The following is a 57,671-nucleotide window of genomic DNA, read 5'->3' as shown; positions in this document are numbered from 1 at the left end:
AAGCTGTTCATTAACGACTACAACACGAATATGCCGGACAAACGGCAATTTCTGCACGATCTGATTAAGCGACTGAAGGATAAAGGCGTCCCGATAGACGGAGTCGGCCATCAGACGCACATCGGGATCATGTACCCGTCGGTGCTCGAGCTGGATCAAATGATTCAAGCTTTCACGGATCTCGGCATCGATCAACAGATTACCGAAATGGACATGAGCATTTATACCAATGACACCGATGCCTACGATACGCTCCCGGAAGACTTGCAAATTAGGCAGGCGTATCGGTATAAGGAAATCTTCGATGTGTTCAAGAAGCATAAGGATCAGCTCAGCGCCGTTATTTTCTGGGGCAAAGACGATTTGAACACATGGCTCAGAACTTTCCCGGTCAAACGCAACAACTGGCCGCTGCTGTTCGATGAACGGCTTCAGGCGAAGTACGCGTACTGGGCGCTCGTCGATCCGAGCAAGTTGCCGAAGGAGAATTTGCCGGTCGTGGCCGTAACGAAGCTAGAAACGGCGGCCAAGCAAGGAACGCCCGTCATCGACGGCGAGATGGAAGCGGCGTGGAACGGCACGCATGAATTAACGACAGACCGCTGGGTTACCGGCTTAAGCGGATCGACCGCCAGAGTCCGGACGCTGTGGGACGACGGCCATCTGTACGTGCTGGCTGCCGTGACCGACTCGAAGCTGTCGAACAAGAGCGCGAACGCGTGGGAGCAGGATTCCATCGAAATCTTCATCGACCCGAACAATGCCAAGACAACTGCTTTTGAGCCGGACGACGGTCAATATCGCATCAGCTTCGATAACGAACCCTCCGTCAATCCGGAGTCGTTGAAAGGGAATCTCGTATCCGCCGTGAAACGCACGGACACCGGATACATCGTGGAAGCCTCCATCGCTTGGCCGGGCACGGCGCCGATAGCCGGTGATTCGATCGGCTTCGACGTGCAGGTCAACAACGACGAGGATGGCGACGGCGCGCGCGACAGCGTCGCGATCTGGAGCGATACGTCCGGACAATCGTATCAGAATACATCCGGCTTTGGAGAGCTGAAGCTGAAATAATGCAGATGGAAAGCTTTTATTTCTATCGGTTGAGGGAGGCCGACGCTTATGTTTTTAACCAAGAAGAAGCTCATGATCGTTCTCTCGCTCGTGCTGGCTTGCGTAGCAGCCCTTCTCTGGATGGTCATCTCGTCTCATCATTCGAATTCCGATTCTGCTTTGACCGACGGCGTACCGGCAGGAAGCCATACGCCGAAAGTGTCGATGGCTTCTTTTCAAGAAGAAGGCATTCAGCTTGGAATGGAAAAGAATACGACCTATGACTTGCATTTACTGATGGATGAACTTCCGGACACCGAGCCGGTCTATCGGATTCATGCAACCGTAGTTATGCCTGCGGAGCTTGAGGTCGTCGGCTTCACTCCGAATCGCAACAATCTGCAGTCAACCCAGGCTACGTTCAATCAGACGGGCGGCGTTGCGGAGCTTACGATCCGTAACGCCGACGATTCGGCGATAGCCTATGCGAACCGGGACGCGAGCAAGGAACTGGCGACCATCACGATAAGATTGAATAATGAATTATCGAAGACCTATCAGGAGGAGATTAAATTGAGTAATTTCGAGATCGAATACAACGGCAATAATACCGCTGCCTACGATGTAAGCGGCGCGGCTGCCAAGGTAAATTACACGCAGCCTGCCAGCGCGGTCGGCAAGCTGCCGCCGAACGGAAACCCGCTTGTATCCCATAAGTTCGGCGCGGATCCCTACGCTCTCGTATTCGGGGATCGCGTATATGTGTACATGACGAACGACGTGCTGGAATACGATGCCGATGGCAATGTGAAAGACAATACTTACAGCAATATCAACAAAATTTCGGTCATTTCCTCGGACGACTTGGTCAACTGGACCGATCATGGGGAAATTCCGGTTGCCGGCCCGCAAGGCGCGGCCAAATGGGCAACGCAATCGTGGGCGCCGGCGGCCGCGCACAAAGTGATAGACGGCAAAGATAAATTCTTCCTCTATTTCGCCAACAACGCAAGCGGGATCGGCGTATTGACGAGCGACAGTCCGACCGGACCTTGGGTAGATCCGATCGGCAAAGCGTTAGTAACCAGATCGACTCCAGGCGTTGAGGGAGTAACCTGGTTGTTCGACCCGGCGGTGCTCGTAGACGACGACGGCAAGGCATATCTCTATTTCGGAGGCGGCATTCCGGAAGGCAAAGACGAAATGCCGGATACGGCACGAGTAATGGAACTGGGTCCGGATATGACGAGCGTGCTGGGCGAAGCGAAGATGATCCCGGCGCCGTTCATGTTCGAGGATGCCGGTATCAACAAATACAACGGCACTTACTATTATACGTACTGTTCCAATTTCTATGGCGGAACCCGCCCGGAAGGAAGCCCCCCCGCAGGTGAAATCGCGTATATGACGAGCGACAATCCGATGGGACCGTGGAAGTATCAGGGAACGATCCTGAAAAACCCCGGCCACTTCTTCGGCGTCGGCGGCAACAATCACCATTCGATGTTCCAGTTCAACGGAGAATGGTATATCGCGTATCACGCGCAGACGTTGTCCAAGGCGATGGGCGTTCCGAAGGGCTACCGCTCCACGCAATTGAACAAGGTTACCTTCGGCGAAGACGGTTCCATACAAGAGATTCAAGCGGATTACGAAGGCGTTCCGCAGATCAAGTCGTTTAATCCTTATCGCCGCGTCGAGGCAGCTACGATCGGCTGGAACGCCGGAGTCGCGACGGAAAAGCTCGCCGGCGAAGGAGGACAGCAGCAGATGGTCGTATCCGATATCGACGATGCGGATTGGATCGCCTTGTCCAAGGTTGATTTCGGAGACAAAGGGGCATCGACGTTCGTCGCCTCGGTATCCGGCGCGAAAGATCCCGCATCTATCGAACTGCGTCTTGACTCTCCGGACGGGAAGCTGATCGGAACGCTCTCCGTGTTGCCGACAGCCGAAGACTCCTGGACCGAATTTACGACGAAGGTTTCGGGCGCGGAAGGCACTCATCATTTATACTTCGTATTCAGAGGTGCAACCGGCGAAAAGCTGTTCAAGCTTTTGAGCTGGCAGTTCGGCGAATAGGAGAGAGAGAGTTCAGATCGCAGGCGCCGCATTACGCTATCGTTTGTGCAAGGCAGACTTTAGCCGCACGTTAAGTGCGGTTTTTTTCGTTGTTCCCGAACTCAAATAGGTAAAGATCAGGTAATAGAATCATGAAATGCATCTTGTTTTATCTTTGGCTGGCTTGGATAATAGGTTTATTTATAATAGGAAAGTTATATCCTAAAGCTACATTCGTGCAGGAGGCGACTATGAAAAAGGTTAAATCCAACGCCAGGCTGGTTCTTACCGCCTTATCCTCGATTGTTCTTCTAACGTCATGCTTTCAAGATAACGGCGTGAATATGAAGCCGATTTCTGAACAACAGCGAACGGATGAAATCGCATCCGGCGACCCGTCGCTAAGTAAATATAATCCGCCGATCGAGCTCACGTTCGTGAGAGAGACAGGCGGCTTGGACGATTTATTAAAGCAATTTCCGGGAGAAACGCTTGAAGATAACCGATGGAGCCGGCTCTATGAACAGGAGCTAGGCGTTCAAATCAAGTACGATTGGGTGGCCCAAGGCGATCAATATCGTCAAAAGCTTGGCTTTGCGCTTGCCACCGGAAAAATCCCGGACATCGTGCGAGTGAATGCGCAGCAGCTGAGACAGCTTAGCAACGCCGGACTGATTCAAGATTTGTCCGATGTTTACGTCAAATACGCTTCCCCGTTCACGAAAAGTATCCTCAGCCAGGAAGGGAACGGCCCGTTCGAAGCGGCTACGGTCGACGGAAAGCTGATGGGAATTCCGGAATCGTCTTCTTCCATCGAGGGAGCGGAATACTTATGGATCCGAACGGATTGGTTGGATAACCTCGGACTGCAACCGCCGCGTACCATGGAAGATTTGCTCGCGATTTCGAAAGCGTTTACAGAGGGTGACCCGGATCGGAACGGAAAGAACGATACGTTCGGGCTTGCGGTGACGAATTATATTTGGGATCCCGTGGCGGGGTTAATGGACTTCATGGCGGGATATGGTGCCTATCCGAACCTATGGTTGAAGAATGCATCCGGAAGTCTCGTCTACGGGGGCATTCAGCCAGAAGTCAAAAAAGCGTTAAAAGCGCTTCAAGAATTGTATGGCGACGGTCAAATCGACAGCGAATTCGCGATGATGGACGGAAGAAAAGTCAAGAGTGAAGTGGCAAAAGGAAAGATCGGGATCGCATATGGAGAGCAATGGAGTTCATTTTGGTTGCAACCGAGCCGCGAAAATCCGAAGGCGCAGTGGCAGGCGTTTCCGATCGTCTCTATCTCAGGCCAACAGACAAAGGTGCCGCTGCCGTTTAACACGAGCCAGTACTTAGCCGTACGAAAAGGATACGAGCATCCCGAAGCGATCGTGAAGCTGATCAATTTGCATTTGGAGAAGAACTGGGGAGCTACGGCCGAATATCAGACCTATTACAGTACCCCGTATCCTGCGTGGCAGCTTTCTCCCGTGACGCCGTTTCCGCCCAAGAAAAACTTGGAGGCGTACCTTCAGCTTGACGATGCCCGTCGTACCGGCAATCAATCGGTCCTAAAGGATGAGGCCAAGGCCATTCAGAAGAATATAGATATCTATATGGCGGGAAACGCGAATAAAGACATAGGGTGGGGCTGGGAAAGAACGTACGGTCCTTCGGGAGCATTCGCGATTCTCGACCAATACGAGAAAAATAACCAGCTGTTATACGAGAGCTTCACAGGCGGTCCGACGGAGACGATGATCGAGAAGCAATCGATTCTGAATAATTTGCTTTTCGATACTTATATCAACATCATTCTTGGACGTCCGATCGAGGAATTCGACCGATTCGTAGAAGAATGGCTCCGGCTTGGCGGGGACAGCATTACAATCGAAGTTAACCAATGGTTATCGAATAGAGGCCGCAATATGAAGTAACAGGCACTCGCATCGGAGGAGTCTACTTGCTCAATTTTCCCGCTAGTTCATTTCGCAAGACTCTTCTCGTAAGACTGGTCGTTACTTATTTGATTTTTATTCTCCCGGTTATTTTATTGGGGATGTACTTGTACAACTGGAGCTACAGGAACGCAAGCCAAGACCTTTCCAAGGCGACGTTATCCCAGTTATCCGATTATCTTGGGGACTTGAACCGCGAGATCGATTGGATGGAAATTCAGCAGTTCGATCTGCTAGAGGACAGCGATCTGAACAAATTGGCCTTGACGTGGGACATGATGGACAGCGTCGAAAGACGAACGAGCACGAATTATTTGGTGCATCGGCTCACGACTTTAAAGAGCAGCAGCGCCTATATTAAAGATGTCGACGTGCATATTCGTTCCATTAATAAGACCGTTTCGGCAAGCAACGCCGTGCATGATTTCGATGAGGACAGCTTTAACTATTTTCGTTCTATCGCGTACAAGAAAGAAAACCGCCTGATCAATTATAACAACGCTCTTCACCTTGGCGTTTCCAGGCAAAGCGGAATAAAGGGGGAGGAGCCGCTTTTCATCGTACAAATCGAATTGGATACGCAGAAGCTGAAAGATTCGTTGCGGCAAGTCAAAATGTATCCGGAAAGCCGGTCTTTCCTGCTATCGGAATCGTCGGGATTTTCTATAGGAAGCGACGGAGAATCGGATAAGATGCTGCAAAGCTACATGGAAGCCGTGAAGGGGAAGAACGGGAATACGTCCATGTTCACGGTGGAAGGCCAGAGATATCATATCGACGAAGTGCATTCCGATAATCTGGCTCTGTCCGTCGCGACCTACCTGCCGGAGGAAGCAGTCAAAAGACCATTGAAAAAGTTCAAAACCTGGGCTTGGTTATTCGTCTTCACGTCTTTATCCGCCATTATCATTTATTCTTTCTCCACGTACCGCTTTGTTCATAAACCTCTATTGCTTCTTGTACAGAGCTTTAGAAGAATGGAGGGCGGCGCATTAGACATCCAGATCGAACATGAACGAAAGGACGAATTCGGCTATTTGTACAATCGATTCAATCATATGCTGAGGAAGCTGCAAGCGCTGATCGATCAGGATTTCAAACAGAAGCTGATGATGCAGAGGTCGGAATTAAAACAGCTGCAATCGCAGATCAACCCTCATTTTCTATACAACAGCTTCTTTATTCTGAATTCGCTCGCTAAAACCGGCGATTTGGAGAGAATCGAACAGTTCACGATCATGCTCGGCGAATATTTTCGGTTCATCACGCGCAACGGTGAAGACAACGTGAAGCTGGCGGAAGAAATCAAACACTCGCGCATGTATACCGAAATCCAAAAACTCCGTTTCTCAAGACGGATTCGCGTACAATTCGACGAATTACCGAAGGATATGGAAGCGATCCGCGTTCCGAGGCTGATCATTCAGCCTCTGATCGAGAACGCTTATGAGCATTGCCTCGAGAAGATGACGGAGGAAGGCCAGCTTCGCGTTACGTTTGAAAGCACACCTGCCGAAGCTAGCATTATCGTCGAGGACAATGGCGGCGTTAGCGATATCGAAATCGAGGCGTTGAATGAACGATTAGCCCATTCGAACGAATCCCACGAAATGACGGGAATGATCAACATTCATCGGAGAATTCTTCTTATTTACGGCGAGGGAAGCGGGTTGTTACTTTCCAGAAGCGAGCTGAACGGTCTGAAGGTCACGGTACGAATTAAGCTGGGGGAGGTTGAAGGCCATGTATAGACTGCTGATCGTCGATGATGAAGAGATTATTACGGATAGTCTATATGAGGTATTCGCTAAGCTCATGCCGGACGAATTGGACGTATGCAAAGCCTATTCCGCAGCAGAAGCGCTGAATTGGATGTCGCGTACCCGAATCGATATCGTCTTGACCGATATAAGCATGCCCGGAATGAACGGATTGGAATTAACGGAAGAAATCCATGCCTATTGGCCAAGATGCAAAGTGATCTTCCTAACCGGTCACAGCGAGTTCGAATATGCCTATAAAGCGATTCAAATGTCCGATGTCCGATATTTGCTGAAAACGGAAGGTTACGATAAAGTCACGCAAACCGTGCAGGAAGTCATAGACGAGATCAATCGCGGCAATCAAATGAGCGAGCTTGTCGAACAGTCCCGTGAACAAAAGTTCGCCCTTGAACTGATGGCGCAAAGGGACTATTTCATGCACCTGCTTCAAGATAGTCCTGTTCTTTGCAGGGATCAAGAGGCGCTCGCCAAGGAGTTCCGCTCGTTGAATATCGGATTGGATCCGACCTTTCCCGTCGTGCTGGTCATCGGCCGCTTGTCTTATCCCGCGGACACCTCCTATAGCGAAAGAAGCCGGATCGTTCATGCCTCCGAAAGAATATGGAATTCGTGTTTGTCTGAACAAGCCCGTTATGTCGGTATCGTAGATAAACATGGGGATAACGTATGGTTTCTGCAGCCATCCCAGCATGCAGCGGAGAAGTTCGACAGTCACTTCATTCGTTATTTGGAGGGTACGCTGGAACTCGTCCAGGAGACAGGCTTGGTAGCGTTGGGACTGACGACGGTATTCGCCGTAAGCGGCGCATCCAGCGAATGGGAAGCGATCACTTGGCAATATGAAAGGCTGCGTCAGTTGCAGCAGTTAAAGCATAGCGAGGGAATATCCGTCATTATCACGGACCGCGCCGATCAGCCGGAAGCATCGGAAACCAAGGGTACGCAACCGATCAGCCAAAAGGCGGAGTTCATGGCGGCGCACATTGAAGCCGATAGGAAAGCAAAGTTCGATGAATGCTTGGATGAAGTGATGGGCAGATTATCGCAAGCCGACGCAAACGTGCAGCAAACGATCGAGGCGTATTATTCGATCGCGCTCGTGCTCTTTTCTTATATCAATCGATGGGGACTTCATCGGCAAATCTGCGACAGCGGAAAGCTGATGCGTCTCGACAACCATCTCTCCATGAAAGAGGCCTTCCAATACTTGTCCCAAATCGCGGATAGCATCTTCAGCATCAAGCGGCTTGACGAGAAGGATAGGGCATCCGGCATCATCGATCAGATCTGTCAATTCATCCATGATCATCTTAGCGAGGATTTGTCCTTGGTAAGATTGGCGGAGATCAACTATTTCAACCCGACCTATTTATCCCGTTTTTTCAAACAGGAGCGAGGCATCAATTTGTCCGAGTACATTGATCGATGCCGCATCAAGAAAGCGATGGAGCTTCTTAGAGACGGGGAACTCAAGGTGAGAGAGGTAGCGGCTTCCGTCGGTTATGAGGCAGCGCATTCCTTCACTCGCTTCTTTAAGAAGGAGACGGGCATGACTCCTCAGGAGTATCGGGATACGATTCCCATCGGTTGATATCGATAAGCGGCAGTCTAGGACGCTATGCGTCCTAGACTGCCGCTCTTTGTTGTTGGCTTTAAGCGGTAATTAATGCTTGCTTCCTGTACTCGTTAGCGCTTGCCCCCGTATATTCCTTGAACTTTTTATAGAACCAATCGATTTCCGTATATCCGACATGGTTAGCGACTTCGTAGATGCGCATGTCTGTTTGTTCAAGCAGCTGTTTGGCTTTTTCCATCCGTTGCTGAAGCAAATATTCGTTGAATGACATTTTTTCTTCGTTCTTAAACTTTTGGCCCAAATACGCACAGTTAAAGTGCAAGGTATCCGATATTTTTTTGAGCGATACGTTCTGGTGCAGCTCTTCTTGCACGTATTTTTTGACCACATCGATGATCGAGGATTGCGGTTGGCGCTTCCACTGTATAGAGGTGATGAGGGGATTGTTCGTTACCGTCTTCCCATTAAGCTCCTCCAGAACGGCTTGCAGGCTTGCGACTAAATCGGACGGCTGAACGGGGTCTGCCAAGTAATCGCTTACTTGATAGGTTAAAGCTTTCCTTGCGAGATTGAAGTCATGATCGCCGCCAATAACGATGATAGGTACGCGACTGAATTGCCGTATTTGGCCGCAAAGCTGTATTCCGTCCGATTGTAAGCGCTTAATATTTATGAGTACAAGTGAGAAACGTTGCGTGTCCATGATAGATAGGGCGTCGCCGGTATTATCGGCATAGGCTTGGATATCAAAGCCTAATTGACCCCAGTCTAGCATTTGTTGAGTGTCTTCCCTCGACCGCATGTTCGGATCCACTAGTAGCACATTATGCAAATTAAGTACCTCGCTTTCAGAAGACGATGACTACACTTTCTATTATTATCAACTCCCGGATAGCGAGACAATGTGCAACTCTTTACACCTAGTGCATTTGTTTACCTCTTCAACAAAGTGTTTGAAAGCGGTATCAAAACCTATAAATCAACGGGTGAAATAACTGAATACCGGCAGGTTGTGGCTCAAAAATGTAAGCGTTACACTTCTCGGTGTAATCCAATTTCAGGGGGGACTAAGATGCGTAACAAGAAGTTTGCAACAACGTTAGTAAGCTTATTGATGGTCAGTGCATTGGCTGCTTGCGGCGGCGGTAACAACGGCAATAACGGCAGTGCAAGTCCAAGCACCGCGCCTAGCAGCTCTGCTGCGGTAGAACCATCCGCATCCGCGAGCGCTTCCGCGCCGGAAGCGGTCGAGGAAGGAACGCCGGACATGGATTTCGACTTGGGCGGCCGGACGATCAAGGTCGTATCATGGTGGGATATGACTCCGGGGGAGAACAATCCGGACGACATTCAGATGAAGAAAAACCTGGAAGAATTAGAGAAGAAGCATAACTTCAAAATGGAGTTCGTCGCAGTCGACTATGGCGAATATCAAGAGAAGGTAACGGCATCCCTACTCTCTGGGGCGCCGATCGGCGATATCGTCAGAGTGGGCAGAAACTATGCGTTCCCAGCGTTGGTGAAGCAAGATTTGTTCTGGCCGGTCGACGAGTATACGAAGAACAAGAATGCGTTCGACCAAGACGCGACGAATAAATGGGGACAGTACAACGGAAGAGGCTACTTGTTCGAAGCGCAACGGGAAAACCTGGTTCAGGGCATCTTTTACAACAGAACGCTCATGAATAAACTCGGCATTAAGCCGCTGCAGGACTATGTGAACGAAGACACTTGGAATTGGGATACGTTCGTTCAAGTTGCCAAAGACGCGAACAAAGATACGAATAACGACGGCAAGCTGGATACTTGGGGTTTAGCGAATCCGACCCTGACTGATCCAGCCTTGTACTCCAACGAGGCGACGCTCACTAGCGGCGACAAGCAAACGCTGGACGATCCAAAGACAGTGGAAGCGCTTAACTTCGTGTCCCGTATTGCAACCGAGAAGGTGGCAAGACCAACGGAAGGCGGAGATTGGACGGAGCCAGGCCAATTCTTCCGTCAAGGAAACACGCTTATGTATACCGGAGCCATGTACGAAATCGGCGGATTGAAGACCGACATGAAAGATTACGACATCGGCTTCGTCCCATTCCCGAAAGGACCTAGCGCAAGTGTCTATCATTCCTTGGAAGGCGCGTATCAGGCCCTGACGATTCCTAAGGCAGTTAAGGATCCGGATAAGCTCCTGTATATCTGGGAGAAATGGCACGATATTGACTCCATCTATGATTACCCAGGTCAGGCAGGTTACGAACAAAATCTGTCTACCGAAGATGATATCAACAATGCGAAGACGGTTGCCCAAGGGTTGACCGTGCTGGAGCACGGCACGTTCATGCCGGACTTCCCGTATTACGCGATCGGCGGCGATCTTACTAACGGTGAATCGGTATCGACGGTTATCGAGAAGTATAAGGCGCCGGCGCAAGCGGCAATCGACAAAGTATACCAAAAGTAATTTAAAAACAGCCAATAGTCCCCATTTAGATCCTTTCTATAATGGGGACTATTGTTGAATTTCGATCTTTTGCGGCAGGAGGGGAGAAGCGTTGAAGATCCTCAAGAAGAAATACGGAACGATCATTCTCGTATTGCTCTTATTTTTTTTGTCAATTTGGGTTTTCTACCCGTCGGGTCATACGGGTATTGGGAACGCACAGGCTATGCCTGATTTCGTAGCGGTAACGGATTCGGACGAAACGAACGAGTATGACGAGTATTTGAACAACGCTCAGGGCGTAGACCGGCCAAGCCAAGTGATTCGAATCGAGGGTGAAGGCTACTCTAAGACTGACGGGGAAGGATTCGAAATCGCGGATCACTACCAGGGCCTGGATGGAACAGCCGTAATTACGCCGGATGCGGGATCGATCAGTTGGAACGTGAATGTCGATCAACCGGGCTTGTACAACGTTAGAATCCACTATTATCCAATAGAAGGCAAAAGCTCGTCAATCGAGAGGGAGTTTGCCATTAATCAGGAAGTGCCCTTCAAGGGCGCCGAGATCATCTTGTTGAACCGGCTTTGGGGCAATCGGGACGCAGAGATCAAGCGGGATGACAGAGGCAACGATCTGCGGCCGAGACAGGTAGAGAAACCAGCATGGCAACTGGCGCCATTCACGGATAACGAGGGCAATTACGACGAACCTTACTTGTTCAAATTCGGTAAGGGAACTCAAACCCTTTCGTTGACCGCCTTAAGAGAGCCGATGGCCATTGACTATATTGAGTTGTATCAGGAAAAAACTTTGAAATCCTACGCAGAGACCAAAAGCGGATACGAAGCCGAAGGAATCGGCGCCTCCAATGATCAATATCTGCTCGTACAAGCAGAGGATGCCGTTCTCAAATCCGCTCCGACGCTATTCCCGATTTCAGACCGTTCGGATGCGGCAGTTGTGCCGCAGGATGACGCGAAGATCCGAATCAACACGATCGGCGGAGTGAACTGGAAGCTGCCGGGACAGTGGATCGAGTGGGAAGTTGATGTGAAACAGGACGGACTCTATCAAATCGCTTTGAAAAGGAAGCAGGATCAGCTTCGAGGCGTTTACGCCACGCGAAGTCTCACGATCGACGGCGAATACCCGTTCAACGAAATGAAGCGGCTTCGGTTCGATTTCGATCGACAATGGCAGATGGACTTACTTGGCGGAGATGAGCCGTACTTGTTCCATCTGACCAAGGGCAAGCATCTCATCCGGATGACCGTCACGATGGGCGATTTCGCGCCGCTGGTTCGAACCATTCAATCCAGCGTGCTGCAGTTGAACGAAATGTACAGGAAGATTTTGATCATTACTTCGAATACGCCGGATCCGTATCGCGATTACCAATTGGAGAAACGAATTCCGGAAATGGTAGACGTATTCAAGAAGCAAGCCGAAACGATTCAAAGCGTAGCCGATTATTTGGAGGAAGCGACAGGCGAAGTGAGCGATAAAGTCGCCGTGCTTCATACGATGGTTCGCCAATTGGAGGCCATGGCGAAGGAGCCTGAAACGGTAGCCAAACGTCTAGGCTCGTTCAAGATCAATATAGGCGCGCTTGGCACGTGGCTCCTAACGGTAAGGGAACAACCTCTTACGCTCGATTACCTTGTCGTATCATCGCCTAACATGAAGCTTCCGAAGGCGAATGCGGCATTCATCGATACGTCGAAGCACGAGCTTGGCTCCTTCGTCGCTTCGTATACCCAAGACTACGACAGCATCGGAAATACCGGCAAGAGCGAGCAATCGGTCGATGTCTGGATTACGACGGGTCGCGACCAGGCGCAAGTGCTGAAAGGCTTGATCGACGACTCCTTCACGCCGGAGACGAACATATCGGTACATCTTAAGCTCGTCCCCGGCAATGTTCTGCTTCCCGCGACGCTGGCCGGCGAAGGTCCGGACGTGGCGATGCAGATCGGCGAAGACGTGCCCGTCAACTATGCGATGAGGAAAGCAGCGGCCGATCTGTCGGGCTTTGCCGACTTTAAGGATGTCGCGTCCCAATTCAGGGATAGCGCGATGGAGCCTTACAAGTACAAAGGCGGCGTATATGCGCTTCCGGAGCAGCAAACGTTCCCTATGCTGTTCTATCGCAAAGATATCTTAAAGGAACTGAATCTTGAGGTCCCTAAGACGTGGCAGGATGTATATAACATGATTGCCGTGCTTCAGAAGCACAACATGTCCTTTTGGCTACCGGTCGAAGATCCGACGAAAAGTCAGGTTGGGGTTCCGAATGCGATATTCTCGATGCTGCTTTACCAGCATGGCGGAGCGTTCTATCGGGATGACGGCAAACAAAGCGGACTGGATTCCGATACGTCCATGGAAATGTTCAAGAAATGGACGCAGTTCTACACCAACTACAAGTTCCCGTTAATAGCGGACTTCCCTAACCGGTTCCGGGTCGGCGAGATGCCGATCGGCATTGCCGATTATACGACCTATAATATGCTGACGGTCACGGCGCCGGAAATCAAAGGCTTGTGGGACTTTACGATGGTTCCGGGCACGGAGATGGAAGACGGCACCGTTAATCACGCGGTAGCCAGCCATACGACCTCCGTGATGATGCTGGAGAACGCGAACGACAAGCAAGCGGCTTGGGAGTTCATGAAATGGTGGACGTCCAAAGAAACCCAACTCGCGTACGGACGCGAAATGGAAGGGCTTCTGGGCGAGTCCGCGCGTTATCCGACGGCTAATATCGAAGCGCTCGAGGAATTGCCTTGGCCGATCAAGGATTATAAAAACTTAGCGAGTCAGTGGCAGTGGGTACAGGGTATCCCGCAAGTTCCGGGCGGTTATTTCACGGGCAGACATTTGGACAATGCCTTCCGAAAGGTCGTTAACGCTGGCGAAAACCCGCGCGAAGCGTTGTCGGATTATATCCTGTACATTAACGACGAAATCTCTCTTAAGAGAAAAGAATTCAAACTATCGAACTAGCTTAGGGGGTGAAAGCCGATGCAATCGGAAACAACGAGTCAACCCGTCCCTTCGTTCATACCCGCGAATGCCGGTAGACAATCGAAATTGGCGATGAAGTGGAAGGAAATCAAAAGAAACAAGCATTATTACCTTCTGATGAGTCCTTACATGCTCATTTTCTTCACCTTTACCGTTATCCCGGTTTTATTCTCGTTAATCTTAAGCTTTTTCTACTTCAATATGCTTGAGTTTCCTCGATTCGTAGGGCTGCAAAACTACTCCAGGCTGTTGCTTAACGACGATATATTCATGATCGCCCTGAAGAACACGCTCTTGTTCGCGATCATTACCGGTCCGATCAGCTATATCGCCTGTTTTCTGTTCGCATGGATTATCAACGAGCTGTCGCCAAAAGTCCGCGCGTTCATGACGTTGGTATTCTATGCGCCGTCGATCGCCGGAAACGTGTTTTTCATTTGGTTGATCATCTTCTCGGGCGATAGCTATGGCTATTTGAACGGCTTTTTGATCAAATACGGATTTAAATTGGAACCGACTCAGTGGCTGACGAACGAGAAGTATATTTTGGCGATCGTTATTATCGTCCAGCTTTGGCTGAGCCTCGGAACGAGCTTCCTGGCATTCATCGCAGGTTTGCAAACGATCGATAAATCGTTGGTCGAAGCCGGAGCGATGGACGGAATCAAGAACAGATGGCAGGAGCTTTGGTACATTACGCTGCCGTCCATGAGGCCTCAGCTGATGTTCGGGGCCGTCATGCAGATTACCGCATCGTTCGCGGTTGCCGACGTATCGATCGCGCTAGCGGGCTTCCCGAGCGTCAACTACGCCGCGCATACCGTTGTCACGCACTTGATGGATTATGGCACGATTCGTTTCGAGATGGGCTATGCATCCGCGATTGCGACGTTTCTCTTCTTTATGATGATCGGGGCCAACATCCTGACGCAAAAATTGCTGAGAAAGGTAGGGGAGTGACGTTGATTTTGAAATCGATCCAGGGCTTCCGGATGTCCAGAAAGCTCAATCGCTCTTTTACCGTCAGCCTTTTGTTGTTCTTGCTGTTGGCCGTATTTGGATCTTTTATGGCCTTGCCGTTAATTTATGCGGTGAACAATGCGTTCAAGCCGCTGGATGAGCTGTTCATTTTCCCGCCGCGCTTTCTCGTCAGAAATCCGACCATGGATAACTTCTACGATTTGTTCGCGCTAATGGGGAATTCATGGGTGCCGCTCTCGCGTTATATCGCAAATACGTTGTTTATTACGATTGTCGGTACCGTGGGACATATTTTGCTCGCATCGGCCGCGGCATACCCGCTTGCGAAATTTCGGTTCCCGGGATCTAGAGTGCTCTTTACGATCGTCGTATTATCCTTGATGTTCTCCGGCACGGTTACGGCTATTCCGAACTATATGGTGATGTCTTGGCTGGGATGGATCAACACGCATGCATCGATTATTGTTCCGTCGCTCGCCTTCCCACTCGGACTGTTTCTAATGAAGCAATTCATGGAACAAATCCCCGATGCGCTTCTGGAGGCGGCCAAGATCGACGGCGCTAACGAGTATCGGATCTTTTGGACCATCGTAATGCCTAACGTGAAGCCTGCGTGGTTAACGCTTATGATTTTGCAGTTTCCGGCGTTGTGGGGATCTGATGGCGGCAACTTCATCTACAGCGAGAATTTAAAAACGCTGCACTATGCGCTCGGTCAAATCACCCAGGGGGGAATCGCCAGGGCAGGCGTCGGAGCGGCCGTCGCGCTGATGCTGATGGTGGTTCCGATCACACTCTTCATCATCTCCCAGAGTAGCGTTATTCAGACCATGACGACTTCCGGCATGAAAGAGTAGAAAGGATGCGTGCACGATGTTGAAAAGCTTACGGAGAGTGAGCGCATACATCCTTATTGCGCTTTGCTGTCTGCTGGTTATTAGTCTCGGCGGCAATGCTGTCCAGGCTGAAGAAAGCGGCGGTTCATACAATTATTCCGCTTGGGGAGATCCTGTTGCCGCGCCATCGGCTTATCAGGCGACCGTGGCGTGGAACGGCGAAAGCTTAGGAGTAGGTGCGCTTAAGGATCCAAACGATATTCACGTCACGGCGGATAAACACATTTACGTGCTGGATTCCGGCAACCAGCGAATCGTCGTCTTGGATGAGCAGTTCAAGCCCGTGCGAACGATCGATTCATTCGACCGCGACGGGCAAACCGATCATTTTAATAACCCGCAGGGCTTGTTCGTAACGGAAGGCAATCATGTATATGTCGCCGACACGGGGAACAAACGGATTGTTCATCTCGATCAGGACGGCAAGCTTGTGAATATCGTCGAATCGCCTCAATCCGAGTCTTTGGCAGCCGGCTTCCAATTCCAGCCCGTTCGGATCGTCGTAGACAAGGCGCAGCGAATGTACGTCATGTCAACGGGCGTCTATGACGGCTTTATGGAATTTAACGCGGACGGTACCTTCTCTTCCTTTATAGGCGCCAACCGGGTGCAGTACAATGCGCTCGATCACTTGTGGAAGATGCTGTCGACTAAGGCGCAGCGGAGCCAAATGATTATGTATACGCCGACGGAGTTTACGAACATGGATATCGACGAAGAAGGCTTCCTCTACGCGACGAACGGACAGCAGAGCGACAACGTCAAGAAGCTTAACGCTCAGGGCAACGATATCTTGAGAAGAAATGGTTACTTCCCTCCTGGAGGTGACTTCTGGTGGACTTCTTTGGATGGTGCGCCTAGGCTCACCGATATCGATGTCACGGATAGCGATATCTACTCGGTTCTTGATGGCAAAAGAGGACGCATCCTCACTTACAACGGAGACGGATATCTCATGTACGTCTTCGGCGAGCTAGGCAATCAGCTCGGCGAATTCAATACGGCGGTAGCGTTCGAGCGGATCGGGGACGACTTTCTTGTCCTGGATAAGACGCTCGGGGAAATAACAGTATTCCAATCGACGGAGTACGGCCGGACGCTTAATGAAGCGGTCAGAAGCTATTTCAAAGGCGACGAGGAGCAAGCAAACCTGTTGTACGAGAAGACGATCAACATGAATGCGAACTTGGATTTCGCCTACTCCGGGATCGGTAAAGCAAAGCTTCGTCAGGGCGACTATGCCGAGGCGATGAAGTACTTCAAACGAAGCCTGGATCAAAAAAATTATTCAAAGGCGTTCCTTCTCTACCGTAAGCAAGTTCTTCGGGAACACTTCACGGAGATCGTCGCCACCTTGTTCGCGCTGCTTCTATGTGTGTTCCTATTGAAAAGATACCGGAAAAAGAGGGGGAAGAAGAATGTCATCGTTACCGGGCAAAGCGGAGGCTAAATTCCCTCTTCACCTGATCGTGCATCCTTTCAAAGGCTTTTGGGATCTGAAATACGAGCTTGGCCGAAAGGCAAGCCTCGTCGTTTCCTTTGCCATTCTGTTCCTGATGGTCGCCACGAACATACTTTCAAGCGAGTACAGCGGTTTCGTGGTCCATATCACGAACCCAGACAACATGAACAGCTTTATGGAAATTATGTACGTGGTCATTCCCGTATTGTTCTGGTGCGTGGCCAATTGGTTGCTCACCACGCTAATGGACGGCGAAGGGAAATTCGTCGAAATCTTTATCTCGACCTGCTTTGCGCTGACGCCGCTCGTCATTATTAATTTTCCTTGGATATGGCTAAGCAACTTTATCTCGCTTCAGGAAGCGTCGTTTTATCACTTTTCATCCAGTTTCGCTACCCTATGGTTCGTATTTCTATTGTTCGTCGGGAACATGACGGTGCATCAATTCACGCCGTCCAAGACGGTATGGACCATTGCGCTGACGCTTGTGACGATGGCCTTCATGGCATTCTTGTGCCTATTGTTCTTTAGCTTAATCCAACAGATTCTTAGCTTCATCTATACCATATCCCAAGAGCTTTCCTTGAGGAGCTAAGGAAGGAGGCATTCCTATGAGGTTGGCCAGAAAGTCACTGCTAATCGCATTCTGCTCGGTCGGAGTGATGATCGCAGGCTGCAGCGATTCCAAGCCGGACAATCAAGCCAAGACAACCGATCAGTCCGTGGTGGCGTTCTCGCCGGGCAAGCCGCTCAGCGCATCCTTCTCGGATCCCCGCGTAGAGGGGATGAAGGGGGTAGCCGAGAATGATCAGTTGCGCTTGTTCGCCGACGATCAATCAGGCACGATAGCCGTTCTGAATAAGAAGACCGGCGCGATATGGTATAGCAATCCGCCCGGCAGGGAGTCGGATTCGCTCGCGTCGGGGATTAACAAAGATTTATTGTCCTCACAGATGAGAATAGACTTCTACAATAATTTAGGACAGCTTAGTTCGATTAATTCGTATACGGAAAGCGTTGCCTATAAGCAGATTCAAATGGAACCTATTCCGAACGGCGTCCGAGCGGTTTACCAATTCGGCAAGGCTCAAAAGTCATTCGAAGACATGCCTCAAATGCTTACCAAGGCTAGGTTCGATGAATTGACAAGCAAATTGGACAAAACCGCGCAGCGCGCCATGAAAATCGCATACAAAGAGGATTCCGAGAAGAAGGACATCCTCGTCAGAAACGACAGCGCCTTGCAGGGAATCCAGCTGGACAAGGCGCTCAAAGCTTTCGAAGCTATCGGCTATACGGAAGAAGATTTGAAGAAGGATGCGGCCGCGCTGAATTTGGATCAGACGAAGTCCGAGCCGCGAATATTCCAGGCTTCGATCGAGTATACGTTGGACGCTGATAGTCTCATTGCGAAAATTCCCGTCTCCAGCATCCATTATCCCAAGGAATATCCGGTCAACATGGTTACCATGTTGAGCTTCTTCGGCGCGGAAGGTCCGGATGCGGAGGGCGCATTATTCGTCCCGGACGGTTCGGGATCGCTCATTCGCTTCAACAATGGCAAAACAAGATATCCGTCCTACCAGCAGCTCGTATACGGTGCGGATCAGACGATCGATCGTACCGAGGATGCGGCGAGAGAACAAGATGTCAGGCTGCCGGTATTCGGAATCCTGCGGAAAGACGAAGCGTTTCTCGGCATCATCGAAGAAGGCGCGGCGGAGGCCACGATCAATGCGGACGTCGCCGGCAGACTGAACGGCTACAACTACGTATATCCGAGCTTCAACGTGATCAATAAAGACGAGGTCACCTTGTTCGCGAACGAACAGCAGCGTTCGCTGCCGAAGTTCCAAGAAAATCCGATGAAGACGGATTACGCGGTACGCTATGCTTTTCTAAGCGGAGAAGACGCCTCCTATCAGGGAATGGCGAAATACTACCAGCAATATTTGCAGCAGAAGAACGGACTTCCAAAGCAAAGCGTGGATGCGAAGGAGGATGTCCCGTTCTACTTGCAGCTAGTCGGAAGCATAGACAAGAAGAAGCATCTACTAGGCATTCCTTACAACACGCTGGAATCGCTAACGACTTTCGAACAGGCGGAAAGCATCGTCGCACAGGCGCAGCAACGAGATATCCGCAATTTAAAAGTCAAATTCGCCGGTTGGTTCAACGGAGGACTTGACCACGAAGTGCCGGATCACGTATCGGTAGACAAAGCGGTCGGAGGCAGCAAGGGATTAGAGAAATTCACGGCATTCGCCCAGGAAAAAGGCATTTCCTTCTTCCCGGACGTTGCCCTTCTGGTCGCCAATTCGGGCGCTAGCTTCGATGAGAATGACGACGCTGCAAGAACGCTCCGAGACGATCCTGCGATGTTGTTCCCGATTAACCTTGCGACGAACCGGCGGGACAGGATGAAGCCGCCTTCCTATGTCGTATCGCCACGGCTTGTCGGAGATTACGTGGATACCGTGCTGAAGAGCTTGAAGAACTATAATTCCGGCGGTATTTCGCTGCGGGATATGACCGAATCGCTCAATAGCGACTACCGGAAAAATCAACAAATCGATCGGGTACAGTCCCAGGGAATATCGACCCAATCGTTGTCCAAGATGCGCGATGACCATTTGAGCATCATGGGCAACGGAGGCAACGCCTATGCGCTTCCTTACTTGACGGATATCACTAACGCGCCGATGTCGAACAGCAAATTCAAAATCGAGGACGAATCTATTCCGTTCTATCAAATGGTCCTTCACGGTTATATCGACTATACGGGCACGCCGTACAATTTGAGTACCTATAACGATGTCCAGCAATATGTGCTCAAATGTCTCGAATACGGAGCAGGCGTGTACTTCGAGTGGATCTACGAACCGAACTACAAGGTGAAGGACACGGATTTCGACAGCCTGTATGCCGTTAATTACGAGCTATGGATCGATCAGGCCGCCGAGATTTACAAGGAAGTAAACGGGGTTCTGGGCGATGTTCAGAACCAACGGATCGTCTCCCATGAGAAGCTGGGCGAAGGCGTCTTCAAAACCGTATACGAGAACGGAAAGTACGTCATCGTCAACTATAACCGTTCCGAGGTACAGCTTGACGGAAAGAAGATCGAAGCCGAAAGCTACGTAACGGGCGGTGAGCAATCTTGAGATTAACGACGAAGCTCCGATTTAACCAGAAGACCTACGCGCAGAAGAAAGCCATTTGGGGCTTTATTTACGTCTTGCCATGGCTGTTAGGCTTTCTACTCTTTTTCCTGGTGCCTTTGATCTCTTCTCTGCGATTCAGCTTCAGCAAAATCCAGGCGAATTCCAACGGTATCATTGTCGACTTCATCGGTCTCGACAATTTCAAGGAAGCTTTAACGGTCAACACGAGCTTTAACCGTACCTTGACCGAATCGATCGTCGAAATGGTCGTTAACGTGCCTATTATCGTCATTTTCAGCTTGTTCTTGGCCGTATTGTTAAACCAGAAATTCGTCGGGAGAACGTTGTCGCGCGCGATTTTCTTCCTCCCGGTTATTCTGGCGTCCGGCGTCATTATGGCGCTCGACAGCACAAGCTTGGTTCAGGCGGTCAACGATGCGAATCAAGGCGGCACCGTGTTCAGCGGAGGACTAGGTACGTTCCAGCTCGAGAATATGATGCTGGACGCGGGAGTGAGCGAAAGCATCGTCAACTATTTGACGAGCGCCGTGAGTCGCATCTATCAGATTGTAAGCCAGTCCGGCGTGCAGATTCTTATTTTCCTGGCAGGCATTCAGACGATATCTCCGCAGCTGTACGAGGCATCCAAGATGGAAGGCGCGACCGGGTATGAGGCGTTCTGGAAAATCACGTTCCCGATGGTTAGCCCGCTTATTCTGGTCAACGTGATCTACACCATCATCGATTCGTTCTCGACGAACGCAATGACGGACTTGATCAGGGACACCGGATTCAATTCGTTTAACTTCGGACTAAGCTCCGCGATGGCCTGGATCTACTTCCTGGCGGTGGCCCTGATCCTGCTGATCAGCTCCTATCTGATTTCTAGGAAGGTGTTCTACTATGATTAAAGCGAATTTGAGGAAGCTGGTTGCCTGGCAAATTGCCCGATTGTTATCGTTCGAATCTTGGAAAAGAGGGCTGTGGACGTGTATTCGGCTCGTTCTGATTGCGGGGCTGTCGTTCGTAATCATCTATCCGATTCTTCAAAAAATCGCAACGGCGATCAAGGATAAAACCGATCTATATTCGCCGATCGTCATCTGGATTCCCGAGCATTTCACGTCGGATAATTTCAAGCAGGCGATAAAAATCATGGATTATTGGACGACGCTGGGCAATACGTTCACCCTCTCGGCGATGGTGACGGTCCTGACCGCGATGTCTTGCGCATTCGCAGGCTATGGGTTCGCTCGGCTGAAATTCAAGGGGAGCAACCTGCTATTCGGAGGCGTTATTTTGACGATTCTCGTACCGCCTACGACGATTCTCATTCCGATGTATTTGAACTTGAAAGACTTTTCCTTGATGGGGTTAATTCCTCTGTTCACAGGGAAATCCGTCAATCTGCTCGATACGCAGTGGCCGTTCATTCTGACGTCCTTGACGGCGAATTCGATGAAGGCGGGCTTGTATATCTTCATCTTCCGTCAATTTTTCAGGGGAATTCCGAAAGAGGTCGAAGAAGCCGCCTATATCGATGGCGCCAGCGTCAGCAAGACGTTCACTAAAATCATGCTACCTAACGCGACGCCTTCGATCATCACGGTGCTGCTCTTCTCGTTCGTATGGCAGTGGAATGACAGCTTCTTTACGACGACCTACTTGACGACAAGCAAAGTGATGTCGATCATGCTGTCTTCGCTGCCTTACAATCTGAGGATTATGCTGAACGACGGCGTCTCTTCCGGAGCGGATCCGTTCTATCAGAGCATGGTGCTCGATACGGGCATGCTGCTCGCCATCGCGCCGCTTGTCCTGATTTATATTTTCGTTCAGCGATACTTCGTCGAAAGCGTCGAGCGTACGGGGATCGTCGGTTAATAACAAGCGTTGCGGCAAACAGCCGATTGCGAATGCAGTCGGTTGTTTGCTTATTATCTATAAACTGGCAGGTTGTAGCGGTTTGGTGCGAGCGATAAACTTTCTATGATCCAGAAATTTCCTAAAGGAGGCGCGCCATGACAGAGGTTACTTTGCTAGACGGCGTATTCAAACAATCGCAAAATACGGGGAAAGGCTTCCTGCTTCAATTGGACGTCGATCGGTTGGTCGCGCCTTGCTATGAAGCGGCATCCATCCAACCGAAGGCGCCGCGTTATGGCGGCTGGGAGTCGATGCAAATCGCCGGTCATTCGATCGGTCACTGGCTATCGGCCGTCGCGGCCATGTATGCGGAGACCAAGGACGAGGCGCTGCTGCAAAAACTGACTTATGCGGTAGACGAAATTTCGTTCGTGCAGTCGCACGATGCGGACGGTTACGTGAGCGGGGTTCCGAGGGGATGTTTCGACAACGTCTTCAGCGGCGATTTCGAGGTCAATCACTTCGGTTTGGGCGGGATATGGGTACCGTGGTACAGCATTCATAAAATTTACGCGGGTCTCATAGATGCATACCAGCTAGCCGACATCGAAAAAGCGCTTCAAGCGGTGGTCAAGCTGGCGGACTGGGCGAAGAGAGGCACAGACCGGCTGACAGACGAGCAATTCCAGCGCATGCTGATCTGCGAGCACGGCGGGATGAACGAAGCGATGGCGAGTCTGTATCAGGTGACGGGGAACCGAGATTATTTGGATTTGGCGATCCGGTTTTGCCATCAAGCCATATTGGAGCCGCTGTCCCGCGGGATTGACGAGCTGGATGGCAAGCATGCCAATACGCAAATTCCGAAGGTCATTGGAGCCGCCAAGCTCTATGAAATCACCGGGGAAGAGAAGTATCGGAACATCGCCGAGTTTTTCTGGAACGAGGTGACGAAGAATCGTTCCTATATTTTCGGGGGCAACAGCAACAGCGAGCATTTTAAGGCGAGAAACACGGAGCAGTTGGGCGTCGAGACGGCCGAGACGTGCAACACCTACAACATGCTGAAGCTGACGGAGTATTTGTACCGCTGTTCGCCGAGCGCCGCATACATGGATTTCTATGAACGCGCGTTATACAACCATATTTTGGCTTCGCAAGATCCGGATACGGGCATGAAAACCTACTTCATCTCGACTGAACCCGGTCACCTCAAAGCATATTGCTCCGCGCACGATTCGTTCTGGTGCTGTACCGGCACGGGGATGGAGAATCCGGCACGCTATACGCGCCAGATCTACCATGCGACGGAGGATGCGATATACGTTAACCTGTTCATCGCCTCTAGGGCCGAGTTCGGCCAGCATGGCGCGATCATCCGTCAAGAGACGGCTTTTCCGAGAACAGATACGACAAGACTCGTTGTGGAGAGTGGGCAAAACGCGCTCTTCAAACTGCGAATTCGGGTTCCATATTGGATTAGCGGCGCGGTTACGGCGGTCGTGAACGGTTCCGAAGCTTATACGTGCTCGGATCATGGGTATCTGGAAATCGAGAGAAGCTGGAGCGTCGACGATGAGGTAGAGATTAGGCTTCCAATGAATCTGCACCTCTATCGGGCGAAGGACAACGTGCAGAAGGTCGGGTTCACGTACGGTCCGGTTGTGCTAGCAGGCGCGCTTGGAAGAGAGAAGTTTCCGGAGAGCGATATCGTCGGCGATCAGTTGAAGCTGCATGGGCATCCGACGATCGACGTTCCCATTCTGGTAACGGATAATCCGAATCTTACGCAATGGATTAAGCCCGTTGAAGAATCGCCTTTGACTTTCGTGATCGATGCTGTTGGCCAACCCGGCAATGCGTCGGTGACGCTAATTCCTTTCTACGAATTGCACCATCAGCGTTATACGCTTTATTGGAAAATGATGAACGAGCACGACTATCGGAACTATGCGGATCATGAGAAAGCGAAGCGGGATCGCCTTCGGGCAATCACGGTCGATGTCGTCAAGCCGCACGAGCAGCAGTCCGAGGTCGAACACGGGCTCCGGACGCAAGCATCCAGCTCCGGCTATAACGTATTCGCGCAAGGAAGCTACCGGCAATCGATCGGGGACGGCTATTTCAGTTATCGCATGTCGGTCATCCCGGATCGTGAAGTGTTGCTTCAAGTCGCCTACTTCGGTAACGATGGCGTTCATTACTCGGATGGCCATCGCTATGAACGAGACTTCGACATCGTAATCGATGGACACGCGATTGCGCGTCAAAAGCTAGAGACAGGCAAGCCGGACCAGCTTTTCGACGTGAGCTATGAGATTCCGACCGAGCTTACGAACGGGAAACAGCACGTGGAAGTGAAGTTCGCATCGTCTGCGGTTACGATGGCCGGAGGCGTGTATGGCGTTCGGATGGTCGATCGGCTCGTTATGGAACAATGGAAAGTTTAGAGAGAACGTTGGGGGAGTCCTATGACAATCAAAGATCAGCTTCCGGAGCGATTCCGGAAGCAATTAAAGGAAGAGCTAATATTCTGCGTCAAAACGGATTTACTGCCGGACGGCCGGTTCGGCGAGCAGTGGATCTCGGTAACCGGCCAAGGCGTGACGGTCTGGGAACGAGAAGGTGCTCCGGCGCTTGAGCTGCCGGTCGATGAGCTTAAAGACGCGAGAGCTCTCGGGGCGATCGGCGGAGGTACGTTGCTCGCCGACACGCCCGCGGGACCGGTTGTCGTTGCCCGATATACCGCGGCGCTGTCGCCTGTTTTTAATTTTGTCGCCAAGCTGCTTAGCGCGCTCGCCAAGCACGAGGAGCTGCCGGTCGTCTCCGAGCGTGAGCTCCTGCGTCATTGCCCGACCTGCGGCAACCCGCTTGCGGATGGAACGCAAGTTTGCCAGCTCTGCTTGAACAATGGCAAGCTGGCGGCGCGGATGCTGCGTTATGCCAAGCCTTATAAGCCTCAGATGGCCTGTGCGGCCATTCTGCTCATCTTAACGACGCTAATCGAGCTAATACCTCCTTATCTCACGAAGGTCATCATTGACGATGTGCTTCAGACGCACGATATGGGTTCGACCCTATTGTTCGTTGTTCTCGGGCTCGGCCTGACGATGCTGGTACTGTCCGCCATGCAGACGGTTCGGGGGTTGATCGGCGTATGGGTCGGTTCCAAGCTGATGGGCGATCTTCGCAAAGATATATACGGCTCGCTGATGAGGTTGTCGCTCGCCTTCTTCGACCGCCGGCAAACATCGCAATTCATCGGCCGCGTCAACAACGATGCGGAGTCGATGCGGCAGTTCATGACCGATGGTATTATTTACGTCTGCGGAGAAACGTTGCGCATCATTGCCATCTTCATTGTCCTTCTCAGCATGGACTGGAAGCTGTCGTTGTTCGCGCTGCTGCCCGTGCCGGTCATGATCGCGGTGTCGATGACGATCTGGCCGAAGATCGGCCGGCGATGGTACCAGCAGTGGAGATCTGTCTTCCGGCTGAACACGCTAGTCGGCGATTCGCTGCAAGGCATTCGCGTGGTGAAAGCGTTCGGCAGGGAGCAGGAAGAGATGTCCCGTTACGCCGATGCCAACGTCGCAGTCGTTCGGAACAACATCCGGATCGAGGGACTGTGGCAGTTCATGTTCCCGGCCTTTAATCTTATTGCGGGAATCGGAACGTTGCTGATCTGGTATAACGGTGGCAGCAAGGTGCTTCACGGCGAGATGGAGTTAGGCGCGCTGATGGCGCTCGTGGCCTACCTCGGCATGCTGTTCGGTCCGCTGCAGTGGGTCAGTCAGATGGTTACTTGGGCGGGCAACGCGATGGCGGCGGCTCATCGGGTGTTCGAGATCATGGATACGCCGTCGGAGGTGCCGGACGTCCGCGATCCGGCTCCTATCGGCGTCATTAAAGGCGATGTTCGATTCGAGAACGTCACGTACGGATACGAGAAGCACCATCCGGTGCTCAGGGGGATCGACCTGCAGGTAAAGGCGGGCGAGATGATCGGTCTCGTCGGCCATTCGGGTGCGGGCAAGTCGACGTTCATTAATCTGCTCTGCCGGTTCTACGATACGGATGAAGGTACTCTTCTCATCGATGGCGTTCCAATTCGCGACATCGGCCAATCCGACTTAAGAAAGCAGATCGGCGTCGTCCTACAGGAGACGTTCCTGTTCGACGGCACGATCTCCGACAATATCGCCTACTCCAAACCTGACGCGACGCCGGAGGAGATCATGCGCGCGGCCAAGATCGCCAACGCGCACGATTTCATCGTCCGGCTGCCGGACGGCTACGACACGAGAGTCGGAGAGCGGGGGCATAAGCTGTCCGGCGGCGAGAAGCAGCGCGTGGCGATTGCCCGGGCAATTATACACGACCCGCGCATTCTCATTCTTGATGAGGCGACGGCTTCCGTCGATACCGAGACAGAGCGGCAAATCCAGGAGGCGATTTCTAGGCTCGTCAAAGGGCGAACGACGTTCGCGATCGCGCACCGGCTGTCCACGCTTCGCAACGCGGACAGACTGGTCGTCCTAGAGCGAGGCAAAATCGTCGAGGTCGGCACGCACGAGGAGCTTCTGGATAAGGAAGGCGGCTTCTACCGCAAGCTTGTCGACGCGCAGAAAGAGCTGTCCAAGATCAAGGGGGTCGAGGGCTAATGACGGACGTCTATGATATCCGGATGTTGACGCCGGACAATACGTACTTCAGCCGAGGCAAAGGCGGCGTACTGCAAGGCGTGGTGGAAGGCAAGCCGTACGAGGAGCTTGTCGTGTATCGGGCGTTCCCGTTTCGCTACGCCACCGAATATATTTCGGTTCGCGATCCCAAAGGCGAAGAGCTCGGCATCGTCCGTGACCTCGCGGAGCTTAACGAGGAGAGCGCCGCGGAGCTTACGAAGGAGCTTCAGTTCCGGTACTTTCTTCCGAAGGTCATGCGCGTCGACAGCGTGAAGTTAAAGTCCGAGTTATGGCTATGGGAGCTGCAGACGCACCTGGGGCCGACCCGAATGGCGATGCGGAATCTTCACGAGCATCTCCTCTATCCGGGCGGAGGAAGGATCATTCTGACGGATCTATACGGCAAACGCTGCGAAATTCCAGATTGGCGGGCGCTCGACGCCCATAGCCGGAGACAGCTGGAGGAAGTGCTGTAGGAGCGCGGGTTCGCTTCAGAGGAAACACGATTATTCATTAGGGGAGTGACCAAGGTGGCTTTATTGCAAGTAAGCTATTTTTCTAAATGCATGCGAAGAGAAGTGACGTTCAGCGCGGTGTTGCCGGTGGATAATAGGGAAGCGTCGGCGGGGGCCGTCAGACCGCTAAAGGCGTTGTACCTTCTTCACGGTTATAAAGGCAGCCATACGGATTGGATCAACTGCTCGCCGATTCGGGAATTGTCCGAACGGTATAACGTTGCCGTCTTTATGCCTGCAGGAGATGATCGCTTCTACTTGGACGACGAGGAGAAGGGCGAGATGTGGGGGGAATACACAGGGAACGAGCTTGTGGAGGTTACCCGCCGTATGTTCCCGCTCTCTCGCGACCGTGAGGACACTTGGATTGGCGGCTTGTCCATGGGCGGCTACGGAGCAATTCGGAACGGCTTGAAATACGCGGACCGATTCGGGCGAATTATGGCGTTGTCATCGGCGCTTATTCCTTACACGATTGCGAACATCAAGCCGGGTTATCATAACGGAATCGAAGGCTATGACTACTACAGGAGCGTCTTCGGCGATCTTGATATCCTGCTCGGAAGCGATAAAGATCCGGAGGCGCTGATCCATCGGCTGAAGGAAACGAATTCGCCGATTCCGCAAATCTATATGTCCTGCGGCACCGAGGACTTCTTGCTGGACGTGAACCGCCGTTTCCATCATTTTATGAAACAAGAGCAGGTCGAGCATACGTATTATGAAGGACCGGGAGGCCATACCTGGGAATTCTGGAACGAGACGGTCAGCGATGCGTTGGAACGGGCTAGATAAATAGGAGCGATACGCTGTTGGGCAGGATATTGAATATGCTTTAGAATTATAGTTAGAAGGGTAGTTTAATATTTAGACTGAAGGGGGAGGGCAAAGCAAATGGTTAAATACAGAATGGCAACTCCGAATGAGCGCGATGAATGCATAGATTTAGCCAACTACGCTTTTCGCTTCGATTTTGAAACCCTTATGCCCAAAGCGTATGGAAAGAACGTAGATTCTTCAGCCATGCATATGGTTGCTGCGGATGAGAAAGGCAGGCTGCGCGCGCAGGTGGCCGTTTTGCCAGAGCCTCTGACGGTATGCGACTATACTCTGCGAACCTGCTATTTGGGTACCGTATCGGTCCATCCACGCGCGCGTGGCGAAGGGCATATGAAGGTGCTCATGAACATGTGGCTAGGAGAACTGCGCAATACGTATGATATGGTCGTATTATATGGCCAGCGACAGAGATATGAGTATTTTGGCTTCACTCTTGGCGGTGTAAAGTTCAAGTATTTCGTGGGAGAGGCCAACGTGCGCCATGCCTTAAGACATGCGAACGACACAGGAATATCCTTCTGCCCGTTATTCGAGGTTGTAGGAGCAGAATCTTTTGCGCATAGCATTAACACCTCGCGGCATGCTTATATTGAACGCAACGTACAGCAATTGCCGCTTATTTTCAACACCCTCCATCAAAAAGCGCTGGGCGTTCTGGATGAAGGCATGTTGATAGGGTATCTGATCGTAAACGAAGCAGGAGATGAAATATCTGAATTCGCGATGAAAAATACGGACGATATTTCGCGATCTATCAAGGCTTATAAGGAATATAGCAGAGCAGAGCGGATTTCTATTTATACGCCGGAATATGACATTCCCCTGAATACGACTCTTGGCAGCATTGCAGAAGATTATGTTATCGAGACATCTGATATGTATCATATTCTTGATTTTGCCAATGTATTGAAAGCTTATCTGACGCTTAAGTTTAAGACCACAGGGATTGTCCAGGGGGAATTCTCCGCGGTCATGGACGGTCAGCCGATTACCGCGCGAGTGGATGCGAGTGGCGTGACTGTCGAGCGGTCTGCTAAGCCCGATGCAGTTGTCCTTAATAAGCAGCAGGCTCAGGCGCTGCTGCTTACACAACACAGTCGTTATATGGCAATTACTGCGCCCGTAGGATGGTTTCCGCTACCCCTATTCTGGTACAAGATAGACAAATTCTGACTAATCCAACTAATCGCGATAACCCCAAATAAGCCAATAAAAAAAGCCTGAGGCGAGCACTTAAGAGTCTGCCTCTGGCTTTTTCCTATTTCCGGAGATATTGCTCGTATGACTGGTCGTTATGTATCTTAAGTAAATCAGTTGTTTATTCCGTCCTATTTCCTGATCAAGGATATGCACTTTCTGAATAATTTCTGGGTCTATGTCATTCCCTGGTTGATCATCGCGTTCAATATGAACGTCATTCGAACTTATCTCGAAACACCTATAGAATGACAGGTTGCGGCTGCAGGTCAGGGTCGCTACATTTGGAGTGGGCCTACTTGTCTTTGTTGGACTAAATCCACACAGAATGAAAGGGGACAGGGACTATGGATGAGGCTGCAAGACGCAATAGACTTTGGTATAAACAACCGGCAAATGATTGGAATGAAGCATTGCCGATCGGCAATGGACGCCTGGGTGCCATGGTTTTCGGAAACGTAAATAATGAACGATTTCAATTGAACGAGGACTCGTTGTGGTATGGGGGACCGAGAGATCGTAACAATCGGGATGCCCTTCCGAATCTTCCCAAGATCAGGGAGCTGATTCTGGCTGGCAAGCCTCGGGAAGCCCAAGAGCTGGCGTGCATGTCCATGTCGGGAATTCCCGAATCGCAACGGCATTATGCGCCTTTGGGCGATCTGCAGCTGAAATTTGCATCGTCCGATTGTTCTCCCGAAGATTATAGAAGGGAGCTGGATTTACATAGCGGATTGGTGAGAATCTCCTATACGCAAGAAGGGGTTCGTTACACCCGCGAAGCGTTCGCCAGTTACCCGGATCAAGTCATCGTCATTCGGCTGACGGTGGATCAACCGGGACGGCTGACCTTCCGGGCAAGATGGGATCGCCAGCATTATAGATATTTGGACGGAATCGAACCATGGGGATCGGACGGATTCATGATGTCAGGGAACGGCGGCGGGGAAGGCGGAGTCGCATTCCGTGCCGTAATGAAGGCCGTTGCGCGAGGGGGAAGCTGCCGCACGATCGGGGAATATTTGCTGGTCGATCAGGCGGACGAGGTCACTCTAATCCTAGCGGCAAGCACGTCTTTCCGTTCGCCGGACCCGGAGCAAGCAAGCAAGACCGTCATTGCGTCCGTAGCGCAGAAATCGTACGCGGAGCTGCTCGAAAGACATGTATCGGATTATCGTTCTCTATTTGCGCGCGTGGAACTGGAGATCAAGAACCCGGACGGTGACAAGGATGCGCTTGCAACGGACGAGAGACTGGCCGGAATCGGGCAGGGACAGGACGATCCGGGGCTAGTGTCCTTATACTTTCAATTCGGACGTTATCTTCTCATCTCCTCCAGTCGACCGGGGGCGCTGCCGGCGAATCTTCAGGGAATCTGGAATCCCCATTTTCTGCCGCCGTGGGACAGCAAGTTCACGATCAATATTAATACCGAGATGAATTACTGGCTGGCGGAAAATTGCAATCTCGCGGAGTGTCACCTTCCCTTGTTCGAAATGATCGAAAGAATGCGAGAGCCGGGAAGCGTGACGGCGGCGGTCATGTACGGATGCCGCGGGTTTACCGCGCACCACAACACGGATCTTTGGGCGGACACGGCGCCGCAGGATACGTATCCGCCCGCGACTTACTGGCCGATGGGCGCGGCCTGGCTCTGTCTTCATCTCTGGGAACATTACGAATTCGGCAGAGACGAAGCGTTTTTGATCCAGGTCTATCCGACCATGAAGGAAGCGGCTCGATTTTTGCTGGACTACCTGATTGAAGGGGAAGGCGGACAGCTGATCACGTGTCCTTCGGTATCTCCGGAGAATACCTACGTGCTACCCAGCGGTGAAACGGGAGTCCTATGCGCAGGCGCCTCTATGGATTTCCAAATTATCCGAGCCTTGTTCGACGCCTGCATGGCAAGCGCCCGAATCCTTGGGATCGACGAGCCTTTTAACGGGGAACTGGCAACCGCCTTGAGCAAGCTCCCGCAGCCGGCTATCGGCAAGCATGGTCAGATCCAGGAGTGGTTGGAAGATTACGAGGAAGCGGAGCCCGGGCACCGGCACATCTCTCACTTGTTCGGGCTATATCCCGGGGAGCAGTTCACGCCGGAGAAGACGCCGGGTTTGGCTGCCGCCGCAAGGGTTACCCTCGAGAGACGATTGGCACACGGAGGCGGGCATACCGGCTGGAGCCGAGCATGGATCATCAACTTCTGGGCGCGCCTTCGAGATGCGGACAAGGCTCATGAGAACGTACGGGCGCTACTCTCCCAATCCACGCTGCCCAACTTGCTCGATAACCATCCACCGTTCCAGATCGACGGGAACTTCGGCGGGACGGCCGGAATCGCCGAGATGCTGCTGCAAAGCCATTCGGGCATACTCCATCTGCTTCCCGCATGGCCGGCGGCATGGGGGAACGGTCGCGTCCGCGGCCTTCGGGCCCGAGGCGGCTATACGGTGGACATGGTTTGGGAGCAAGGACGGCTTCAGCAGGCGGTAATTACAGCCGCGCGTACCGGAATGTGCCGCATTCGGGGGATCGGTGCGGACGTCGTTGAACTACTCGCAGAAGCGGGACAAAGCTATACGCTGTTGCAAGGGGCGAACGGTAAACTTTTGGTTATCAATGAATAGGGGGAAGAATCATATGGCGCAACAGAACCATACAAATGACATTCCGAAGCTGCAGGAAGCTTTCAAGCAGCACTTCCGGATCGGCGCGGCGGTGAATCCGATTACGTTGAATACGCAATCGGAGCTGCTCAAGCATCATTTCAACAGCGTGACGGCAGAAAATGAAATGAAGTTCGAAAGGTTGCAACCTGTTGAGGGCACGTATACGTTCACGGCGGCGGACCGGTTGGTCGATTTTGCGGCTGCGAATGGAATGGGGGTTAGAGGTCATACCCTCGTATGGCATAATCAGACTCCGCAGTGGATGTTCGAGAACCGGGAAGGCAGCGCGGTCGACCGCGAGACGCTGCTCGCGCGAATGCAAGCCCATATCGAGACGGTCGTCTCGCGCTACAAGGGGATGATCTACGCATGGGACGTCGTGAACGAAGCGATATCCGACAACAGCGGGGAGCTGCTGCGTCCGTCCAAGTGGCTCGACATCGTCGGCGAGGACTTCATAGCCAAAGCGTTCGAATTCGCCCATGCGGCGGATCCGAAGGCGTTGCTCTTCTATAACGATTACAACGAGTCCGTTCCCGAGAAGAGAGAGAAGATCTACGAACTGGTCCGGTCGCTCAAGGAGAAGGGCGTACCGATTCATGGCGTGGGGCTTCAAGCCCATTGGAACTTGGAGCATCCGTCCGTCGACGATATTCGCGAGGCGATCGAGAGGTATGCAAGTCTCGGAATGAAGCTGCACATTACGGAGCTGGACGTATCCGTATTCCAGTTCGAGGATCGTCGAACCGATCTAACGGAACCGACGGACGAGATGCTTGCAAGACAGGCGGAGCGATATCGGCAGTTTTTCCAGCTCTTCAAGGAATATAGCGAACATATTGATTCCGTGACCTTCTGGGGCGCCGCCGACGATTATACTTGGTTGGATCATTTTCCCGTGCGCGGTCGCAAAAACTGGCCGTTTCTCTTTGACGGGAACCATCGGCCGAAGCAATCGTTGTGGGATGTCATCGACTTGGCGCGTTCATGAAAGGTGTGATCGAGATGAACACGACGACAATCACAAACCCTATCCTATGGGCGGATGTCCCGGATCCGAGCGTTATCCGGGTGGGGAGCGCCTACTACATGGTCAGTACGAGCATGCATTCGATGCCCGGCTGTCCGATCATGAAGTCGACGGATTTGATGCATTGGGAGATCGTGAATTACCTCTATGATACGTTTGAGGATAACGATGCGCACAACCTGTTGGACGGAAAGGGAATATACAGTGCAGGCTCATGGGCGACAAGCTTGCGTTATCATGAGGGAATATTTTACGTATGCTTCTCGAGCAACGACATGCAGCGGTTCTATGTGTATCGGACGACGGATATCGAGAACGGACGGTGGGAACGTTCTGTCATTAAAGGGCTTCATCACGATCCGGCCTTGTTATTCGACGATGGACGCGTCTTCGTCTTCCACGGTAACGGAGATATCCGCATAACGGAGTTTACAGCCGATGTGACCGCGCGCAAGCCGGGCGGCATCGATCAGCTCCTGCTCGAGACGGAGCGCGACGGCATCGGGCTGCGATGCGAAGGCTGTCATGCGTATAAGCTCAACGGCTATTATTACTTGTTCTTCATCGATTGGCCGCGCTTCGGCCACGGGCGTCGAAGAGTGAACGTCTATCGGTCGCGGGAGCTTCTCGGACCCTACGAGAACAAAATCGTACTCGACGACGACATGGGCTATTTCAATAACGGCGTCGCGCAAGGCGGCATCGTCGATACGCCGTCGGGCGAGTGGTTCGCCTTGCTATTCCAGGATCACGGTTCCGTTGGAAGAATTCCTTGCGTCGTCCCCGTGACCTGGGAGCAGGATTGGCCGATTCTTGGCATAGACGGTAAGGTACCGCAAACGTTCGAGGTGCCGTTGCCGAGCTCGGAGCCCAAACCGCTGATCATCAGCGACGAGTTCGATTACTTGGAGAACAAGCTGGCCTTGAACTGGCAGTGGAACCATAACCCGGACAATCGGCTTTGGTCCGTTACGGCACGTCCGGGCTTCCTACGCCTCACGACGGGCTATATCGCCCGCAGCGTCGAATATGCCCGCAATACGTTAACGCAGCGAACGGAAGGTCCTGCGTGCATCGGATCGACAATGTTGGATTTGTCCGGCATGAAGCCGGGCGACCACGCTGGTCTTGTCGCCTTGCAGAGCAACTTCGGAACCGTCGGCATTCAGATCGCGGACAACGGCGACCGCTATGTGACGATGTGCGTAAAACAAGACGGCAATGAAGAAGCGATCGATCGCATCCGGTACGAAGCTCGCTGGATTTACCTTAGAATCGACTTCAATTTCGCGGACAACATCGATATCGCGCATTTCTATTATTCCGAGAACGGAGAAACATGGAATCCGATAGGCCGGCCGTTACAAATGAAGTATACGCTGGATCATTTCATGGGATATCGGATCGGGTTATTCAACTACGCGACCAAGCAAATCGGCGGAATCGTCGATATCGATTACTTCCGTTTCGCCAAGCTGGAGGCTGCCCAATGACGACCAAAGAGGAGGTTCTCTAAACATGAAATACAGACGCGTTGGCAATAGCGGTATCAAAGTAAGCGAGATCGGGCTCGGAAGCTGGCTGACCTACGGGACGGCATACGAGCAACAGGCGGCGGACGAGTGCGTGCGGACGGCGTTCGAGAACGGCATTAACTTCTTCGATACGGCGAACGCTTATAACGGCGGAGCCGGGGAACAAGCGCTGGGCGCCGCGCTGAAGCCTTACAGCCGGTCGAGCTACGTATTATCGACGAAGGTATTTTTCCGAATGGGCCCGGGTCCCAATGACTGCGGGTTGTCCCGCAAGCACATCATGGAGCAATGCGACGCTAGCTTGAAGAGGCTCGGCACCGACTATATCGACATCTACTTCTGTCACCGATACGATAACGAAACGCCCCTCGAAGAGACGCTTCGTGCGCTGGACGATCTAACGGCGCAAGGCAAAATCCTGTATGCGGCGGTCAGCGAATGGAGTGCCGACCAAATCACCGACGCGATCGGTGTCGGCAGACGGTGGAACCTGCGTCCGCTAGTCTCCAATCAACCGATCTACAATATGTTCGAGCGGTACATCGAGCGAGAAGTGCTACCGGTCAGCGAAAGCGCGGGAATCGGTCAAATCGTATTCTCGCCGCTCGCCCAAGGGATTCTGACCGGCAAGTATAAAACCGCGGATGCGCTTCCCTCGGACAGCCGCGCGGCGAACACGTCCGTCAACGGAGTCGTCAAAAGCTATTTAAGAGACGATGTCCTGGCGTGCGTCGGAGAACTGGAAGGCTTGGCGGAGCAAGCCGGCATCTCGCTCGCTCAGCTGTCGCTGGCCTGGGTGCTGCGCCACCCTGGCGTCAGCTCCGCCTTGATCGGCGCGAGCCGCTCATCGCAAATTATCGAGAACGTGAAAGCCGTCGACGTTGTATTGACGGCGGATCTCGTAGGCGAAATCGACCGGGTGTTGAAGCAGGTCGAGGGCTTCGCGCCGATGCGGTAGCCTTCAAGAACTATCGCGAGAGTAACCGCAGGTTCATCCAGGAAGGGGAAGAGATATGAGCTCGAATAGCTATGATTCAAAATTGCAAATAGCTCCGGAAGGGTATGACCAGTACAGGGAAAACATTGCCCGCGGCAATATGACAACGGTTGAATATTTCTCTACGACAGTCGGCAACAGACGCAAAGCGATGATTTACTTCCCTCCGGAATATTCCGAAAATCAAACGTATAACGTACTCTATCTACTGCACGGTATCGGGGGGGACGAAGCAGAATGGTACAACCATGCCAATCCGCAAGTGATCCTCGATAATTTGTATGCGGACCGTAAGCTTGCGCCAATGATCGTGGTTCTGCCCAACGGTCGTGCAATGCCGTACGACCGGGCGGAAGGCGATTTGTTCGAATCCGACAAATTAAAGGCATTCGAGGATTTCGAATCCGACTTGCTTCATGATCTCATTCCTTATGTGGAATCGAACTATTCGGTACTGAGGGGGAGAGAGAACCGCGCTATTGCAGGCTTATCGATGGGGGGAGGGCAATCGTTGAATATCGGTTTAGGTAATCTCGACCGGTTCGCTTGGATCGGCGGATTCTCTTCCGCACCCAACACGAAGCTACCCGAGCTGCTCGTCCCGAACCCGGAAGAAGCGTCGGCGATTCTCCGCCTACTCTGGCTATCATGCGGCGTGCTGGACAATCTCAAGTATGTCAGCGATCGGACGCATGCATATCTGACATTGCATAATGTGCCTCATATTTGGTACGAGGAGAGCGGCGGACACGATTGGCCGGTATGGAAAAACGATTTGTACCATTTTTCGAAGCTCATTTTTCAATAATCCGTCTATCGCGGATATGAAGTTATGTTATTGAAGAAAAGGCAGCATTTGCTCGTTTATCGAGCAAATACTGCCTTTTTTTCCGAAGCACCTACGGATCCTCGCTGGAAGTGTTCACGAACGAACAGATCTAGCGATGTACAATCTATCATATTGGATACAGTTGAGGTACAATTTGGATGGATAATTACTTATCGCTGAACCTGTTTGGAGGAGCCTATTCATGTCAGAATACGAGTGGGACAACCGAATCGAATACCTTAGCCAGACGCGCTGGTTGTACTACAACGATGACTATCTCGAGTTTCTCGTTCAGAAGGTTTGGAAGATTAATAGGCCAGTTAAGATCATCGATTACGGCTGCGGCTATGGCTATCTCGGTCTTAAGCTTCTCCCTCTGTTGCCTAAAGGCTCCGCCTATACAGGGGTGGACAAAGGGTCCGCATTAATAGCCAAAGCTAAGGAAATATTCGCCGATCTTCATTACCCGACCGAGTTTGTTGTAGGAGACGTTGAAGACATCGATATTGACCGCAAGTATGATATTGCCATGTGCCATGCTTTTTTACTGCATATGACGAATCCGACAGCCGTGCTTAAGACGATGATTCAAAGCGTTGTCGATAACGGGAAAATCATTTGTTTCGAGCCCCACTGGATTGGGAATATGGCGAATTACGGGTTCGCTGGCTTGGATCAAACTTCAGTCATTCCCTTAGGCGTCCTCCAGAAATTATTCGAGAAAGATGCGAACCGGAACGGAAAAGATGGCAACATCGGAATAAGCTTGCCGATTATGCTTAGCCGATTAGGAATCAAGAACATCGATTGCAGAGTTAGCGATCGCGTTAATTTTTTGGATCAGAACATGGATCTATCGAGCAGGGAAAGGCTCTATCGAGCTCTCACAGAAGAAGGAATCGGTCAAGCGCCGGGTGATCGGGACGAGACGGTGGAGCATTTAATAGCGCGAGGATTGACAGCCGAAGAAGCTGCGACGCAATATGAGGCTGAACGGTACTTATCGCAAGCTTTCGACGAGCATTCATGGCTAACCTATGCGCCCAACATGAAGATCACTTTCGGAACCGTTCAAAGATAAAAGAGGGAATATCAAATGAAACGGATCGTCTTCCCGTACAAGCCGTTCAACGCGAAAAGAACAGGCGCTCTTATCGGTGTGATTACGGTTGTGCTGGAAACAGTGAGGCTATTATACGCAACTATCGCAGCGTACAGGGGTCATCGTCCCTTTGAAGCTTGCCCGGCGTGCGGGGATAAAGAGGTTGCGACCGATATCGATCCTAAGCGCATGATTGCCCCAGAGCTGTCTCTGAAAGACGGTGCTGTTCTGCTTTGGGCAGGTTCAAAATGCGGCCCCGTAGAGATGATCAAGCAACTGGCTAACACGATCGGGATTAATACTGCCAGGCCGCTTGCCGAGCAAGATGCACGATTCATCGATATTTTGCTCTACGGCTACGATAAGGAACCTATTACATACGCTCATAAAAATAAACAATCGACAGGATACTACCGCGGTTGCGTGAACGATTTGCGATTCATGCGCGATGCCGGTACGACGAGCAAGGGTAACCTGAGGGCGATCGCGTACTTCTCAGAACGGATCGAATGCCCGATATGCGGCGGAACGAAGCTTAACCCCGAGAACGCAGCGGTCACGATCGACGGGCGAAATTTTGCCGAGGCTTCGCGGTTACCGGTACCGGAATTGTTGCGTTTTGTTCAACGCTTGCCCGCGGCGCTCGACGAACGGGAATTCGAAACTTCGCGCGAAGCGATCGAGGAGCTGGAGGCGCGCCTGATCTACTTGCAGCGAATCGGACTGCTCGCTTTGTCCCCCTCGGGAGCCTAAATAACCCGGGCAATCTGATCCGATTGGACTTCGAGCGCACGCGAAATAACCCGCCCGGCTACTAGCCGACCGCGGGTTATTCGCTTTTCTAACATCACTCGCCGTCTATTTCCGACACTGCGACGGAGTCATCCCTTTGTACTGCTTAAACAGTCTCGTAAAATAATTCGGATTATCGCATCCGATAAGGCCGGCGATCTCGGTAACGGACAGCTCCGACTCCAAGAGCAGCCGCTCGGCCTCGTTGGCTCTGCAAATATTCACATACTCGATGAAGGTGCGTCCGGTAAGCTTTTTGAACATTTTGCAGAAATGATAGGGATTGAGATTCAAGTGCTTGGCTGCCCAATCCACCGTATGTTTCTCCGACAAGTTGGCTTCGATGAATTGAATAAGCGATTTGAATCGCTCCCCGTTGTTCGTCGGCGTACGGTTCATTCTCCCTTGCTGTTGCTGCGGGAGGAACGTTCGGGAGAGGTACGTAAGCAACGTATGCAGCTGAGAAATGATGACGAGTTGATAGCCCGGTTGCTTGGCTTTGAATTCCGAGGCTGCCTGATCGAGCAGTCGATAATAGTCCGCGCATGCAGGCTCGAGCTGCGTAGGCATGACGGGCAACCGGGCTCGTCCTTCCAGATAGGGGAGAACGAAGCGCGAATGGACGGAGTCTTGGATCCAATGCTGGAACAACGAGTTGCTCCACACGATGGCGAGATAGGCGACGTCCCCCGAACATGTGCTATATCCGGTATGCAAGCTGCCGGCGGGAACGAAGAGCACGTCGCCCGGACCGACCTCGTAAGGCTGGCTATCAATATGAAAAATACCGGTGCCCTTCTGCATAACGATGATCTCGAAATGCTCGTGCCAGTGCAAATACAGAATGTTCTGATCGGGTCTCGCATTATCGCACGTATTGTAAAAGATATGGATCGGATGGTCTTTGTCGGCGATATCGGTAATTTCGCGCAGTTCCTTCGGATAAGACATCGGCGGCTCAACTCCACAATATAGTGCGATAATTAGGCAAGATTAGAAGGGTATAACGGCAATCGTAACGATATAATGACCCTATATTCATCTACCATACATCAATATAGGAGTGGTACTCAAGATGGCGCAGCAACAAATTCGCATCGGAACCCTAGTCGGAGGAGGCGATGCGGTTCGGGTCATTCCTCAAATCGCGTCTCACGGTTTCGAATCCTACAGCTTGACGTTCTGGCAGTCCACCGGGGACACGAATCTTGTGGAGACGGCGAAGCAAGTACGCGAGCTGGCGGAGAAACACGGTTTCCTTATTTCGTCTTTAGGTATTTTCGGAAATCCGCTCACGGGAGCAGGGGACAACGCCGATACGTTGGCGAGCTGGGAACGGCTGATCGATCACGCCCATCTATTCGGAACGGATCTCGTAGCCGGCTTCACCGGACGGCTGACCGGCCAATCCATCGACGCGTCCATCCCTAAGTATGCGGAAGTGTTCGGCGAGCTTTCCCGCAGGGCTGCCGGCAACGGCGTCAGAATTGCATTCGAGAACTGCGACATGGACGGCACGTGGGACACCGGCGATTGGAACATCGCGCATAATCCGACCGCATGGGAAAAGATGTTTAACGCGATCCCATCGGACAACATCGGCTTGCAATGGGAGCCTTGCCATCAGATGGTGTCTCTGATCGACCCGATCCCGCAGCTACGCAAATGGGTGGACAAAGTGTTCCACGTTCACGGCAAAGACGCCACGATCGCGTGGGATATCGTGAAGGAATACGGCATTCACGGTCCTAAGCCTTTCGTATGGCATCGCACGCCGGGTTTCGGCGATACGAGTTGGTCCGATATCATTACGATTCTTATGCAAGCGAATTATAAGGGAACGATTGATATTGAGGGCTGGCACGATCCGGTCTATCGGGGCGAGCTGGAAATGACGGGGCAGGTTCATGGGCTTAACTACTTGAAGCGGTGCCGGGGCGGCGCATTCGTGCCGAATCCGGTTTAATCCTAATTGACTTGGAGGATAACGAAGATGACAGCTAAGTATAAAATAGTCGTCGCGGGCTGCGGGGGCATGTCCAACGTCTGGATCGATTACGCGATAGAGCGGCCGGATGCGGAAATCGTAGCTTTAGTCGATATTAAGCAAGAGTTCGCGGATAAGATGCGGGACAAAAAAGGGCTCGATTGCGGCACATTTACGGACCTTGAGACCGCGATTCGGGAGACGGGAGCCAATCTCGTATTCGACGTGACGATCCCGGCAAGCCATTATCAGATTAGCAGTACGGCGATGAACCTAGGCTGCAACGTATTCGGCGAGAAGCCGCTTGCCGAGACGATGGAGCAATGCAATGAAATCGTGCGGATTTCCGAGAAAACGGGCCGGACGCACGCGGTCATGCAAAACCGCAGATACGACCAACGTATCCGTTCGCTTCGCGATTTAGTCTCTTCCGGGCAAATAGGCAAAGTCGGATTTATCGGAGCCGACTTCTTCATCGGAGCGCATTTCGGAGGATTCCGGGACGCGATGGAAAGTCCTTTATTGCTCGACATGGCGATCCATACGTTCGATCAGGCGCGTTTAATTTCAGGCGCGGACCCGGTGTCGGTATACTGCCATGAATTTAATCCTCCGGGCTCTTGGTACGAAGGCAATGCATCCGCGATCTGTATATATGAAATGTCCGATGGCTCGGTATTCAACTATCGCGGCTCCTGGTGCTCCGAGGGAGCGCCGACGTCCTGGGAAGCGCAGTGGCGGATCATAGGAGACAAAGGAACCGCCCTATGGGACGGCCACGGTCAACCGTACGCCGAAGTCGTCGCGCCAGGTTCGCAGGAAGGCAAGTTCATCAAGGATTACGTTCGGGTTGAACCGAATGCATCCGCCGCTGAGGTAGGAAGCCAGTTGAGCGGACACCCGGGTTGCTTGGCGGAAATGTTCCAATCGCTAGAAGAAGGCCGCCGCGCGGAGACGGACTGCCGCGATAACCGCTATAGCATGGCGATGGTGCTCGCCGCGCTGGAAAGCGCGAAAACCGGACGTAAAGTGATGATGAGCGAGTTTATAGAGTAGACGGGAAACCCTCCAATAACAAACGGTCGATCCGGGCTTTTCAACCCGATCGGCTGTTTTTGTTACAATAGTACCTGAACAAGAATAGACGAGGGGGATGCAAGCTGACTAGCATGAATCGGGTTGCCGTGGTTGTCGGAGGTAGCGAGGGAATCGGGCGCGCGACGGTGCTCCATATGGCAGAGAAGGGCTATAGGGTAGTCGTGTCTTCCCGGAGTGAACATAAGCTTGAAGCGGTTAAGGAAGAGCTTGCCGCACGCGGGCTGCAAGCGATAACCGCAGCGGGAGATATTACGGATGCGGCGTTTCGATTACGTTTGTTCGAGCAAATTGATAATAAATACGGACGTCTGGATATTCTTGTAAACAGCGTTCCGGGAGCCGATCCGGCTTCTTTCCTGCAGCATGACATTCAAGATGTGGAAGCCGGTATTCGGATGAAGCTGATTCCGTACTTGGACAATATGAAGCTGGCATCCGCCCGAATGCGAACGAACGGGTGGGGACGGATCGTGAACGTCGTCGGAAACATGTGGAAGGAGCCGGAATCGCTACGATATAACTTCGGGATCGTCAACGCCGCGATCGTGAACGCAAGCAAAGCGGTGTCTTTCGAGTTGGCCCCGCTCGGCATTACCGTTAACGGCGTCCATCCCGGCAGCATTCGTTCCGAGCGACTTGACAGCGTGTTCCGAGCGACAGCGGAGAAACTGCAACTGACCAAAGAACAGGTTGAACAAAAAGCCGCCTCGGCCATTCCGGCCGGCAGGATCGGCGAACCGGAGGAAGCGGCGGCATTGATCGGCTTTTTGGTGTCGGAAGAAGCATCCTTCGTAACGGGACAGCAAATATCGGTGGATGGTGGAGCCATGAGAAGCATGTAGGAGGCTTATCCATGAACTTGGCAGAAATTCACCGTGAAAACACATTTTAAACGGAAAAAGCGACCGTCCCCTTTGTGGTGACGATCGCTTTTCTTTTACGCCGCAATTTCAAGCGTTTCAGCATCTCCTGGATAAGATGGACGCACCGTTCTTTGTCGCTCGTGAGGTTATCGCCGTCGGAGAAGTGGTTATGTAGAAAGTCGAGTTCTATACTCCGTTGGCGTCATGCCCGTAAACTGTTTGAAAATACGACTGAAGTAAAACGGGTCGGGATACCCGACGGTTTCGCCTACTTCTTTAACGGAAAGCTCCTTTTTCAGCGAAAGCAGCTGCTTGGCTTCGTTCATTCGGAGCGACATGATGTATTTCGAAGGAGACTCTCCGGCGTATTTCAAGAAGATTTTGCTCAAATGCGGAGCGTTAATGTTAAATTGCTTGGCTATATCTTCGAGGCTGAGCTCGTGGGAATAGTTGTTTTTGATAAACTCTGCCACGTTCTTGACGATTTCTTCGGCGGAATATTGCCGGTTTGCCAGGAGACTAGGGGATTTTAAATCCGACCTGTCGCTCTCGATCAACATCTTTAACTTCGAAAGCAACTCCTCCAAGTCTATTTTTTTGACCGGCTTGAGCAAATAATCGATGACGTTCAATTTCAAGGCTTGTTGCGCGTATTCGAATTCGCTATAACCGCTGATGATTACTTTTTTCACCGCGGGATAGTCTCTTTCAACGGCTTTAATCAAGTCGATGCCGTCCAAAATCGGCATATGAATGTCCGTAATGATAATGTCCGGCACTTGCGCGTTCTCCATGAACCGAAGGACGCTTTCGCCGTCGCTCGCGGCTAATATAACATGGAACAATGCATCGGTTCGCTCAATCTGGTTGACGAGCGTTCTGAGCAGCAAGGGCTCGTCCTCGGCTACGATAACCTTAATCGGATTCATGGACTCACCTGCCCTTTTCTTTGAGGTATAGGGGGCCGCCGATCGTGACGATGGCACCGCGATCCGGTAAGTTGCGGATATCGAAAAACATTTGGCCGCCGTAATGCAATTTCAATCGTATGAAAATGTTGAGCAATCCCATTCCGTGCAGCTTTAGAGCCGGAAGCACGTTGTTTTGTTCAATCTCCTTAACCTGTTCATAAAATCGAGCTTGTTCTTGATGATCGAATCCCGTGCCGTTATCTCTGACTTCGATGATCCAGCGTTGATCCACGATTTTGCCGCAAACGGAGATCTCCCAAGGAGGGCTTGCTTTCGTTCCGTATTTCAAAGCATTTTCGACCAAAGGTTGGATCATGATTTTAGGAATTTGGATTTGTTGAATCGAAGGATCCAATTCGATCTTGCATGAAAGCATATCTCCATAACGGAGCTTCATGCAAGTTAAATACATTTCGGTATAGCTGATTTCCGTCTGGATATCGACTAACGCTGTCTCGTCGGCAGCGATATACCTCATCATGTCGGACAAGCTGTCGCACATTACGATAATTTGTTCATTCATTTGCTCATACGCCATTGCGCTTATCGTCGCTAACGAATTATACAAAAAATGCGGATTCATCTGAGACTGAAGCGCCGTCATCTTGGCTTGAAGCTCTTGCGACTGAGAAAGCAGCAATTGATCGAAAGAATCTTTCAGCCGGGCGTTCATTTTCACGAACGAAGCATTCAACCGGTCCCACTCGTTCAAGCCGCTGTTCAACCCGACGGCCGGACCGGAAACAAGCGATTCCAGACTCATCGATTTAATCGTTCTATTCAGCGAATTGAGCGGGCTAGTAATTCTTCTGGATGCGAAGAACGATAAAATAATGAGAAAAGCTAGGATAATAAGCGTTACGAAAATAGCTAATCGCGTGAACTTATTGAGCGGGGAAAGCAGCGTTTGGTTCGAAACCATGACCGCGATATTCCAGTTGGTCAAGTCGGAATGCCTGATCGTGAGCAGCACTTTGTCTTTGGTTTGCGGATCGTTGATGTAAGTGCGTTGGTCGGACGAAAAGTTATTGGACGGGTTATCCAGGATGTTGCTCACGATTCGGCGATCCTGTTCGGTAGAATCGTAGGGATATATAACCTCGCCTGCATTGGAATAGATTAAGACTTTATCAAGCGAAGGGTTATCTTTGGTTAGCTGAATGAAACTGCTGAACACTTTGTTGTAGCTCTGCTTGACCTCCGCGATGCCTTTGGGAGCATTATATTTATCGGAGAAATAGCGGAATAGAGAGAGCGACACGTTATTTTTCAAGCTCAAGGAGCCGTTGTCAGAAGTAGAAAGCATCAATACTTTCGACTTCTTATTGTTATTAACGGCGGTATACCAAGGCTGGCTGGTCACGTCGATTTTCTTTTGGCTATTGTCGAAGCCTACCCCGATCTGGGTTCCGGAAAATAAGTGCAGATACACTTGTTGCACCGGATAAGAGGGACCGACAAGGGCAACCAATATATCGTAAAGAGCCGTGGGTTTATTAAGACGATTAACGCTCTGTTCGGAAGATGGCAGGGCAGAATTATCGGTATTCGCGGCTTCATACGCCGAAATTTGATCGGTAATGAGGTTGGAGTACAATATGCTGACGGAGACGGAATCTAACTTTTGAACCTCTAAATCCAACTGTCTTTGAAGAGACGTTGATAATTCGGATATGGAATCGAAAGCTTTGGTTTTCAATAGATTGGAAGCCCACAAATAGAAGAGCACGAACAAAAATGCGATTCCGATCACGATAATGGACGAATAGGTAAGGAACAAGATCGAACGGATGGATCGCGGTATCCTTATCAAATGAATTATCACCCGTCCTACCCTATTGGTTTGTTTCCCATTTTGCATCCACTATAAAGAAATTGTCAACCCTCGGAAAAAAAGTGCAAGAAAACGCACAAACATCTACATGGAGACCCTGATAGCGCTTTACTATAATTAAAATGCAGCTTTGTGAATGCGTTTCCAAAACTTAAAATAGAAGGAGTACCCATGAAATCTACCAAGGTACGGATATATGTTTCTCCCAACGGAAATGATCTTGCGGTCGGGACTAAGGAGCAGCCTTTCGCAACCTTGCTCAGGGCCCAAATAGAAGCCAGAAACGCGGCGAAACAAGGAAAACCGGTACACGTTTCGGTGCATGCGGGCACTTATTATCTTACGGAAACGTTGCGATTTTTGCCGGACGACTCCGGAAGCGCGGATTCTCTCGTGATTTATGAAGCTGTCCCCGGCGAGAAAGTTGTTATCAGCGGAGGCATGAAACTCGATCTGCAATGGCGCGTGTATGAAGGAGAGATTTTGCAAGCGGAAATGCCTTCAGGATTGAAGCTAGATCAATTATTCGTCGACGGTAGACAGATGCGCATGGCAAGATATCCGAATTTCGATGAGAATACGCGAATCATGAACGGATATGCCAAGGATTGCATCTTCCCCGAATGCGTAGCTCGGTGGGACAATCCTGCCGGAGGATACGTACATGCCATGCATAAGCATCTGTGGGGGGACTACCGTTATCTTATTAGGGGCAAGGACGAGAACAATCAGCTTATACTAGACGGCGGTTGGCAAAACAATCGGCTAATGGGCATGCATGACGATTATCGCTATGTAGAAAACATTTTCGAGGAACTCGACGCGCCGGGCGAATGGTTTCATGACGAAATTAGCGGGATGCTCTATGTATATCCATTTCCGGACATGAAGCTGGAAGAGTCGATAATAGAAGGAGTTCGATTAGCGCATCTGATTGAATTTTCCGGAAGCGAAAATTGTCCGGTACATCATATTCAGCTTAAAGGCTTTACCTTTAACCATTCGGCAAGAACGTTTATGGATAATCGCGAGCCCCTATTGCGCAGCGATTGGACTACGTATCGTGGAGGCGCCGTCGTGTTTCGCGGTTCGGAGAATTGTTCTATCGATGATTGTTCTTTTGCCCAATTGGGCGGAAACGCGTTATTCGTCGATAGCTATAATAGAGATGTTGAGATCAAAGGGTGTCATATCGCGGATGTCGGGGCGAATGGCATCGCCTTCGTGGGCGATCCGAATTCGGTCCGCAGCCCATTGTTCGAATATCATGAACGCCAAAAGCTGCAAGACATCGATCCGATTCCTGGACCTAAGTCAAATCATTATCCAGCTCAGTGTCTGGTTGAGGACTGCCTAATCTATCGGGTCGGGAGAGTTGAAAAACAATCGGCCCCCGTTCAAATATCGATGGCTTTGGATATCACCGTTCGACACTGCAGTATCTACGAGGTGCCAAGGGCCGGCATCAATATTTCCGAAGGAACGTTCGGGGGGCACGTCATCGAACACTGCGACGTATTCGATACCGTGCTTGAAACCGGCGACCATGGCTCATTCAACGGTTGGGGGAGGGACCGGTATTGGCTGCTTGAAGATGTCGATATGGATGCCATTAATCCGGAAAGCGATACGGAAGCCAGTATATTGCCTATTCTAGATATGGTAAGTCCGATCACTCTTCGGAACAATAGATGGCGCTGCGATTACGGATGGGATATTGATCTTGACGATGGTTGTACCTGGTATCATATTTATAACAATTTGTGCCTAAGCGGCGGAATCAAGTTGCGGGAAGGCTTCTATCGAACATGCGAAAACAATGTCATGGTGAACAACTCGTTTCACCCGCATGTCTGGTTCCATGGGAGCAGGGATATTTTTCGTAATAATATCGTCTTTAGCGATTATGCGCCTATACACGTACCCAAGCCTTGGGGAACAACGTGCGATTGGAATCTGCTTCACCAAGCCGACCTCTTGGCCCCTAAACCGGCATTGCAGCTTCAAGAGCAGAGCGGGGCGGATCCGCATTCGGTCGTTGCCGATGCGCTTTTCGTTGATACGGCATCGGGAAACTATCAAGTTCGCGATGATTCTCCTGCTCTTGGTTTGGGGTTCCGAAATTTCCCGATGGATCAGTTCGGCGTGCGCAAGCCGGAGCTCAAAAAGATCGCCAAGACTCCCAAATTCCCTGAACTAGGCGTTATCGCAAGCCAATCCGGTCGCCTCCCGCAGCCTTCTCTTTGGGATCGATGCAAGATAAAGAACATCGTCGGGATGGGGGAAATGTCTGCAGCCGGGTTGCCTGCCGAAACAGGCGTTATCATTGAAGCGATTCCGTGGGGAAGCTGGCAAATGGAAAAAGGAATCCAAGTCGCGGACGTTGTCATAGCGTTAAATGGAGAACGAGTAGACACAGTTGACGATCTATTGCGAATATACGACTCCGTTCCCCAAGGCAATAACTTCGGCTTGAAAATTTTTCGCGGTCAGAAAGAAGTAGAGTTGATGGTTTAACCCCCATGGAAAAAATGTACAAATAAACGCACAAGCATCTCCATGGAGTGCGTGAGAGCGCTTAAATATAATCAAATTGCAACTTGAATACGTTTTCAAAATTAGGAAAAGGGGAGTTTCGGTATGAAGAAAGTAATGAGCACGCTGCTTGTGCTAGGTCTGGTAGGCGGAATACTCAGCGCCTGCGGTAATTCCGGCAACAACAATGAATCCTCGCCTTCCGCCTCGAGTCCGGCAGCAAGCGTATCGACCCAGCCTAGCCCATCGGAAAGCGCGGCTCCCGAAAAGAAAAACGTAACTTTATCTTATCTTGCAAGCCAAGATTGGATTAAGGATTCGGAAATGAAGCTGGCCGAGAAATTCGAAGAGCAAACGGGCATCCATATCGACTACCAAATCGTACCCTCGGACCAATATTTCAATGTACTCAAAGCAAAGCTGGCTGCAGGCGAGGCGCCTGACATCTTCGGCGGCCAAAGCGGCAAGTTCGACCTAGGCCCTCTGTACGATGTAGAGAACAACGCGGTTGATCTAACGAACGAAGAATGGGTGAAAAGAGAAGATCCGCTATTCGTGGAACAAGCCACACTGAATGCCAAGGTTTATGCGCTAACGGTCTGGGATCCAAGCGCCAGCTGGGTTATCGTATACAACAAGAAAATTTTCGCAGGCCTCGGCTTGAGCATTCCGAAAAACTACGAGGAATTCCTCAAAGCTTGCGAAGCCATTAAAGCCTCCGGAGTAACGCCGATCTATGAGCCGATCTCCGACGGGTGGCACCATGTCTTATGGTTCCCTGAATTGGGCGTAAGGTATGAAGAGCAGGATCCCGGTCTTGCCGATAAGTTGATTAAAAACGAAGCGAAGTTCGAAGATTCCGCCGTTCTTGAGCAATCGCTCTCCCAATTAAATGAATTGATGCAAAAAGGATATTTGGGCGACAATGCATTTTCTAACACGTATACCGATACCGAAAAGAACATGGCTGGAGGCAAATACGCCATGACGGTGTACAGTATCGGCCTGCCGGCTCAGATCGAATCAGCAGTTCCGGGAAGCAACGCTACCGATTACGGATTTTTCCCGATTCCGCTGAACGACAATCAGGATCTTAACGTCAACCCTGCCGCTCCGAGCAAATTTATTTCCAGCACTTCCAAGCACATCGATGAAGCGAAGCAATATTTTGCTTATTTGACGCAAACCGATAATCTTCAATACTACCTGGATAACGAACCGAAATTCACGGCGCTTAACTTCCCGGGCGTAAAAGCAAAATACAACGAGGCGCAAGCCGCGTTCTTTGATACCTACGGCAAAAAGACGGGTACCGTTTATCAAACGGCTATCAACTACCTGAATCCGCAGTGGATGGACATCGGCAAAGATATGTCAGCCATGTTCGGCAAACAAATGACGCCGAAGGACATCTTGAAGAACATCGACAAGAGACGCGAGCAACAAGCGAAAACCGCGGCGGATCCAAACTGGAAGTAAGGATAAACGCATAGGAAGACAAGGCTCGATTATGACTTCGGTTGTCATCGAGCCTTGCTTTACCCAAAGGTCGGAAAAGAACGGGGAATGAAGACATGACTAGACGAACGTATCCGTTTTATTTTATAGCCATCGCATTAACGTTCTATCTTATTTTCACGGTCGTTCCTAGCTTGATGGGCATTTACTTGTCCTTCACGGATTGGAACAGCTATGCCAAAGCCATTCACTATATCGGCTTCGATAACTTCAAGACGATTTTCTCGTCCGATGAAAACTACTTGCACGGCATTAAAAATACGGTTATTTTTACGATTTCGACCATTATCTTAAAAACGGTTATCGGCCTGCTCTTAGCCGTTACGGTAAATAAAGGAATCAAGCTTCAAAGCTTTCATCGCGTTATCATCTTCATGCCCGCCGTCATACCGATGCTCGTCGTAGGTATTATCTTCAAGTCGATTTGCCATCCGGAAACCGGCCTAATCAACGAAACGCTAAGGGCGATCGGATTAAGTCAATGGACGCAGCATTGGCTGACGGATATAGATTGGGCGTTTAAATCGATCATCGCGGTCGATGTTTGGAAAGGCGTAGGTTATATTATGGTCATTTTGCTCGCGGGTCTTCAAGCGATCTCGCATACCTATTATGAGGCTGCGGATATCGACGGGGCAGGCGCTTTCAAGAAGTTTAGGTTTATTACCGTTCCGCTGCTTATGCCGGCGCTCATGGTAACGACCGTATTAAACCTATTATATGGTCTTAAAGTTTTCGATACGGTGTACGTCCTTACCAACGGAGGGCCGGGATACGCGACGGATGTCGTTTATACGCAGGTGTTCAGTCAGTTTTCTCTTGGGAGCTATGGGGTAGGAACAGCATTAATTACCATTCTGTTTGTCATTATGACCTTGCTAGGTTATTTTGCCGTAAAGCTGATGTCAAGAGAGGAACAACACTGATATGGCAAATAAATTCATGAAAAGTCCGATTCAGAATATCGCGATATGGATTATAAGCATCGTTGCTATCATCCCTATCTTGCTTATTGTAATTAACGCCTTTAAGTCGGCGCCGGAAGCCAGCTCCATGAATTTTAGTCTTCCAAGCGAACTGCGGTTCGGGAATTTCTCGACGGTTATCGAAAAAGGAAAGCTAGTTCATTCTTTTCTGAACAGCATTACGTATTCCAGCCTGTCCTCGTTGTTTTGTATCCTCTTTTCCGCTTTGGCTGCTTATGCACTAGCCCGTAACAAGACGAAGTTCAATCGTTTTATTTACCTTTTTATGATCATGGGCATTGCTTTGCCAGTGAATTACTTTACGTTGATCGATGTCATGAAGTGGACGGAATTGATAAATACGAAAGCCGGGATTATCGTCCTATACATGGTCACGCAAATCCCGTTCAGCGTATTTATTTTATACGGCTTCATCGCGGGCGTGCCGAAAGAACTTGACGAGGCAGGGGTAATCGATGGGTGCGGGCCGAAAAGGCTGTTCTTCTCCGTTATTTTCCCTATGCTGCAGCCAGCGGCGGTTACGGTGTTCATCCTCTCTTTTTTAAATACATGGAATGAGTTTCTCTTGCCGCTCTACTACTTGAACAGCTCCGATAAGTGGCCGATGACCTTGGCCGTCTACAACTTCTTCGGACAATTCCAACAGTCTTGGAATTTGGTTAGCGCGGATATTATATTGACGATTTTGCCTGTCATTGTTATTTACCTGCTAGGGCAACGCTTTATTATATCGGGTATGACAAGCGGATCGGTTAAAGGTTAGGTTGGGGCGGAGAGCATCGCTAATATGAGGGATTCCGCTACTGCCGGATTCAAATATTTCCATTGCGACGGGATTCGAAGAGTCAAGATCAAAGTGCGCGGATATTGCCGCGGAACGTTCGACGTCAAAACCTCGTGGGACGGACCTGTCCTCCTGGAAGCGATCTAAGCGTCGTCGAGTTGCATGCGATGACCAATATCCACTTTTCTTTCCAAATCTACGGTGCCCCTTGGCGAAAGGTTCGGGGTTTTTGACATAAGGTGCTGGTGCAGCTGACATTTCTCGTATGAGGGATGTCAGCGTTTTTTTTAGCGAATTCGCGTACTCGTTCATTGGCGTAACCTCCTCGTTTTTCAAGGGGCTTCGCCACATATATCCATCTACTTATCAAGAGCGTTTTCTCTTTTTCGTGCAAAACAAGAGCGGGCTATCTTTTCGATAACCCGCTCTTGTTCTTGATTTCTGGCCCTGCTCTAGAGGGGATCCAGTCGGTGATCCGCAGAAAGAAAAAGAAATATCCACGTTCCACGCCGCAACATGTGGCCGAGAATCTACTGAATCGCAAGTTCCAAGCGGACGCGCCAAATCAGAACTGGGCTGTTTTTATGATCCGTATAGCGAACTGCCGTTATTTACCTCTAGGCATATGAAAAAAATAGAGAATAGAATGAAAACATCTATACATGCCCGCAGACGCACGGGAAACGCAATATATATAACTAATCATCGCAACTTCTTGAATAGGAATGTTAGTTTTATCGAATTATCATGAGTAGTTAATGGATAGTTACGAGAGACTCTTTTTTCGGGATAACTACGTATCGATGGGGGCGGAGAAGAGTGTCACAGTCGGAACATAACTTGCTAACAGAGACACCAGCACTGTTCTCAGCCAGAATGATCGACGTGGTGGACCCTGCGATCGCCATAACGAAAGATCGGGATGACTTGACTTCGCTCTGCTATATCAAAGACGGCCGCGGGGAAGGGACAATCGGTAACGTAAGATATTCCGTCAGGCAAGGAGAAATGGTGATTTGTCACCCTTTTATGTCGTTTAATCTCCAGTCATCGGCGGATCATCCATTGAAAGGCATCGAGTTCACCTTTTCTTGTGCTGTCGCCGGCAGGAAGCCGGGACACCTGCTGGATCCGGATCAATCGCCAGTGCTCCCGCTCGGCAACCATTTTCCCATTCTGGGGAATTACTTCGAGGCGCTGCTCGTCGAGCATCATCAACCGTCTCCCGGCTCGCAAGAGATGATCAACAGCTTGCTGAACGCCGCAATTATTTTGATCCTTCGTATGCTGGAGGCCATGAAAGCGCCGCAGTCCAATTCCATAACCGAAAATGTAAAGGCTTTCATAGAATCGCATTTCGAGATGGAATTGTCCATCAAAGACCTGGCGGAACTGGTCTTTGTCAGCCCGTACCATTTAATCCATACCTTCAAGAACGAAGCAGGCATTTCACCGATCCAATATTTGATCCATTGCCGTATGGAAGAAGCGAAGAGATTGCTGCTCTGCACGGATATCCCCATCAGTGAAATATCCGGACGGATCGGATATCCCAATCCGAACTACTTTAATCAGGTTTTTAAAAAAATAATCGGGGAATCACCGGGCAAATTTCGAAACATTGCAAAAAGGTAAGGAGGTTCCGACATGCTTGAAATGTTCGGTATCACGAAAAAATTTCTGAATACGCTGGCTTTGGATCAAGTGGATTTCTCCTTGCGGAAAGGCGAGGTTCACGCCCTTGTGGGTCCCAATGGCGCCGGTAAATCGACTTTGATGAAAATCGTAAATGGGTTGCTGACACCCGATGAAGGCTCCATCCTGTTCGAAGGCCATCCGAAAATCATTCAGTCGGTAGAGGAGGCGCAGCGGCTCGGCATCGCCATGCTTCCTCAGGAACCGATCTTGGTTCCGGATTTGTCCATCGCCGAAAATATCTTTCTGGGAACCGAAGAGACGAGAGCTGGTTTTTGGCTGCGATCCAAATCTATGAAGCTTGAAAGCAAACGCTTGCTGAAGATTCTCGGATTCCGATGCAATCCGAATACGCCGGTACGAAAACTTTCTTACAGCGAGCAATTTATCATTTCCATAGCGAAGGCATTGTCGGTGAAATCTAAGATCCTCATCATGGACGAGCCGACCTCGTGCCTGTCCGAGGACGAGAGCGGGCGTTTGTTCGGCGTAATTCGCAAACTGAAGCATGAAGGGGTTTCGATCGTCTATATTACCCATCGGATCAAGGAGGTCATGCAAATATGCGATCGGGTTACCTTTCTGCGGGACGGACGCAATGTCGCGACGAGAGAGGTAGCCGGGATGTCGGAAGAAGAAGCGGTTAGGATGGCCGTTGGAAGAGGGATGGAACATTATTTCCCTCCGGTATTGGACGAAACGGACGGCAATGTCTTGCTGAAGGTACAAGGGTTTACCCAGAAACCCTATTTCCAAGATATCGATTTTACTTTGTACCAAGGAGAGATACTTGGCATTGCCGGCTATATCGGATCCGGCAAGTCCCAACTCGCCAAATCGTTGTTCGGGGAGGAGAAGCGGGATCAAGGCCGTATGCTGTGGCGCAACCGGGAAGTGGAATTTAAGCGAAGGAGATCGGCTTCCGATCTCCGTTTCGGGTTCGTGAACCATAATCGCCATGATGAAGGTTTGTTTATGGAGCACGGCGTTAACCGCAATTTGACCATTTCAGCTCTGGATAAACTGATGCCTTATTACCTGGGAACCTCGGACAAGGAGAATGAGGCGGCGTTGGATGCGGTCATTGAGCTTGATATCAAGATTCAGCATCTGGACCAGGAAGTCCAATATCTAAGCGGCGGCAACCAGCAGAAGGTCATGGTGGGTAAGTGGTTGATCGCCGACTGCGATTTATATTTGATGGATGAACCGACCCGCGGGGTAGATTTGGGGACCAAGGGCGAGATCTACGGTAAGCTTCATGAATTGGCGGCCTCCGGTAAAGGCGTCATCGTTTTTTCGTCGGACATCCATGAGCTGATCGGATTATGCACCCGGATACTGGTCATGTACCAGGGGCGGATCACGGCGGAAGTGCATCATACCGAGGCGAGCGCGGAAAAAATCATGCGGATCGCAGCCGGAGGGCAGGCATAAACAAAACGCAAGATAACGAATAAGGTGTCGCAATTTCGTTAATTGTGAGCGGTTTCAAGATCAAGTAGCATTAGATTATCGCCGGAAGATCAGGGGCCGGCAGGGTTTACAGAACCAATGACAATAGCTTATAGGGGGGATGCCGCACTCGTATTGACTTCACTCCTAAGCCGTAACCAAGAAGGAATATCACCCAGTATGAAAGCGCACTATTTGTAAAAATTAGCTAATTTTACTTGCGAGGAGGATTTTCCGATGGCGGGGACAGCGGTAAAAAAGAAGAACTGGTCGGACAATTCGGGCGGCAGTACTTACAAAGATTACAGCCTGCTCGGCAAAAACACGAAGCTTGCGCATGAAAAAGGGCTGGTGGCGGCGGAGTGGTACACGTCTCCCATTGACCGGAAGCGGCTGAAAGAACTGATGAAACGCAAAGATTGGCCGGGGATTCGGGATACGATCATCATGTTCGCGGCGCTGATCGGAACAGGGTGGTTTGCGGTCGCGATGTGGGGAACTTGGTGGTCCGTTCTTGGATTTATCGTTTACGGATTTATCTACTATACGTGTTGTAACTCCCGTTGGCACGAACTGGGCCATTATACGGCTTTTAAGACGAAATGGATCAACGAAGCGCTGTACTATCTAACGTCATGGATGATCATGCGTCCTGGCACGATCTGGCGCTGGGAGCACTCCCGCCATCACACGGATACCGCCATCGTCGGCCGTGACCCGCAAATTTTCGTTCCGCGGCCGCCGGGATTCCGGACCATGATGCTGAACGCCTTGCAGATCGATTTGTTCAAAAGAGAATTCATGCGGGCGATCCGGCACAGCTTCAAAAAAATGGACGAGTCGGAGCGGGATATCGTCCCTGCTTCCGAATTGCCCAAGGTTTACCGGGAAGCGCGCCTCTACGTACTCGGATATTTGGCCGTCATCGGCGTCTCCATCTACATGGGCAGCATTATCCCGCTTCTCTTGTTCGGTCTTCCCTGCATGTACGGGGCTTGGCTCTCGACTACGGTATTCTTCGTTATGGAGCACGGCGGCCTCGACGAGGACGTTCTCGATCACCGCATGGTTGCGCGGACGGTTTATCTCAATCCCGTATTGCGGTTCCTTCACTGGAATATGAACTACCACATCGAACACCACATGTTCCCGATGGTTCCCTACCATGCACTGCCGGCGCTGCATAAAGAAATCAAGAAGGATTGTCCGGAACCGTTAAAAGGCATATGGGCCGTCATCATGGAGATTTATCCGGTGTTCCTTATCCAGCACCGCGATCCTTCCTACACGATCGTTCGTCCGCTGCCTCCGACGGCACGTCCTTACAGCCCTAACGGCGCTTATAAGGAGCCGGTTCAAAACCAGAACGCAGCGGTCACCGTTTAACGAAATCGATTCAATCAAAAAGCAATTAAGGAGTGACGTACATCATGAACAACGTACTGCAGGGCTGGATTGAAACCGTCATTGCTAAAGATATCGATCAGGAGGACGCCGTCCGTTTCGATTACGGCGACCGTACCTTCGCCATATACCGCACCGCGAAAGACCAGTATTACGCCACCGACGGCTGGTGTACGCATGAACGTTTTCATCTCGCAGGCGGCCTGGTGATGGGCAACATTATCGAGTGTCCCAAGCATAATGGGCAATTGGATTACACGACCGGCCAAGCGAAGCGCGCGCCGATCTGCGCGAATATCCGCACCTATCCCGTCAAAATCGAGTCGGGCAAAATCTTTGTGAAGATAGATTGAGGGGGAGCGACATGACCGCACAAGATATGGTCATTATCGGCGCAGGGGAAGCCGGCGCCAGAGCGGCGGTCGAATTGCGGAGCCAGGGTTGGAACGGCAAGATCACCATGATTGGCGAGGAGAAACATTCGCCCTATGAACGGCCTCCACTCTCTAAACAAGCATTGCTTGAAGAAACGGAGCCGTCGCCGGTATTCATTCTGGACGGGGAGAAGCTGTCGCAGCACGATATTACTTTCCTCTCCGGGGTTCCGGCCGTGAGGATCGAGCGGAATGAGCGCAAGGTCGTTCTCGAGGATGGAAGAGAAATTCCGTACCATCGCCTGCTGCTGGCTACGGGCGCGAGGCCGCGCAAGTTTGCCATGGAGGGCTCCGATACGTCGAATGTCCTCTATCTGAGAACGATGTCCGATGCATTGGTTTTGCGCGAACGCATGACCTCGGGCAAGCACATCGCCGTCATCGGCGGAGGCTTCATCGGCCTCGAGACGGCGGCAAGCGCCATCCAGAAAGGCTGCTCGGTAACCTTGATCGAGGTTGCACCCCGTATCCTTATGCGCGGCGTACCTAAGGAAATCGCCGATCTTGTTGAAGACCGGCACCGCGCGGCGGGAGTCGACTTCAAAATCGGGATCGGCATCGCCCGGATCGAGGGTGACCGTGAAAAGCACGTCATCACGCTCGCAGACGGAACGGTTGTAACATGCGACGCGTTAATCGTCGGAATCGGCGCGGTTCCCGAAACCGCTCTGGCGGGATCATCCGGTCTCGAATTGGACAACGGCATTCGCGTCGACGAATGGCTTCGGACCAGCGATCCGAACATCTATGCCGCTGGCGACTGCTGCTCGTTCCCGCATGCGTTGTATGAAGGAAGGCGAATCCGTCTGGAAGCCTGGCGGAACGCGCAGGATCAAGGCGCATTGGCCGCCCGGAATATGCTTGGCGCAGAAGAGCCTTACACGACGGTTCCTTGGTTCTGGTCTGATCAATACGAGCAGACGCTTCAAGTGACCGGGTTGGCCGGAAACGAGGATACGATCGTGCACCGGGCAATCGGCGACAGCGCGAAGATGTACTTTCATCTGGCAGCCGACGGACGTCTGGTGGCCGCGAGCGCGATCGGACCAGTTTCCAGCATCGCCAAAGAAATACGATTGGCGGAAATGCTCATTCATAAGCAAGCGCGGCCGGATTCATCGGCATTGGCCAATCCCGAGGTGAAATTAAAAACGCTGCTGCAGGGTTAAGGCAGAAAGCACGGGTCAAAGGAGCACCTCATATGGCAGGAAATCGAGCGAGGGATCGGGACCTCTCCGCTTGGGAGGACAATGTAGCATGAAGATTAAGAGTTTCAAGGCCCTTTGGGGTATGGAGGGCTCGCTCGAGCAGCAATTCGAGCGCATTGCCGCCGCGGGCTACAGCGGGATCGAGAGCCCGCTGCCGCACGCGATGGAGGAACTGCTTGGATTTCCCGCTGAGGACAAGCAATTCCGGCGTCTGCTCGAGCGATACGACCTGGATTATATCGCGATGGTGTTCTCGGACGGCGCGGACCACGCCGACTCCTTCCGGGAACAGGTGGAACGGGCCATGACGTATGGCCCGATCCTGATCAATTCTCACAGCGCCAGAGATAGCATGTCATTCAAGGAGCAGGCCGCATTTTTCGAGAAGGCTTTGGCCATCGAGCTCAAGGCGAATATACCCGTCGGTCAC

Annotated in this window: 44 protein-coding genes and 2 pseudogenes (2 of these 46 only partly in view); 41 read left to right on the top strand and 5 right to left on the bottom strand. The window is 51.2% G+C overall.

Translation table 11 applies throughout. From position 1 onward, the window contains the following. The 5 genes from ACFPQ4_RS08465 to ACFPQ4_RS08445 all read left to right on the top strand — a co-directional run. On the top strand, positions 1-1,077 hold the final stretch of the coding sequence (locus ACFPQ4_RS08465) for an endo-1,4-beta-xylanase (RefSeq protein WP_378111351.1). 1,191 nt of this gene lie to the left of the window's left edge; only the last 1,077 of its 2,268 coding nucleotides appear in the window; the start codon falls outside the window, past its left edge; it ends in the stop codon at positions 1,075-1,077. A 48-nt stretch (positions 1,078-1,125) separates the two neighbouring features. Next, positions 1,126-3,138, top strand: a complete 2,013-nt coding sequence (locus ACFPQ4_RS08460; protein WP_378111350.1) for a glycoside hydrolase family 43 protein — start codon at positions 1,126-1,128, stop codon at positions 3,136-3,138. A gap of 230 nt (positions 3,139-3,368) precedes the next feature. Beyond that, a complete protein-coding gene (locus tag ACFPQ4_RS08455; protein WP_378111349.1) occupies positions 3,369-5,054 on the top strand; it encodes an extracellular solute-binding protein in 1,686 nt (561 codons plus the stop codon). A 26-nt stretch (positions 5,055-5,080) separates the two neighbouring features. After that, entirely contained in the window at positions 5,081-6,826 is a 1,746-nt protein-coding gene (locus ACFPQ4_RS08450) for a sensor histidine kinase (RefSeq protein ID WP_378111348.1), read from the top strand. After that, positions 6,819-8,450, top strand: coding sequence for a response regulator (locus tag ACFPQ4_RS08445; RefSeq protein WP_378111347.1), 1,632 nt, complete (start codon positions 6,819-6,821; stop codon positions 8,448-8,450). Before ACFPQ4_RS08450 ends, ACFPQ4_RS08445 begins: the two co-directional genes overlap by 8 nt. A 61-nt stretch (positions 8,451-8,511) precedes the next feature. Here the strand turns inward: ACFPQ4_RS08445 and ACFPQ4_RS08440 are convergent, their stop codons facing one another. After that, complete coding sequence (locus ACFPQ4_RS08440) at positions 8,512-9,249, bottom strand: response regulator transcription factor (RefSeq protein ID WP_378111399.1); 738 nt, start codon at positions 9,247-9,249, stop codon at positions 8,512-8,514. Positions 9,250-9,507: 258 nt separating this feature from the next. Between ACFPQ4_RS08440 and ACFPQ4_RS08435 the strand changes: the two genes are divergently transcribed. The 21 genes from ACFPQ4_RS08435 to ACFPQ4_RS08335 all read left to right on the top strand — a co-directional run bounded on the left by ACFPQ4_RS08435 (position 9,508) and on the right by ACFPQ4_RS08335 (position 38,430). Next, positions 9,508-10,896: an ABC transporter substrate-binding protein gene (locus ACFPQ4_RS08435; RefSeq protein ID WP_378111346.1), complete on the top strand. Its 1,389-nt coding sequence runs from the start codon at positions 9,508-9,510 to the stop codon at positions 10,894-10,896. A 205-nt stretch (positions 10,897-11,101) separates the two neighbouring features. Further along, complete coding sequence (locus ACFPQ4_RS08430; RefSeq protein WP_378111398.1) at positions 11,102-13,885, top strand: extracellular solute-binding protein; 2,784 nt, start codon at positions 11,102-11,104, stop codon at positions 13,883-13,885. 18 nt (positions 13,886-13,903) lie between these two features. Further along, positions 13,904-14,866, top strand: coding sequence for a carbohydrate ABC transporter permease (locus tag ACFPQ4_RS08425; protein ID WP_378111345.1), 963 nt, complete (start codon positions 13,904-13,906; stop codon positions 14,864-14,866). A 32-nt stretch (positions 14,867-14,898) separates the two neighbouring features. Next, complete coding sequence (locus tag ACFPQ4_RS08420; RefSeq protein WP_378111397.1) at positions 14,899-15,744, top strand: carbohydrate ABC transporter permease; 846 nt, start codon at positions 14,899-14,901, stop codon at positions 15,742-15,744. Positions 15,745-15,760: 16 nt separating this feature from the next. After that, positions 15,761-17,233: an SMP-30/gluconolactonase/LRE family protein gene (locus ACFPQ4_RS08415; RefSeq protein ID WP_378111344.1), complete on the top strand. Its 1,473-nt coding sequence runs from the start codon at positions 15,761-15,763 to the stop codon at positions 17,231-17,233. Continuing rightward, a complete protein-coding gene (locus ACFPQ4_RS08410) occupies positions 17,202-17,840 on the top strand; it encodes a YIP1 family protein (protein ID WP_378111343.1) in 639 nt (212 codons plus the stop codon). Before ACFPQ4_RS08415 ends, ACFPQ4_RS08410 begins: the two co-directional genes overlap by 32 nt. Before the next feature lie 16 nt (positions 17,841-17,856). Beyond that, on the top strand, positions 17,857-20,409 hold the full coding sequence (locus tag ACFPQ4_RS08405; protein ID WP_378111342.1) for a DUF5696 domain-containing protein: 2,553 nt from the start codon (positions 17,857-17,859) through the stop codon (positions 20,407-20,409). Further along, positions 20,406-21,320 carry a carbohydrate ABC transporter permease gene (locus tag ACFPQ4_RS08400; protein ID WP_378111341.1) on the top strand — a complete coding sequence of 305 codons (915 nt, stop codon included), beginning with the start codon at positions 20,406-20,408 and terminating at the stop codon, positions 21,318-21,320. Before ACFPQ4_RS08405 ends, ACFPQ4_RS08400 begins: the two co-directional genes overlap by 4 nt. Continuing rightward, a complete protein-coding gene (locus ACFPQ4_RS08395; protein ID WP_378111340.1) occupies positions 21,313-22,293 on the top strand; it encodes a carbohydrate ABC transporter permease in 981 nt (326 codons plus the stop codon). The genes ACFPQ4_RS08400 and ACFPQ4_RS08395 overlap by 8 nt, the downstream gene beginning before the upstream one ends. Positions 22,294-22,430: 137 nt before the next feature. Further along, positions 22,431-24,725 (top strand): beta-L-arabinofuranosidase domain-containing protein, encoded by a 2,295-nt coding sequence (locus ACFPQ4_RS08390; RefSeq protein WP_378111339.1) that lies wholly within the window; start codon positions 22,431-22,433, stop codon positions 24,723-24,725. Between the two features lie 21 nt (positions 24,726-24,746). After that, positions 24,747-26,939, top strand: a complete 2,193-nt coding sequence (locus ACFPQ4_RS08385) for an ABC transporter ATP-binding protein (RefSeq protein ID WP_378111337.1) — start codon at positions 24,747-24,749, stop codon at positions 26,937-26,939. After that, positions 26,939-27,436, top strand: coding sequence for a DUF1854 domain-containing protein (locus ACFPQ4_RS08380; protein WP_378111336.1), 498 nt, complete (start codon positions 26,939-26,941; stop codon positions 27,434-27,436). Before ACFPQ4_RS08385 ends, ACFPQ4_RS08380 begins: the two co-directional genes overlap by 1 nt. Positions 27,437-27,490: 54 nt before the next feature. Further along, on the top strand, positions 27,491-28,270 hold the full coding sequence (locus ACFPQ4_RS08375) for an alpha/beta hydrolase (protein ID WP_378111335.1): 780 nt from the start codon (positions 27,491-27,493) through the stop codon (positions 28,268-28,270). Positions 28,271-28,369: 99 nt separating this feature from the next. Further along, a complete protein-coding gene (locus ACFPQ4_RS08370) occupies positions 28,370-29,488 on the top strand; it encodes a GNAT family N-acetyltransferase (protein WP_378111334.1) in 1,119 nt (372 codons plus the stop codon). A 371-nt stretch (positions 29,489-29,859) separates the two neighbouring features. Further along, a complete protein-coding gene (locus tag ACFPQ4_RS08365) occupies positions 29,860-32,142 on the top strand; it encodes a glycoside hydrolase family 95 protein (RefSeq protein WP_378111333.1) in 2,283 nt (760 codons plus the stop codon). Positions 32,143-32,155: 13 nt separating this feature from the next. Continuing rightward, positions 32,156-33,175: an endo-1,4-beta-xylanase gene (locus tag ACFPQ4_RS08360; RefSeq protein WP_378111332.1), complete on the top strand. Its 1,020-nt coding sequence runs from the start codon at positions 32,156-32,158 to the stop codon at positions 33,173-33,175. 14 nt (positions 33,176-33,189) lie between these two features. Next, positions 33,190-34,707 carry a glycoside hydrolase family 43 protein gene (locus ACFPQ4_RS08355; RefSeq protein ID WP_378111331.1) on the top strand — a complete coding sequence of 506 codons (1,518 nt, stop codon included), beginning with the start codon at positions 33,190-33,192 and terminating at the stop codon, positions 34,705-34,707. Between the two features lie 25 nt (positions 34,708-34,732). Then, positions 34,733-35,707, top strand: coding sequence for an aldo/keto reductase family protein (locus tag ACFPQ4_RS08350; protein WP_378111330.1), 975 nt, complete (start codon positions 34,733-34,735; stop codon positions 35,705-35,707). A 55-nt stretch (positions 35,708-35,762) separates the two neighbouring features. Next, on the top strand, positions 35,763-36,554 hold the full coding sequence (locus ACFPQ4_RS08345) for an alpha/beta hydrolase (RefSeq protein WP_378111329.1): 792 nt from the start codon (positions 35,763-35,765) through the stop codon (positions 36,552-36,554). Positions 36,555-36,777: 223 nt separating this feature from the next. Beyond that, complete coding sequence (locus ACFPQ4_RS08340; RefSeq protein ID WP_378111328.1) at positions 36,778-37,656, top strand: class I SAM-dependent methyltransferase; 879 nt, start codon at positions 36,778-36,780, stop codon at positions 37,654-37,656. Positions 37,657-37,671: 15 nt separating this feature from the next. After that, the gene (locus tag ACFPQ4_RS08335; RefSeq protein ID WP_378111327.1) at positions 37,672-38,430 is read left to right on the top strand and encodes an excinuclease ABC subunit UvrA; all 759 of its coding nucleotides are present in this window, start codon (positions 37,672-37,674) and stop codon (positions 38,428-38,430) included. Positions 38,431-38,535: 105 nt separating this feature from the next. On the opposite strand, the gene ACFPQ4_RS08330 is transcribed toward ACFPQ4_RS08335, so the two are convergent. After that, complete coding sequence (locus tag ACFPQ4_RS08330; RefSeq protein ID WP_378111326.1) at positions 38,536-39,420, bottom strand: AraC family transcriptional regulator; 885 nt, start codon at positions 39,418-39,420, stop codon at positions 38,536-38,538. A gap of 124 nt (positions 39,421-39,544) precedes the next feature. On the opposite strand from ACFPQ4_RS08330, the gene ACFPQ4_RS08325 reads away from it, so the two are divergent. The 3 genes from ACFPQ4_RS08325 (at position 39,545) to ACFPQ4_RS08315 (ending at position 42,396) form a co-directional block, all read left to right on the top strand. After that, positions 39,545-40,435 carry a sugar phosphate isomerase/epimerase family protein gene (locus ACFPQ4_RS08325; protein WP_378111325.1) on the top strand — a complete coding sequence of 297 codons (891 nt, stop codon included), beginning with the start codon at positions 39,545-39,547 and terminating at the stop codon, positions 40,433-40,435. A gap of 27 nt (positions 40,436-40,462) precedes the next feature. Next, a complete protein-coding gene (locus ACFPQ4_RS08320) occupies positions 40,463-41,512 on the top strand; it encodes a Gfo/Idh/MocA family protein (protein ID WP_378111324.1) in 1,050 nt (349 codons plus the stop codon). Positions 41,513-41,625: 113 nt separating this feature from the next. Then, entirely contained in the window at positions 41,626-42,396 is a 771-nt protein-coding gene (locus tag ACFPQ4_RS08315; protein WP_378111323.1) for an SDR family oxidoreductase, read from the top strand. 103 nt (positions 42,397-42,499) lie between these two features. Here ACFPQ4_RS08315 and ACFPQ4_RS08310 read toward each other — a convergent pair. The 3 genes and pseudogenes from ACFPQ4_RS08310 to ACFPQ4_RS08300 form a co-directional block, all read right to left on the bottom strand. Next, positions 42,500-42,583: pseudogene (locus ACFPQ4_RS08310) on the bottom strand (DUF444 family protein); the annotation flags it as partial. A gap of 1 nt (position 42,584) precedes the next feature. After that, entirely contained in the window at positions 42,585-43,346 is a 762-nt protein-coding gene (locus ACFPQ4_RS08305) for a response regulator transcription factor (RefSeq protein ID WP_378111321.1), read from the bottom strand. Positions 43,347-43,350: 4 nt separating this feature from the next. Continuing rightward, complete coding sequence (locus ACFPQ4_RS08300) at positions 43,351-45,201, bottom strand: sensor histidine kinase (RefSeq protein WP_378111320.1); 1,851 nt, start codon at positions 45,199-45,201, stop codon at positions 43,351-43,353. Between the two features lie 192 nt (positions 45,202-45,393). Between ACFPQ4_RS08300 and ACFPQ4_RS08295 the strand changes: the two genes are divergently transcribed. The 12 genes and pseudogenes from ACFPQ4_RS08295 to ACFPQ4_RS08240 all read left to right on the top strand — a co-directional run. Further along, complete coding sequence (locus ACFPQ4_RS08295) at positions 45,394-47,739, top strand: right-handed parallel beta-helix repeat-containing protein (RefSeq protein WP_378111319.1); 2,346 nt, start codon at positions 45,394-45,396, stop codon at positions 47,737-47,739. A 123-nt stretch (positions 47,740-47,862) separates the two neighbouring features. Next, the gene (locus tag ACFPQ4_RS08290; protein ID WP_378111318.1) at positions 47,863-49,236 is read left to right on the top strand and encodes an ABC transporter substrate-binding protein; all 1,374 of its coding nucleotides are present in this window, start codon (positions 47,863-47,865) and stop codon (positions 49,234-49,236) included. 95 nt (positions 49,237-49,331) lie between these two features. After that, positions 49,332-50,201, top strand: coding sequence for a carbohydrate ABC transporter permease (locus tag ACFPQ4_RS08285; RefSeq protein WP_378111317.1), 870 nt, complete (start codon positions 49,332-49,334; stop codon positions 50,199-50,201). 1 nt (position 50,202) lies between these two features. Further along, entirely contained in the window at positions 50,203-51,024 is an 822-nt protein-coding gene (locus ACFPQ4_RS08280) for a carbohydrate ABC transporter permease (protein ID WP_378111316.1), read from the top strand. Between the two features lie 24 nt (positions 51,025-51,048). Continuing rightward, positions 51,049-51,192, top strand: a complete 144-nt coding sequence (locus ACFPQ4_RS08275; RefSeq protein WP_378111315.1) for a hypothetical protein — start codon at positions 51,049-51,051, stop codon at positions 51,190-51,192. Positions 51,193-51,497: 305 nt separating this feature from the next. After that, positions 51,498-51,620, top strand: a pseudogene (locus tag ACFPQ4_RS08270) (IS3 family transposase); the annotation flags it as partial. Positions 51,621-51,864: 244 nt separating this feature from the next. Beyond that, on the top strand, positions 51,865-52,680 hold the full coding sequence (locus tag ACFPQ4_RS08265; RefSeq protein WP_378111314.1) for a helix-turn-helix transcriptional regulator: 816 nt from the start codon (positions 51,865-51,867) through the stop codon (positions 52,678-52,680). Positions 52,681-52,692: 12 nt separating this feature from the next. Continuing rightward, positions 52,693-54,177 carry a sugar ABC transporter ATP-binding protein gene (locus ACFPQ4_RS08260; protein WP_378111313.1) on the top strand — a complete coding sequence of 495 codons (1,485 nt, stop codon included), beginning with the start codon at positions 52,693-52,695 and terminating at the stop codon, positions 54,175-54,177. Between the two features lie 255 nt (positions 54,178-54,432). Beyond that, entirely contained in the window at positions 54,433-55,581 is a 1,149-nt protein-coding gene (locus tag ACFPQ4_RS08255; protein ID WP_378111312.1) for a fatty acid desaturase, read from the top strand. A gap of 44 nt (positions 55,582-55,625) precedes the next feature. Beyond that, entirely contained in the window at positions 55,626-55,952 is a 327-nt protein-coding gene (locus ACFPQ4_RS08250) for a MocE family 2Fe-2S type ferredoxin (protein ID WP_378111311.1), read from the top strand. Between the two features lie 11 nt (positions 55,953-55,963). Beyond that, a complete protein-coding gene (locus ACFPQ4_RS08245) occupies positions 55,964-57,202 on the top strand; it encodes an NAD(P)/FAD-dependent oxidoreductase (RefSeq protein ID WP_378111310.1) in 1,239 nt (412 codons plus the stop codon). 88 nt (positions 57,203-57,290) lie between these two features. Next, positions 57,291-57,671: the 5' end (the start) of a sugar phosphate isomerase/epimerase family protein gene (locus ACFPQ4_RS08240; RefSeq protein ID WP_378111309.1), read on the top strand. 474 nt of this gene lie beyond the right edge of the window; the window shows 381 of its 855 coding nt (coding positions 1-381); its start codon is at positions 57,291-57,293; the stop codon falls past the right edge of the window.

The sequence above is a fragment of the Cohnella yongneupensis genome (genome assembly GCF_042655785.1).
Taxonomy (GTDB): domain Bacteria; phylum Bacillota; class Bacilli; order Paenibacillales; family Paenibacillaceae; genus Cohnella; species Cohnella yongneupensis.
This window is presented reverse-complemented; position numbering and strand designations above follow the sequence as displayed.

Bases quoted from the DNA above. Each gene is read 5' to 3' on its own strand.
- ACFPQ4_RS08275 (WP_378111315.1), top strand. From the start codon at position 51,049: ATGAGGGATTCCGCTACTGCCGGATTCAAATATTTCCATTGCGACGGG.
- ACFPQ4_RS08355 (WP_378111331.1), top strand. From the start codon at position 33,190: ATGAACACGACGACAATCACAAACCCTATCCTATGGGCGGATGTCCCG.
- ACFPQ4_RS08385 (WP_378111337.1), top strand. From the start codon at position 24,747: ATGACAATCAAAGATCAGCTTCCGGAGCGATTCCGGAAGCAATTAAAG.
- ACFPQ4_RS08420 (WP_378111397.1), top strand. From the start codon at position 14,899: ATGTCCAGAAAGCTCAATCGCTCTTTTACCGTCAGCCTTTTGTTGTTC.
- ACFPQ4_RS08460 (WP_378111350.1), top strand. From the start codon at position 1,126: ATGTTTTTAACCAAGAAGAAGCTCATGATCGTTCTCTCGCTCGTGCTG.
- ACFPQ4_RS08455 (WP_378111349.1), top strand. From the start codon at position 3,369: ATGAAAAAGGTTAAATCCAACGCCAGGCTGGTTCTTACCGCCTTATCC.
- ACFPQ4_RS08365 (WP_378111333.1), top strand. From the start codon at position 29,860: ATGGATGAGGCTGCAAGACGCAATAGACTTTGGTATAAACAACCGGCA.
- ACFPQ4_RS08255 (WP_378111312.1), top strand. From the start codon at position 54,433: ATGGCGGGGACAGCGGTAAAAAAGAAGAACTGGTCGGACAATTCGGGC.
- ACFPQ4_RS08260 (WP_378111313.1), top strand. From the start codon at position 52,693: ATGCTTGAAATGTTCGGTATCACGAAAAAATTTCTGAATACGCTGGCT.
- ACFPQ4_RS08360 (WP_378111332.1), top strand. From the start codon at position 32,156: ATGGCGCAACAGAACCATACAAATGACATTCCGAAGCTGCAGGAAGCT.
- ACFPQ4_RS08250 (WP_378111311.1), top strand. From the start codon at position 55,626: ATGAACAACGTACTGCAGGGCTGGATTGAAACCGTCATTGCTAAAGAT.
- ACFPQ4_RS08395 (WP_378111340.1), top strand. From the start codon at position 21,313: ATGATTAAAGCGAATTTGAGGAAGCTGGTTGCCTGGCAAATTGCCCGA.
- ACFPQ4_RS08425 (WP_378111345.1), top strand. From the start codon at position 13,904: ATGCAATCGGAAACAACGAGTCAACCCGTCCCTTCGTTCATACCCGCG.
- ACFPQ4_RS08285 (WP_378111317.1), top strand. From the start codon at position 49,332: ATGACTAGACGAACGTATCCGTTTTATTTTATAGCCATCGCATTAACG.
- ACFPQ4_RS08350 (WP_378111330.1), top strand. From the start codon at position 34,733: ATGAAATACAGACGCGTTGGCAATAGCGGTATCAAAGTAAGCGAGATC.
- ACFPQ4_RS08405 (WP_378111342.1), top strand. From the start codon at position 17,857: ATGAGGTTGGCCAGAAAGTCACTGCTAATCGCATTCTGCTCGGTCGGA.
- ACFPQ4_RS08345 (WP_378111329.1), top strand. From the start codon at position 35,763: ATGAGCTCGAATAGCTATGATTCAAAATTGCAAATAGCTCCGGAAGGG.
- ACFPQ4_RS08445 (WP_378111347.1), top strand. From the start codon at position 6,819: ATGTATAGACTGCTGATCGTCGATGATGAAGAGATTATTACGGATAGT.
- ACFPQ4_RS08370 (WP_378111334.1), top strand. From the start codon at position 28,370: ATGGTTAAATACAGAATGGCAACTCCGAATGAGCGCGATGAATGCATA.
- ACFPQ4_RS08295 (WP_378111319.1), top strand. From the start codon at position 45,394: ATGAAATCTACCAAGGTACGGATATATGTTTCTCCCAACGGAAATGAT.
- ACFPQ4_RS08380 (WP_378111336.1), top strand. From the start codon at position 26,939: ATGACGGACGTCTATGATATCCGGATGTTGACGCCGGACAATACGTAC.
- ACFPQ4_RS08390 (WP_378111339.1), top strand. From the start codon at position 22,431: ATGACAGAGGTTACTTTGCTAGACGGCGTATTCAAACAATCGCAAAAT.
- ACFPQ4_RS08410 (WP_378111343.1), top strand. From the start codon at position 17,202: ATGTCATCGTTACCGGGCAAAGCGGAGGCTAAATTCCCTCTTCACCTG.
- ACFPQ4_RS08430 (WP_378111398.1), top strand. From the start codon at position 11,102: ATGCCTGATTTCGTAGCGGTAACGGATTCGGACGAAACGAACGAGTAT.
- ACFPQ4_RS08335 (WP_378111327.1), top strand. From the start codon at position 37,672: ATGAAACGGATCGTCTTCCCGTACAAGCCGTTCAACGCGAAAAGAACA.
- ACFPQ4_RS08305 (WP_378111321.1), bottom strand. From the start codon at position 43,346: ATGAATCCGATTAAGGTTATCGTAGCCGAGGACGAGCCCTTGCTGCTC.
- ACFPQ4_RS08280 (WP_378111316.1), top strand. From the start codon at position 50,203: ATGGCAAATAAATTCATGAAAAGTCCGATTCAGAATATCGCGATATGG.
- ACFPQ4_RS08330 (WP_378111326.1), bottom strand. From the start codon at position 39,420: ATGTCTTATCCGAAGGAACTGCGCGAAATTACCGATATCGCCGACAAA.
- ACFPQ4_RS08320 (WP_378111324.1), top strand. From the start codon at position 40,463: ATGACAGCTAAGTATAAAATAGTCGTCGCGGGCTGCGGGGGCATGTCC.
- ACFPQ4_RS08415 (WP_378111344.1), top strand. From the start codon at position 15,761: ATGTTGAAAAGCTTACGGAGAGTGAGCGCATACATCCTTATTGCGCTT.
- ACFPQ4_RS08290 (WP_378111318.1), top strand. From the start codon at position 47,863: ATGAAGAAAGTAATGAGCACGCTGCTTGTGCTAGGTCTGGTAGGCGGA.
- ACFPQ4_RS08315 (WP_378111323.1), top strand. From the start codon at position 41,626: ATGAATCGGGTTGCCGTGGTTGTCGGAGGTAGCGAGGGAATCGGGCGC.
- ACFPQ4_RS08340 (WP_378111328.1), top strand. From the start codon at position 36,778: ATGTCAGAATACGAGTGGGACAACCGAATCGAATACCTTAGCCAGACG.
- ACFPQ4_RS08245 (WP_378111310.1), top strand. From the start codon at position 55,964: ATGACCGCACAAGATATGGTCATTATCGGCGCAGGGGAAGCCGGCGCC.
- ACFPQ4_RS08325 (WP_378111325.1), top strand. From the start codon at position 39,545: ATGGCGCAGCAACAAATTCGCATCGGAACCCTAGTCGGAGGAGGCGAT.
- ACFPQ4_RS08435 (WP_378111346.1), top strand. From the start codon at position 9,508: ATGCGTAACAAGAAGTTTGCAACAACGTTAGTAAGCTTATTGATGGTC.